This window comes from Caballeronia sp. ATUFL_M2_KS44, from assembly GCF_023630965.1.
GTDB lineage: Bacteria > Pseudomonadota > Gammaproteobacteria > Burkholderiales > Burkholderiaceae > Caballeronia > Caballeronia concitans.
The window spans coordinates 1-57,671 of sequence record NZ_JALQEA010000067.1 but is presented as its reverse complement, the minus strand read 5'-3'; the positions used below and the strand labels follow the sequence as shown (position 1 = coordinate 57,671).

The window sequence follows — 57,671 nt, the reverse complement described above, 5'->3', positions numbered from 1 at the left end:
CATTTCATGTCGACGCCGCCGTCGTCGGTCGGGAAACTATGCACGGGCAAGCCTTCCACCGCGCCGCCCGATTCCACGCCGCGAATGCGCGAGCACCAGCTATACAGCTTGAACGAGCGGTTGATGTTCACGGCCATCGCGTAAGCGGAATTGGCCCATGTATAGCGCGTGTGATCGGCAGAACCGGTGTCTTCCTCGAAGTCGAATTCATCGACGGGTTCGGTGCGCGCGCCATATGGCACACGCGCGAGAAAGCGCGGCATCGCGAGGCCGATATAGCGCGAATCTTCGGACGCGCGCAGCGAACGCCAGCTTGCATATTCAGGCGTCCCGAATATCTTGGTGAGATCGCGCGGATTGGCGAGTTCCTGCCACGAATCCATTTGCAAGAGACTCGGGTCCGCAGCGGCGATGAACGGCGCGTGCGCCGACGCCGCGATCTTCGATACTTCGCCGAGCAATTCGACATCCGGCGGCGTCTGGTTGAAGTAGTAGTCGCCGATGAGCGCGCCGAACGGCTCGCCGCCGAGCTGCCCGTATTCGTGCTCGTAGATCTGCTTGAAGAGCGGGCTCTGGTCCCACGCGACGCCCTTGAAGCGCTTGAGCGTCTTGCCGAGATCCTTCTTCGAGATGTTCATCACGCGAATCTTGAGCATCTCGTCGGTTTCGGTGTTGTTGATGAGGTAATGCAGCCCGCGCCACGAACCTTCGAGCTTCTGGAAGTCGGGATGATGCATCACCTCGTTGACCTGCGCGGTGAGGCGCGCGTCGATCTCGGCGATCATCGCCTGAATGGAGCGGATGGCGTCGCCGGAAACGATCTGCGTCTGCGCGAGCGCCTGCTGCGCGAGCGTTTGCACGGCCGTCTGCACGGCGCTCTTGGCTTCGTCGCTTTTCGGGCGGAACTCGCGGTTCAGGAGCGCGGCGAGGTCGTCGCCTTCGAGCGTCGCGCCCTGCAGCGCGGACGGCGCTTCGGCTGACGGCGCAGCGGATTGCGGAATGTCGGACATGGTCGGTTCCTTTCAGGGCTCATTCGGCGGCGGCCGTGGCGGCGCCATCGGTCGCGGCAGGCGTCGCGGGCGGCGTGGCCTTGGCGAGCGTGGCGAGCAGCGCGGGATCGTCGAGCACGCGCGCAATCAGTTCTTCCGCGCCGTTCTTGCCGTCCATGAAGATGACGAGATTCGCGAGCTGCGTGCGCGCTTCGAGCAGCTTCGCGAGCGCATCGACCTTGCGCGCGACGTTGGCGGGCGAGAAGTCGTCCATGTTGTCGAACGTGATGTCGACGCTGAGATTGCCGTCGCCGGTCAGCTTGTTCGGCACCTGAAACGCGACGCGCGGATGCATCGCCTTCATGCGGCTGTCGAAGTTGTCGATGTCGATTTCCTGGAACTTGCGCTGATCGACGGGCGGCAGCGCTTCGGCGGGCTTGCCGGAGAGATCGGCCATCACGCCCATGACGAACGGAAGCTGGATTTTCTTCTCGCTGCCGTAGGTTTCGACGTCGTATTCGATCTGCACGCGCGGCGCGCGATTGCGGCCGATGAACTTCTGACTGCTGGTTGCCATGACGACTCCTTCGCGTGAGCATGAGGTCACGCTTTCAAGACGAACGAGCGATGCGCGGATTTAAAGCGCGGCGAGCCTGCGTTGCTGGCGCCACGCGGGCGCGGCGCAGTTGAAGAGCGCGAAGCCGGGTTCGTTCAGGCAGAGATGGCGCGCGGCGGCCATGCGCTGGCGTTGATAGCCGTCCTTGAGGATGCCGATGCAATGCGCTTTCGACGGCGGCGCGCCGCATAGATATCGCCTGCCGCTTTCGAAACGCGGCGCGTTCGCTTGCCACCAGCGCGCGATCTTGTCCGCGTCGGGCCACGGCGCGCCGTCGTCTTCGTCCATCGCGATGTCGGGATCGGCCGGGTCGTCGTTCGGGCCTGCGGGCAGGCGCTCGGGCGGCTTGCGTTCGAGATCGAGCCAGGCGAGGTCCGCGCCCGTGATGAAGCTGAAGCTCTCGCCGGCGATGCGCGCGAGCGTGTCGTCCGGCATGAGATCGATGAGCCACGGGATGTAGCGCGGATCGCCCGCATGCGCTATCGCGCGGATGAGCACACGCTTGCTCTTCGCGCGCGCGGCGATGGTTTCGAGCAGCGCGCGGGCATCGGCCGGCGGCAATGCGCTGGCGGCGTCGATGGGCGCGGCCTCGCGCAGCACATCGAGCGATGCGGCGCGATCCCCGAGCAGCAGCGCGGATTGCGCGGCGTGCAAGCGGCAGGCGGGGTTGTCATCGTCGAGATGAGCGATGCAGACGGCGAGCAGATCGATGCGGCCGATTTCGCCCGCGCATTGCAGCGCACGCGCGCGCACGGCGGCGTTTTCCGAGGCGATCAACGTGTCGAGCGCACGCTTCGGATCCACGCGATGCTGCGCGCAAGCGGCGAGACCGGCGAGTTGCGCGGGCGGATCGTCGCTGGCGAGCAGCGCGGTGACGGTGTCTTGCAGAACGCTCGCGGAGACCCAGCCGAACGCGGAATGCAGGCCGGATCGCGCGGCGGGCACGGCTTCGCTCAACGCGATGAGTTGCAGCAGCGTCTTGCCCGCATGCGTTTCGATGCAGCCGACCGCGGCGGTGAAAAGCTCGCCCTTCCCGGTGCGATCGAGCGCTTGCATCGACATCTGTGCGCCGACGCGGCCCGCCACCGCGATGCCGTCGAGGTGCGCGGCGATGCGCTCGTCGAGGCGCGCGAGGTGCTTCAGTTTCACGTGAGGGGCGCGCACAAGGTACGTGCGCGTCGTGCGGAGACAGGCCGCGTCTTCGATGTGCTGGTGGAGGACGGGGAGGATACGTGAGCGCCAAAACCGCTGCGTGAGCGCGTCACGATCGGAATCGACGGGGGTGCTCATGGCAGTCGGCGATATGGCGTCGGCACGTCGCGCCAACGGTTCCCGTCGAACACCGCAACGTCGGTGTTTCCAACCGACCAGAGCAGGCCACCCCCCGCGCACAGATAACCGCTCGTAGGCCGGCGCCCCAATCCCATATCGACCGGTGACAAGGTGCCCCCGATCAATTCGTACACGCCGCCGCTACAGGCTGTAAAGACTCGCCCGTCGAACGACTCGACGCTCCAGAAGTCCTCTATTCCGCTTGGCGTCTGAATGACCTCCCACAAGTCGCCGTAGCCTTTCAGAACAAGACCTCGCGACCCGCACACAACGACCGTATCGCCACCGATATACCGCACCGCATTGAGGCGTTCCGAAGTAGGGCTTTCCGCTTGTCGCCATATGTCGTTCTCGCAGTGCCAGATCTCGCCCGCCAGTCCCACTGCGGTCAAGTCGTTCTCCGCTTGACCGTCTATGTCGAGCATGCCCCGAGCAAGGTCTTCTTCCGTTCCGCTTCCGGCGATTCCGGTGTCGTAGGCATCCCAGACGCCGTTCGCGTCGCGACGATAAACAGATCGCGTTATGCCGACAGCGTACACGTTCGATTGAACGGTCCGGATAGCGAACATCCAGTGAAGCGGGTTGGGCTCGATCTCTTCCGGCAGCGCTTTCTGCGTTAGCACTCGATCTTCTCTCAGCGTATAGAGCGTCCCATCGAATGCGAGCGCAAGGGTCTCACCGCACCCATCGGGCGCGAGGTCCTGCGACGTAACTCCCTTCTCGACCAGGACGGGCTTTCCGGGACCTGCAGGCGTCCACGGAACCAGTATGGACGGAGATTCATTGATGTCCTCTATATCGCTAAAGTGAGCATTGATCAAAGCCTGCCCGTCTTTCAGAACCGTCAGTCCTGCCAGAAGGATTGCTGGCTTCGTCTTTCCGTCGTGCAGCGCAAAGTCAGACACGGAAACTCCATTCGCCTAATTCTGGAAAAAGATATCTACGAATGCAGTAGCGTCGGGGCGGTCTCTAATGCTTTGCCGCTTGTTCGTGCGAGACCGCTTGAGAGGCCGGGCATTGTCCGATCCATAAAAGCTATCCATTTGTGCAATGAGACATTCTTCACTGCAGGTGTCCAGTCCGAAAACGGCTTTATGCGCCATCAGCGCGGCGCGTTTGCCCTCTCCATAGTTCCAGTCTTTCTTGCCATGATTGATCCCTGCGGGGCGTCTGGTTCCGGACTTCCGCAAAGGGCCCGGAGGCAGGAACGAGTCTTCATATGCGCCTTGCACGGCATGAAACAATCCATGCTGACCCGTGAACCTCGTTCCTTCGACACACACCGTGGGTGCATCGTCCCCGTTGTACTTGGGAAAATGCCTGCTGTTCCGTCTGATCCAGTGCTGCTCGATCATATGGTGCCCTGTTTCCGTCGGTACGCCGGAGACGTTGTTGCACGGACAGTTGGGGCTTCCGGGACCGCCGTACGGGACGAGCACACAGCATCGGGCATGACTGCAAGACGAACTCTTGCATGATTCCTCGGACGGGAGTCCAGCGCACTCGGACTTCACTTTGGCCCGCTCCGTCTCGCATGGGTCCTTGCCCGAAGGCATCGCCTGCGACGACAAAAACGGCCAGGTCAACGTCTGCACTGCCTTCGAGCATTGATTATGTGTAGTCGTGTCCAAATGCCTGCACAAATTTTCGCCCTCGACGGTGATATTCATCGATCCGGAACAGAACAACGTCTCACCTTTGTTGGTCGTCGAGACCAGACCTTTCTGCGGCGCACAGCCTGCCTCATTTCCTACGCTTTTCTTGAGGCTACTCTTGTCTTTGAGCATCACCTCCTGTCCCGATATCTGCACGGAAGTCGTCCCGTCTGCCGTGTCTTCATCGACGCTGGAGTTGGCATAGGGGACTGGCGTTCCCGTGGGCGTCGCAGGTGTTTGCGGTGGCGTGAAACAGGTGTCCGGGAAGGTGCAGATGGACTTGCCCGATCCTTGCTTGCACGCCACTTCCCGCTTGTTGGCATATACCTTGTTAGCCATCAACTCGCTCCATACTGCAACACCGCACTTGCGCGAAGCCCGTCGTCGTTGGACAGATGGGCCAGAATGTTTCCCCCGGTATAACCTTTCTGGCATGCAGCGAGTGCCGTAGCGATGACTACCGTTCCCTGCGCCGCGCCCACTTCTCCAATGCATTCCGCCGGGTGCCAGATGTCGAGCCGTGCCTTGGCTTTCCGCAAGGTCCGTGCGACTGTCAGCGCTGCCTCCTTGAAGTAGTACTGCTCTCCTGCGATATCCGTCACGCGCAAGCTGATGTCCTCCATCGTCAGCCCGGAGTCCATCAACGCGGCACGCACCGCAGTCGTCAGACCTTCGCCTCTCAGCGCCTCATGCGAGTTGACAGCCGCCCTTTCTTTCGCGAATCCGACACCAATACAGTTGAGGCCCTCTCCGGTTGCGCAAGGATCAATCAGAAGTGCCCCAGCAGCTTCACCCGGCATGAAGGCATCCGAATTAGATTCGGTCAGTATTCGTTCTTGCAGATCGAATTCACGTAATGTGCGCCCGTTGAGCAGGCTGTCCGTCGCCGCTACGACCACCCATCGCACGTCGCCTTGACTCGTCAACTGCCTCGCCTTGGCCAGCGCCGCGACGACGCCGGCACGTCCCATCGCGAACACAGTCGAGGCTGAACAGAACCGAGCCTGTAATTCGGCTTCGATCTGACTGAACAATTCACGATCTAGTCCATCGATTCTTCCCGGCCTGTTTGCCTCCGCTACGCACAGAAGCAGCGGTATGTGCCTCCATGCTTCACGGTCCACCCCTTCGAGACACTCCGCTATCGCCATCGCCGCCATCTTCGCGAGCTTCGTGCGTCCTCTCCACGGCTTCTCCAGCTGAACCTGATGCGCCATGATCCACTCGCCATCGGAACCGATGAATCGCGTTTCCGTCGGATTACTGATCTTCGCGCGGATCGCGGCGCATGTTGCCGGAGCCGACAGCCCCACGCTCGTGACAAGCCCCGTGTTGAGAATAGCGATAGCGTGCCCCGTCATGCCGATCGCTCCTTCGCGCCCATCGGCACCATGATGACCGGTATCGGAAACGCCACGACGCCCTTTTGCTGCCACCACTCCCGCCCCTTCCTCCCCACCAGCACCCGCGCGATCTCGAGCATGTTCTTCCGGAGCGGCCTGCGTACGCGCCAGCTCATCGTGAACCGCTGGAGTTCAGGCTCGAACACGATCGTATCGACGCCCGCCCGGTAATCCTCCGGCTCGCCATGCTTCGGCACCACCAGCACCGGCGCCTCGAAATCCGGCAGCGCGAAGCTGCGCCGTCCATCCGCCGTCAGGTTGATCAACGTCACTTCGGCGCCGCCGACAGGCATCGCCAATTGCTGATCCTCCGGCGCGGCCTGGTAATAGCGCTCGTCGAAATCCGGCGGCAGAAACGGAAAGTGCTTCTTCATCCATTCATCGTCGTATGTGCCCGCATGCCGATACCGCGCCTCCCAGCCGCGCCCGAGCACCCCGAACGACATCGGCCGATACGCCTCGTCCGGACGCATCACCGGCCGATCCAGCTCCTCGGTATTCGGCAGCAAGCGCCCGTCGACCCACTCGCGCCGCAGATGCCGCCGAAACCCTCGCCCCACCGGATTCGCCATGAACGCCGCATGCTGCATCGGATCTTCGTGTTCCTGATCGACGCCGCCGAACGCAGAATCGTAGGTAATCGGCTTCGATACGAACGGCACCGGCGCGCCCGGCTCGATGCGCGTCGCGCCCGCCTGCCACACACGATCGCCCACCACCGCGAACTGCTTCACCATGTTCCCCACGCGCAAAGCCACCGGCACGCGCGTCGCGGGACGTCCGCCCGGCGCGTGCGCGCATCCGAGCAGCAGCACGTCGCAGCGCGGCTTGCGCGGCGCGTAGTCCACCTCGTAGTACGGCGCGGAAAATCCCGGCTCGCCGGTGAAGGTATCGGCCATGACGAGCGGCACTTGCTCGTCAGCGAGACGCACCGCTTCGCCCGGCGCGGGCAGATGAAACGTCCCCTTGACCACGACCACGAGCGACTCGCGCCCGCTCGGCTCGGTGCCCATCGTGTAGCCCGCGACCATGCGGGTGGCGTTGATCAGTTCCATCTTCGCAGGCGTCAATTGAGTTGCACCGAGCCGCCCTTGATGCGGTTCACGCCCGACGACCGGCTCGACACATACGTGCCGCGTATCAGCACCTTGCCCGACTTCGTGAGCGTGATGCTCGCCTGTCCGCAGCGCAGCACGATCTCTTCCTTCGCCGTCACCACGAGCCTTTGGCCATCGGCGTCCGCTTCGACCTGCGCGGGGGCTTCGTCGAGCGGCCACGGTTCATCCGCCTGAAGGCATCCGACGATAACGGGCCGCGCCGGATCGCCCGCCTCGAAAATGAGCAGCACTTCGCGCCCGATATGCACGCCGCGCACATCGGCGACGCTGCGTGCGACGAGCGCCGCGCCGCCCGGCTGCCCCGCATACACGACGAGCGGACGCGCGCCCTCGCCGCTGAATCCCACAAGCTCGCCGATGCGAGCGCCTTCGACGACCGGCATCGTCAAAGGCTCGATGAAATCGCGTCCGCTCATCGCATTCTCTCCATGCTTGCTGCTCAGTAGACGAATGTCGCCGCCGCAATTTCAAGCGTCGCGGAACGTCACGCCGGCCGAGTTCCCGCGATCAGATGAATCTGCGCGAGGCTGTCGGGCGCGAGGTCCTGCATCACCGCGAGAAAGTCCTTGCCGATCAACCCGCGCGCGCGTCGAATCAAGAGCGGCGCGGGACTCGTCGGCTCGGTGCGTTCGAGGAACGCGCAGACCGCATCGAGCGCGGCGATGGCCGCTTCGCGCGACGCAATCTCGCCGGGACGCGCGACACCGCGATGCATCGGCGGCGCGGGTTGTTCCGTTTCGGCCGGTTCGGCGGGATCATCGGCGGCCGGCATCGCACGGAACGGCGATGCGATGTAGCGCGCGGTCATCGTCAACGCGCTCATCGACGGCGCGCGCGCCGCGCCCAGCTTCTCGCCGATGCACGCAGCCAGCGCCTCCACCGCGCGCGGCAGATCGAGCGCATCGGCGCGCATGGCGGGATCGTGCGCGAGGGCATCGGCGAGCATGCCTTCCACGCGCGGCAGGCTCGCCGCGCTCGCGCCTTCCTGCGGCGCGAGCCGTCCCTGCGCCACCAGCATGTCGCGCACCGTCAGGCGCTCGCCGTGCACGCGGCAGACCTCGCATTCGCGCAGATCGTGCAGCAGCGTTTCGGCTTCCGCGAACGGCGTGTAGGCATCCGCGAGCGGCGCAAGCGCGTTGATGCGCAATGCGGCATCGCCGCCGTCGCCGGCTTCGTCCGGATCGAGCGGCGGATAGAGGCCGTCCCAGTAACGCTCGATCAGCCCGGTCAGCAAGCGCATGCCCGCGACGAAACCCGCCAGCCCATGCACATGCGACGCCGCGCGCGTCCACGCCACCGCCACGCGCACGTCCTTCGAGCGGGCGAGCAGCGCTTCGGCCTGTTCGAGCACGTCGTTCCAGGGCGGCGGCTCGGCGGGGGTATCGAACTGGCGCGTGGGATGCTCGCGCGCGAGCGCTTCGAAGGCGAGAAACGCCGCGTCGTATTCCAGATCGATGCCCGTGGGCGGATCGATCGCGGCCGGCGCGAGCAGCGGTTCGACGTCGATCATGCCGGCTCCTCTCTAGAACTCGCCGCAGCCGTGCTGCCCGTTCACGACGAGGCAGTTGTTGAGATTCGGGCGCGAGCGCACGCGCTTCCATTCCGCCGCGAGCGTGTCGGCCGGACCTTCGGACTGTTGCAGCGCGAGGATCGGCTCGTTCGTGCCGACGCAAATGTTCACGCCGCCCAGATTGCTTTCGTAGACGAAGCTCTGCTCCTGCGCCGTGAAAAGCGGCTGCAGGCCGCTGCGATTGAAGACCGCGCCCTGAAGCTCCATCGGCGTGACGGTGAGCGTGCCCGGCACGACGACCACCTCGTAGCCGACCGGCGACGAGAACGCGCCGTTGATCGCATAGCGGCCGGGCGGCGAATTCGTCGTCGCGGACGTGCCGGTCACGCCGCCGGCGATCGCCGAGCCGCGCTGATCGCCGCCGAGCAAGCCGGTGACGTCGAACGTGAACGGGCCGTTCGGCGTGCCTTCGACGCGCGCCTGATCGCCGATGACGACGCGCGCAACCGGCCGGTCCGCGTACACGAAGTGATTGCCGCTCGCCGGCACGACGTTCTGCGACGGCTGCCCGTTCCAGCTACAGACGCCGCCGTAGAGGCAGCCGTAGAAGTTCGGCAGCGCGCCGCCCGGTTCCACGCCGTTGCGCCGCTCGTCGTTGGGCGACAGCGCCCACACGCGCCACGCGTTGCCCGCGTTCAGCGTGCCGCCCGCATCGTTCTGGAAGAGGCCTTGCTGCATCACCAGGTCGATGCTGCCGCCCGCGCTCAGTGTCGTCGGCGCGCCGGGAACGCCGAGCGCGATCGCGCCCGTGTCCGCGATGGCGGTCAAATCGCCGGTCACGCTCGCGGGCGGTCCGCCGATCTGCGCGACGCTGCCCGCCGCGCCGTCGAGTCCGTTCGCGTTCGCCGCGCCGATCGCGAAGCCGCCCGCGTTCGAAAACCGCACGTCGTGCGCGCCGGCCAGCGCGAGCAGTCCGACGCTGTTGCCCGCATCGGCGAGAGCGAAGTTGCCGCCGCCCGCGAGCAGCAGCGTTTGCGCCGCGATGCCGCCCGGATCGGTCACGGCACCGGACGAATCGAGCGCGAGCGTCTTGCCGGGAAGCGCGATGCCGGACGGCAGATCGATGCCCTGACTGTTCGCGCCGGTGTTCTGCAGCGTGAGGCTCGTCGCGACGGCGGGCCGCGCGGCGCAACCCGCGCCGCCCGCGCAGGCGCCTTCGACCACGATGCGCCCGTTCTGCGTCGACGACCCGAGCACGAGCGTCGCGATGGCGGGCGAGAACGCCTGATAGCTCTCTGCGTCGATGGACAGGCCCGTTGTCGCGCTCGTGCCGAAGAGCGTGACCGGCACGTCGTTCTGCGCGGTCACGGCGAAGCTCGACGGATCGACCGATGCCGGCGCGATGCCGATGGTGCCGCCCGGCGCGGCGATGGACCCCGGCGCGCTGCGCACGGCGATGCTGCTGTCCGTGCCGCCGTTCGCCGAACGCAGGATGACCGCGCCCGACGCGCCCGCGCCGATAGAGAACGCCGGGGCCGCGAATCCCGCGTTCGGCGGCACGTTCACCGCGCCGATGCCTAAGCCCGGCGTCGCCGAATCCGTCGAGCCGGTGACGCGCACGTTCGCCGCCGCGATCGATCCGGACCACAGCAGCGCGCCGTATCCGCCAGGATTCGCGCCGGTCGCGTGGCCGCGTACATCCACGGTTCCGTTCGGCGCTTGCACCGAAGCGCCGTCGAGCATCGCGACACCGTTGTTGCCCGCGCCGCTCGCCGCGCCGAAGACGCGGATCGCGCTGCCGTTCGCGGGATCGGCCGAATCCGCCGCGAGCGAGACGAGTTGCGTCGGCCCCGGATTCACGTTCGCCGCGTTGCCCGCGTTCCGAAGAATCACGCCGCCGCCGGGATTCGCCGCCGCGTTCAGGCTCTGGCCTTGCACGTCGATGCTGCCGGTGCCGGAGCGGATCGTCGCGTCGTTCAGATCGACGCCGTACGCCGTGCCGAACGCGGGAAACGCCACGCCGTCGCCCGTCGAAATCTGCGCGGGCGCGATGCCGTGCAGCGTGACGTTGCCGCCGCCCGTGTCGATGTCCGTCGAATGGACCTGCACCGTCGCGCCGTCGAAGCCGCTCGCGCCGCCGTTCGCCGTGCCCATCGCGACGCGGCCGCCGTTCGTCGCGAAGCGGATGCGGTACGCCGGGCCTTCGCCCGCATTGCCGAGCGCGATGATCGCGTTGCGCGCATCAGCGACGATATCGAGCGGCCCGGCCGTCGACGTGATGTCGTTCTGCAAATTCAGCACGCCGTTCGAATGAAACGCGAGCGTGGATGCGCCGCTCGCGGTTTCGACGATCGGCACCGGCACGAAGATGTCGCCCGTGCCGCTTTCGCCGCCGTCGGTCGTGCGCAGATCGAGACTGCCCGCGAGCGTCGGGTTCGCGCCCGCCGTCGGCGGCACGACGCGCCCGGTCGCGTTATCGAACGTCACGCCCGCCGGATTGGCGATTGCGATGTCGCCCGCGTTCGTCATCGTCACGTCGCGCGTGCCCGAGAAGCTGAGCGACGCCACGCTGTTCGGCGCGCCCGTCAAATTGAACACGCCCGGCCCGACCAGATTGAGCGTCGATGCCTGGATGCCCGCGCCGCCTTCCGTCACCGTGCCGGCGGATTGCAAGGTCAGCGTGTTGCCGGAAAAGCCGGCGGGCAGCGAAATGCCCTCGCTGCCCGCGCCGCCGTTCGCGAGCGTGAGCGACTGCGCGTTCGGCGCGGGATCGGCGGTATTCAGCGTGATCGGCCCCGTATGCGTGGACGATCCGGCGAGCACGTTCAGCACGTTCGGCGAAATCTGGCCGAGCACCGTGGGCGTGATGGTGAAGCCGCTGGCAGTCCCGCCGACGTTGATCGGCGTGGCGTTCTGCGCGACGAGATCGAACGTGTCGGGCGCGAGGCCGCCCGGCACGAACACGAGATTGCCGCCCGGCGCGAACAGCGACGGCGACACAGTCGAGAGCGACGTCGTGATCGTGATGGGCGCGGGCGCGTTCGTGCCGCTCGTGGCGCGCAGCACGAGCGTGCCGCCCGTGTCGGAGATTTCGTAGGCGTCCGGGTCGCGTCCCGCCGAAATCACCGAGTTGTTGAGCGCGATGGCCGGCGACGTGCTGGGCGTCTGCCCGGTGATTGACAGCAGACGGCCGTTGCCCTGCGCGGTCACGTACGCATCGCTGATCTGCACGCCGGGGAAGACCACGCCGTCGTCGGGCTGATTCGTCGTGTAGCCGCGAATGTCGATATCGCCGTTGGTCGTACGGACATCGACCCGCCGCACGTTGCCGCCGCCGATATCGCCTTGCAGCGACACGCCCGGCAGCGCGTTGCCGCCGCCGAAGATGCGGATGTCCGCGTTGGCCGACGTGATCGACGTCGGCGTATTCGCGTTGCCGGTCACCGAAACGCCCGTTCCCGGCACGCCGAAAGGCACGGGCGCGCTGGGCGCGGGCTGCACCGTGCCTTGCACGAGCATGCGCCCGCCCGCCGCGAGGCGCGTGCCGGCGAGGTCCACGCCATCCACGAGACTGCTGCCCGCGAGCACGTTCGTGGAGTACGCGGGCGCGCGGCCCGTCACCGATACATCGCCGGTCGCGGTGCTGATCGTCGCGCCTTCGATCCGCACGCCCGCGCCCGACACCGAAGTCGATGCCGTCACGTCCGGCGCGGTGCCGTCGATGCTGACCGTGCCCGACTGCGTCACGAGGCTCGGCGACTGCACGGTACTGCCCGTCGTCGGAATGAGCGCGACGCCGATGCCCGACACGCCCGTCGAGAGGCTCGTCGAGAGGCCCGTCGAGATGGTCGGCACCACTTGCGCGACGCCGCGAATGTCGATGTTTCCGCTCGTCGTATTGAACTGCGAGTTCCCGCTGATCGACACGCCGCCCAGCGCAACCGGCGATGCATTGCCCGCTTGCCCTCTGATCGAGATATCGCTGACGGACGTGGCGAGCGACGAATCCAGCACGTTGACCGCCGCGAGCGGCGTGTTCGGCACGAAGCCGAGGAACGTGTCGCTGATACCGAAGCTCGTGTTCGGAATGGTCAGCGCGCCTTGCCCGTTGATGGTGACGGAACCGCTCGCGAGACCGCTCGGCCCTTGCGGCACGGTCGTATCGATCAGCGAACTGGCGATGCCGACCGCCGCGCCGTCGAAGCTCGTCGCGGCGGCGGGCGTGCCGGCCTGCGCCTGCGGCACGCCGATGGTCAGAAAGCCGCCGTTCGTGCTGATCGACGCCCCCGCGAGCACGATCCGGCTCGCGCCCGCCGGCGCATTGCCCGTGTTGGCGTCGAGCACGACGTTCAGCCTTCCGTTCGGCGGCACGCTCGGACCCCCCGCCTGCGCCACCGATGCCCCGCCGATCGTCCCGAGCAGCGTGATCGAGCCGTTGGCGCTCAGCGTGAGCGTGGCGTCGTTGGCGGCGGCGGGTCCGGTTTTCGTGATGCTCGTGCCGCGCTGCATCGTGATGTCGCCGTTGAAAAGGCCCGTGCCGCCGCTGCTCGTCGAAAGCGTCACCGAACTGCCGCTGTTGAGCTGATTGCTCACGTCCTGCGCGAGCACGCTGCTGTCGGCGGTGCCGGGCGAAAACGTGACGCGGTTCGTGTTCGGGTCGAGCGCGGGCACCGCCGTGCCGAGCGTGCTCGGCCTCGTGTTCACGATCAGCAGGCTCGCCGGATCCAGCAGCCATTCGCCGCCGCGGCCCATCGGGGCATCGACGTGAATCTGCGCGCCGTCCGTCTCCAGATAACCTCCGGATGTCTCCACGCGCCCGCCGTTGCCGCCGCCCGCCCCGCCTCGCGCCGAGAGTTCGCCGTAGACGCGCGCCGCCTGCGTCGCGTACATCACGACGTTGCCGCCATCGCCGGCGGCGAGCGCATCGGCGAATACATGGGCATTCGGGCTCATCCACAGGCCGTCCGCATTCGCGATGTCCGCCTCCCTGCCCGCCGCGCCGCCGCCCACGCGCACGCGTCCGCCGCCTTGCGCGCCGCTCGCGTCGATGCGCGCGCCGTCCATCAACGCGACATCGTGCCCGGTCACGTCGATGCGCCCGCCCGTGCCGCCGTTCGGCGCGCTGGCGTCGAGATTGCCCGCGATTTCCGTCACGCCCGACGTGCCGCCGTCGAGCACGATGCGCCCGTTGCGCGCCTCCACGCTTCTCGCCCGCACCGTGCCCGTCTGGTTGAGCACGCTCGCGGCGGCTTCGTCGGCGGCGCGCGCGGACATCACGATCTGGCCGCCGTCCGCTTCCAGCACGCCCGCGTTGCTCACGAGCGCGTTGGCGACCTTGTCGTTGACCTTCAGCATCGTGAGGCCGTCGCCCGCGAAGTCGAGCGTGATGTCGCTGCCCGCGCCCATCGCGATCTTGCCGAGCGTCGCGCTGACGCGCCCGCTGTTGTCCACCTGCGCGCCGAGCAGCGCGACTGCGCCGCCCGCCGCCGCCGTGATCGCCGCGCCCGGTTCGATCGACACGTTCCCGGCCGCCGCGCCGCCCTGCGTGAAGCGGTATTTGCCGGCGAGGAACGCGTCGTCGGAAATGCCGAGCGTCGAGGCGACGAGCGATCCCACGTTCACCGACGCCCCGCGCGCGAACATCACGCCCGCCGGGTTGACGAGAAACACCTGCCCGTTCGCGTTGAGTTGCCCGGCGATGCGGCTCGCCTCGTTGCCCACGACGCGATTGAGCAGCACCGCCTGCGCCGACGGCTGCGAAATGTCCACGCGCTCGTTGCCCTGAATCGAAAACCCGTTCCAGTTGACGATGCCCTTCTGCGAGCCTTGCGTGATGGTCATCGCGGTGGCGCTCGGCCGGTTGATCGCGACGTTGCCCGCCTGCACCTGCTCGCCGACCGGCAGCGCGAACGCGCCCGGCGCGGCGACGAGCACGAGAAGCGGCAATAGCGCCGACGCCTTCAGTTCCGCGCCCGCCTGACGCGCGGCGCGTTTGGCGAAACGTCTGATCGCACGTTCCCATTCGCGGCGATGCTTGCGGGTCCGAAGGCAAGTGGTGTCGTTCATTGCGCGCTCCTTCACAGACCCTAAAACGATTTGGAGACCTGCACGTACACGCGCGGCAGCTTGTCGTCGCCGGTGGTGTCGGGGCCGGTCGTGCGCCAGGCGATGCTGCCGTCGACCGTGATGCCGTACGGCCCGCTCCAGAACGCGCCGATGCCCGCGCCGCTGCGCGTCACCGTGTTCGCGCCTTGTCCGGGAATCGAGCGCGCGTTGTAGCGGCCGACGCCGATATCGAAGAACGCGGACAGCGTGAGCGACGGAATCACCGCGTAACGAAGCTGCGCCGTGCCGATCAGCCCTTCGTCGACGACCGCTTCGGACGGCGAATACGCCCGCACCGCGCGCGGCCCGCCGAGCGTGATGCGCGACGAACTGTCGAGGTTCTGGTTCGCCCATTGCCCGGACATGCCCACGAAGAAGCTCGTGTTGCGCGTGATCGCGTTGAGGCGGTTCGCCTGCATCGTCAGCCGCACGCTGTTGCCTTGCGCGTGACGGCCGAACGGACCTTGATCGATGGATTCCGCGAGCGCCGAATCGATATTCAGATGCGCGAACGAAAGCTGCACGTCCGCGCTGTTGAAGCCGCCGCCGAGCAAACTGTCGCGGCTTTCGTACGACAGCCCGACGCTCGCCACGTACAGCTTTTGCGGATTCTCGAAGCTCACGCTGTCGATCTTGTCCGTGAGCGACCGGTACTCCAGCGCGCCGCGCAAGAGCAGGTTCTGGCCGCGCGAGCGGATGAGCGGATGCGATACCGACGCGGTCACGACATCGGCTTCGCCGTGGGCGTCGAGCGCCGAGAAGTTCTGGCCGAGGTAGTAGTACAGATGCGAATACGCGATGCCCGCGCGCGTGCCGTACGCGTTGACCGGCGCGTCGTAGCCGATGCGCCCGTAGACCGTATCGGCGCGTTCGGCGGCGAGCAGGTTGAGGTCGAGGTTGTCGCCGATGCCGAACGGCGACGCGAGCCGCCCGACCGCGCCGAGCCGCCAGCGGCCGGCGGGCGCCGCGCCGTAGTCATCGGCGGCGACCGCGAAGTTCCAGCGGCGCACCGGCTCCACGGTCACGCCGAGATCGACGGTGCCGGGCGTGCTGCCCGTCTCCAGCGCCGAACTCACGCGAATGCCCGGTAAATCGGACAGCAGCAGCATCGTGCGTTCGAGTTCCGCTTGCTTGAGCGGCTTGCCCGGCTCGATGGCGGCGAGCCGCGCGCGCACCATCGATTCCTTGATCGGCGCGCCGGGCGCAACGGTCAGCTGCACGCGGCCGATCTTGCCTTCGAGCACGGTGAAAAGCACGTCGCCTTGCGTCACGTCCTGCGGCGGGATCACCACTTGCGCGAGCGGATACCCGCGCTCCCGATACGCCGCCGCGACGCGCGCGCCCATTGCGTTGAGATCGTTGATCGACACTTCCTGGCCGATCTTGTCCGCGACGAGCGGGAGCAGCGCGTCGGACGGCAGCGACTCGTTGCCCGCGAAGCGGATGCTTTTCAACGTGAACGTGCGGCCCTCGGGCGCGGGCGGCGCGGCGGGAGGCGGCGCGGGCAGCGCGTTCATTCCGCCAGGCGGCGGCGCGGCGGTGGAAGGACGCGGCTGCTCGTTGAGCAGCGTGCCGGCGCTCGGCGTCTGCTGCGTGCCGGGAAGCGGCACCTGCTGCGCCCACGCCGACAACGCGCCCGCACACGCGATGCTCGCGCCGGCCATGCGCGCGAGCCTGCACGGACTCGATTTATTACGGATAGCGAAGGAATTCATGGCGTCGTTCACTGCTGCGTCGTTATCGAAAATCAGGCGAAGATCAAGCGGGCACGAGCTTCAGCGCGCGACCGAAAGCCGCCAGTTGCCCATCAGATCGAAGGGCGCCCAGTAGAACGGATGCGCGAACTTGCCGTCGGCGAGCACGGCGAGTTGCGCGTCGCGCATCGCGTCGATGGCCTCCTCGCCTTTCGTGAGCGCGCCGTAGAACGTGCGCATGGTGAGCGCGGTGGATTCGTCGGCGACGGGCCACATCGACACGAGCAGCGCCGATGCGCCCGCGTAGAAGAACGCGCGCGTGAAGCCCATGATTTCGTCGCCGCGCTCGATGCGCCCGAGCGCCGTCTCGCACGCGGACAAGGTCACGAGCGCGACGGAATTGAACTTGAGGTTGTAGATGTCCTCCGCGAGCAGCGGGTCGGGACCGTCGGCGGGCTGCGTGGCGGGCGCGAGCAGCACGCGGGAATGCAGCGGATCGATGGTGTCGGCTTGCGCGTGCGTCGCCACATGCACGATGCGGCCGGCCGGCGCGTTGTCGCTGAAGGTCTTGCGCGTGACGTCGTCGTGCAGAAAGGATTCGCGCTGCGCGAAGAGCGGCCCGATGGCGCGGACTTCGGCTTCCGCGCCGGGCAGATCGAACTCCGGCGCAATGCGCGGATTGCCGAACGCGACGAGATTGCTCGCGACGCGCTGCTGCCGCCGCACGAGCTGCACCGCGACGCTCGCCGATGGCGCGAGCGCGATGGCATGCCGCTGGATCAGGAAACCGTCCGCGTTCTTCAGCGCCTGGAACGGCATGTAGTGCAGCGCGCCGTTCGGCACGACGACGAGCCGTTCGCCGGGACGCAGGCCGAGCGGCGCGATGAGCAGCGCGTCGAGCTTCGCGCCGTAGGTGAGCGCCTGCGGCCGCCCGCGGACGATCGCGCCGCGAAAGTCGTTGACGGCGAGCGCCATGTCGCGGCGCGTGATCGGCAGCGTGAAACCCTGAAGGCCGTCGGCGCGCACGACCCACGCGATCATCCTGTCGGGCAGGCCGTGATATTCGACGATCGCCTCGCCGGGTTTCAGCGCGCCGCGCACGTCGTCGAGCGAAAGCGCGCGGCCGTTGAGCTGCGTTTCGTCGACGCCGGATGCGAGCCGGTTGCGCACCACGTCGAGCAGCGCGCGGCTGCGGCTTTTTTCCGAGAGCGCCCACGCCTCTGCGTAATCGCCGTCTTCGACGACGAGCGCGATCGTTTCCTCGAAGACCGTTTGCGTGTCGGAGAAGAGACCGGTCTTGAACTCGTCGCTGCGAAAGCGCGCGCGGATGGACTCGGATTCGTCGAGCGCGGCGAGCCACGCGTCGCGCGCCTTCGCGCGGTCGCCGAGCGCGAGGTACGCGCGGCCCATGCCTTCCTGCGCCCAGAGCTTGTCGTAGCTGGCGTCGGAACCGCCTTTCGCGGCGCTGGCGGCGAACGCGTCGAGCGCTTGTTGCGGCTTGTGCTCGGCGAGCAGCAGATTGCCTTCGATGCGTTTCCTGAGCGGCGCGAGCAGCGTGTCGTCGATGCCGCCGGTTTCCTCGAAGGTCGCGCGCGCGCCGGCTGCATCGCCGGCGGCGATTTGCGCGTTGGTGATCGAGAGCAGCACCATCGGCCGATACCGCGCCGAAGCCGTCGCGAGCGCCGCGCGATATTCCGTGAGCGCGGCGGCCGGATCGCCGCGCCGTGCCGCGATGTCGCCGAGCACCTTGTGCGCGGGCGCGAGCACTTGCTGCGGATTCTTCTCCCCGGCGGCGATGGCCTCTTTCGCGTAGCGTTCGGCGTCGGGGAGATCGCCCGCGTAGCTGTAGGCGATGGCCAGATCGCGGCGCGACAACGCGGCGAGGTTCGCGTTGTCCGTCTCCCTGGCCACGACGAGCGCGCGCGACGCCGCCTCGATGCTCTCGCGAAAATCCCCGCGCTCCGCCGCCGCCACGGACATGCTGCAGTACGCGTAGCCGTCGAGCTTGACCTGATCGCGCGCGAGCAGAAGGCGTCCTTCCTGCGAGAGCGTCGCGATGGTCTCGGCGTCGCGCACGCGGGCTTCGGCCTGGCGCGCGGCGGGCGTCGGCGCTTCGTCGCGCGAGGGTTGCGCCGATTGCGCCGTTTGCGCCGATTGCACCGTTTGCGCCGTTTGCGCATCGGCGCGCAACGCGGCGGCGGCGAGCGCGCAGCACATCGCGAAGATGGTGGCGATCCGCCGTGCGTCGCTTTTCGCGACGCGAGCGCCGGCCTTCAGACGGGCCGGCGCGATCCGCTCAATCGGTTTCACGAATGCGCTCCTCGATGACCGCCGCATCGTGCGATGCAGTGCCACGATTAAACGAAACACCGCAGCCGATTTAAAAAACGCGGCGGCGTGGATCGTCTGCTGCTGTGTCGGCGGTTTCACTGAGGCGGTCATCACGGATCATGGACAGCGCGCGATTTCTGGCTTTCACGCGGCTTTGTTTCGCCGTGTTGCTTTGCATGCTCGGCGTGGCCGCGTGCAAGTCGCCGCCTCCGCCGCCGCCCGCGCCGACCATCGTGCGAATCAGCGTGAATGCGCTCGCGGGCGTCAATCCGGATCGCACGGGGCGGCCCTCGCCCGTCGTCGTGCGCGTGTACGAGCTGAAGACGACCGCCGCCTTCGATAGCGCCGATTTCTTCACGCTCTACGGCAAGGATCAGGCGACGCTCGGCGGCGATCTCAACGCGAAGAACGAGTTTCTGCTGAAGCCGGGCGAAAGCCGCAGCGTCGAGCAGACGGTGCAGCCAGGGACGAAGTTCGTCGCGGTGATGGCGGCGTATCGCGATATCGAACGATCGCGCTGGCGTATCACCGAACCCGTGCCGCCGAATCAGACGACGGTGATGAACGTGCGCGTCGATGCAGCCGATGTGACTATCGCGGCGCAGGCGGTGGGGGTGGGGAAGAAGGCGGGGAAGTGAGGGGGGTGGGGCTTTGGACGCTTAATTCGCAGACGTCGCGAATGAGCGCGTCCAGGGAATTCTCGATCACTCGCGGCACCACCACGCATCGGAAGTTCAGACGAAGCGACAAATTCCTGCCACTCGAATCGCACAAACCGCGCAGTTCGAAAGTTGCTCAGCGATAGGCGTCCGCTCGACGCCCTTCTCGTTCATTGAGTTTCAGAATTTTCGTATTTGGCATCACCAGATTCGATTACACACTTGAATGTTGGGCCTGCTCCAACGGTCTCGGAGGCTCAGTACTCTCGTAGGAACTTCGTTAGCCCCGCCCTTGAGCGGGGCTTCTTTTTGACTTCAGCGCGGATTGACCGCAAAGGAGAACCAGTTGAATCGCCGAGACGATTACTTGGAAAGACGCGAACAGGCTTTCCAGGGACAACACCAACGCTATTTTCTGGAGATACGCGGCGCGCTCAGTTCGGCCACGGCCGACATCTTCAGTTTCGAAGGCGATGAAGCCATCGGCCAGGAGAGCCGTTACAAGATTAGCTTCACGCATACATCGCACGATCTGTCCCAGCACGAGTACCTCGGCAAGCGCGGATCGCTTCTCCTCCAGTTTCCGCATGACCCGCTACGGCAACTCAAGCCCGACCCGCCGCGTCACAAGTATGGCGTGGTGACAGCCTTCTCCAAGCTCTCCTCTTCGCCGAACCAAAGCACCTATGAGGTCGTGCTGGAGTCGCGCCTCGCGCTTTTGCGCAACACGCCAAAGGTGCGCTTCTTCTTCGGCATGAGCGAGCCGGACATCATCGACCAACTGCTGAAGGAGCACGGCTTCAACAAGGTCTGGGCGCGCGCGGTCATGAAGCTGTACCGCAGCTATCGGACACGCCGCATCATCACGCAATGGCACGAGTCCGATCTCGACTTCCTCAAGCGGCTATGTCAGCGCACGGGCATCTGGTTCTTCTGTGAGGAAGGCGAAGATTGTGAAGTCGTCACCATCGGCGATGACCTCACGCACTACCGGCGCGACAGAGCGAACGGCAACCGTCCGTTCGCCTTGCCGTTCCGTCCTGAGTCCGGCATGAACACGCAGGACGCGGAGTCGGTCAAGTCGCTGGAGATGCACGCGGTCAGCATTCCGACCACGTACCACGTGCGCAGCTACAACTACCGGCACGCACCGCATCCGATCGAGGCGACCGAGCAGATTCACGGCGAGAAGGACGATAGCAGCACCTACGGCGAAACGTCGCGGGCGAGTCTCGCCATCGAAACGAAGGAGGACGCGCAGCGCGAAGCACTGCTGCGCCGCGAAGCCGCCGAGGCCGCGCAGATCGAGTACCGGGGCACCAGCGATTCGTGGAACGTCACGCCCGGTACGGTGCTCGCATTGACCCATCACACGCTGGCCGATGCAAAGCACGGGCTGCTGGTCACCCGCATGACGTGCAGCGCCTCACGCAAGCAAGGCTACAAGGTCGAGTTCACGGCGATTCCATCGGACCGGCTGTATCGAATGCCGCTGCGGGAAACAGAGTGGCCTCGTATCGAAGGAACGATCACGGGAACGATCGCTTCCACGCCGGAGTTTAGCGGGCCGTACCTCGATGAACACGGCGAGTACATCGTCCAGTTCCACGATGACCGCGAGCCACGCGTAGCGGGCCTGAATAGCTGCCGTCTGCGGCTTGGCAAGCCGTTCGCGGGCAAGTGGCAAAGCGGCGTCCACATGCCTTACATACCAGGGACGGAGATAGCAATAGCCTTCCTCGCGGGCAATCCCGACCTGCCTTACATCCTGCATGCGCTTCATAACTCGCAGGACGCCGCCCCTGACGCCGCTCGATCTCGACCAAGCCATCGGGGTGCCCGGCCCGGCAGGTCCATTAGTGCTGCAAGCGCTCGCAGTGCAGTCGGTGCAATACGGTCAAGGACCGCAGCTCGTGGCGATGCCCGACGCTCAAGGCTTGCGTCTGAACCTGATTGGCAATGACTATGCGCCGGTTGCCTCGGTCAAGGAGCCGGAAATCGACTTGTGGGAAGTGTCCGTTACCGCGTTCATCTGCTCCCTTACCCTCTTGTTCGAAGTCTTGCTGATATCGACGAAAGCGGAACCCGGCTGGCTATGGGGTGTGCTGGGCGTTGGCGCATTGATTGGGTTTGTCGGTGTCCCTGCCGGCACGATCTACAAGCAACGGAAGGTGTGCAGCGATTTCCATGAGCGCGCGCGGAGGTGAGCGGCTCGATCGCCGCGCACGTCCGACCATCGATGAGCGGAAAGCATGCCGGATGTAACAGCGGCGCGAATGCTGATCGCTAGTGACCAGACCGCAATGCTCGACGCGAGCGACGCTGAGAGGGCATAAGGCAAGCGAGCGGCAAGGCTCACCGTTGTCATCGTCTAGCGTCATCGCCATGTCATCACAAGGCACAAACCAACTACGGCTTTCACACGCGCAATTCGGCGCGTCGAATTGCGTTGCCGAGTCGACGCCGTTTAGATCGAACGTATCGGAATTCACAAAGCTTCTCACACAGGCAAGACTGATGACCGCATCTGCTGTTATTGCCGCCAACGCTGCGGCCACCGATACGCTTCCCATCGCGGCGCTCATTGGATTCGCTGGAACAGTCTTAGGTGCCTGCATTGCTCAGGCCGTGGCAATTTTCCTCGCTCGCCGTGGCGCCCAAAGGGAAGCGAGGCGGGAGGCGGTACGCCATCTTTTTGAAATGGCAGGGTCGCACGTAGCCAACGTCACTTTTGATAAATACGTGGAGTTTTGTGAGCAATATGTTCGAGACTGGGGCGACGCCCTTGTGACATTGATCGAGAAAGGGCCGTGCAAAGAAGCTTTTCGACACTGGCAACACATCGTTCGAACGAGGCAGCAGTGGATGCTTTGGGTGCCACCCGAGATCGAGAAACTCCTCAATACATACGAAGACACGCTACTTGAAATCGGAACTCAATCGGGCCTCTACGAAACGATCAAAGATCGGCCGACCGAGAACTTTGGCGAAGTAGTCGACCTGATGTATCGAAGGTTTGCGGAGCTGGCCGGGATAAGCAGATGGGCTGGCCAGGACGTCGATCCAAACCTCAAGGCAAAACGAATGATGGAGATTCTTCGCTCGCAATTGGGAACGGATAGCTATCACCTTATGCGAGCTAATACCGTTCGCTTGGCCCTTCGCGATCTGGAAGAAATCGAGACTCAAGACCAAGCGTAGCTCGTTTCATCGCGCGATCGACCGTACCCTGCCCGGCGTGGTCCATCCCATTGGCCCATCCCGCAGTCAACGCTTGCCCTATCGTCATAGGACATCTGCGTAAAACAAGCCCCCTTCCAAATTCCCCGCCCCCAATCGTTCTTTGACCGGAGCGCCCGAACGCCCTCGCGTCCTGGAAGCGCCCGCCCGAGCCAAGGAATCGAGCCGCCATGACCTGGCATCAACGCATGATCTGGTCCGAGGGCCTCTTCCTCGAACCCCAGCATTTCCAGCAGCACGACCGCTTCATCGAGCATCTCGTGCGCTCCCATGCGCGCGCGACCGAAGCGTGGTCGTGGGGCTGGGCCGCCGCGACCCTCGACGACATCGCGCTCGGGCTCGGCAAGATCGCGCTGTCGCAGGCGTTCGGCGTGCTGCCCGACGGCGTCGCGTTCTCCTTTCCCGACGACGCCCCCGCGCCGCCCCCGCTCGACATCCCGCCCGGCACGCGCGACGAAACCGTGCTGCTCGCGCTGCCGCTCGCCCGCGCAGGCGCCAAGGAGTTCGACTCCGATGCCGCCGCCACCGAACGCGTCGATCACCTGCGCTATCGCACGAGCGATACCTCCGTCGCCGATGTCACCACGAGCACCGACCGCGTCGCGCAAATCCGCGTCGGCGCGCCGAACCTGCGGCTCATGCTCGCGCGCGACGCCACCGACGCCTTCGCGACCATCGGCCTCGCGCGGGTGCTGGAGCGCCGCGCGGACAATCGCGTGCTGCTCGATCCCGCCTATATCCCGCCGATGCTCCACGCGCTCGCCGACACGCGTCTTCTCGGCTACGCGCAGGAACTCGCGGGACTCGCGCATCAGCACGCCGACCGGCTCGCGAGCCGCCTCGCGAATCCGGGGCGCGGCGGCGTCGCGGAAATCGCGGATTTTCTGCTGCTGCAAACGCTCAATCGCTTCGAGCCGCAATACGCGCATCTGCTGCACTCGCCGCTGCTGCATCCCGAACGCCTTTATCAGACGACGCTCGCGTTCGCCGGCGACCTCGCCGCCTTCGACGAGCGCCGCCGCGTGCCCGCGTATCCGCCGTATCGGCACGACGACATCGCCGCGTCGTTCGAACCGCTCATGCGCGACGTGCGCCAACTGCTCGCGCAGGTCCGCGAACCGGACGCCGTCGCCATCGAACTGCAAAGCCGCAAGCCCGGCGTGCGCGTCGCGATGATCAACGACCTCGAACTCGTGCGCAGCGCAGGCTTCGTGCTCGCGGCGAACGCGCAGATGCCGGGCGAGGCGCTGCGCACGCGCTTTCCGACGCAGGTCAAGATCGCGCCCGCCGAAAAGCTGCGCGATCTCGTCAATCTCGCGCTGCCGGGCATCGGGCTGCGCGCCATGCCGGTCGCGCCGCGCCAGATTCCGTTTCACGCGGGCTTTTCGTATTTCGAACTGGATCGCGGCGGCGAACTGTGGAAGGAGCTGGAGCAGACCGGCAACCTGGCGATGTATATCGCGGGCGAATTTCCGGCGCTCGAACTCGAATTCTGGGCGATCCGCCATTGAGACCATCGGGCATCGACGACATGACGAACCACGACGATCCCTTCGCCGGATTCGAATCCGACCAGACGATGATCAAGCCGAATCCGGGCGCGCGCCGCCGCGTTCCGGGCGCGAGCGAGACGGGCGGCATCGGCGGCGGCGAAGGCGCGTTCGCATCGGGCACGGACCCGCGCGCGTTCGACGCGGCGTTCGTTCAGGGCGGCGCGGTCAATCCGCTCGTCGCCGCGTGCGCGCCGCTCCTGCAACTCGCGCCGCGCATCCGTGCGATGAGCGCCTGCGCCGATCCCGCCGCGCTGCGCGATTCGCTCGCCGCCGGCGTGCGACGCTTCGAAGCGCAGGCGCGCGCGAACGGCGTCCCCGCCGAGCAGGTCACGGCGGCGCGCTACATGGTCTGCACCATGCTCGACGAAGCCGCGTCCGGCACGCCGTGGGGCGCGGGCGTGTGGGCGCGGCAAAGCCTGCTCGTGACGTTCCACAACGAAGCGTGGGGCGGCGAAAAAGTCTTCAAGCTGCTCGCGGGACTCGCGCAAAAGCCGTCCGAGCATCTGCATTTGCTGGAGCTGTCGAACATCGTGCTCGCGCTCGGCTTCGAAGGGCGCTATCGCGTGGCGGCGCAGGGCAAGCAAACGCTCGACGCGATCCGCGCGCGGCTTCATCAGTTGATCCGCAAGGAGCGCGGCGAGCCGGAGCGCGCGCTGTCGCCGCACTGGGAAGGCGTGCCCGCCGCGCGCCGCCGCGCCACCGACGTGCTGCCGGTCTGGGTCGCGGGCGCGCTCGCGCTGCTCGTGCTCGCCGCCGCGTGGCTCGCGATGAGCTTCCAGCTCGGCCGCCTCTCGGACCCGGCGTTCGCCACGCTCGCATCGATCCGCGCGGGCGCGCAACGCCCGCTCGTCGTCACGCAGGCGGCGAAGCCGCGTCTCGCCGAATTCCTCGCGCAAGATATCCGCGATGGCCTCGTCGCCGTCGATGACCGCGTCGATCGCTCGGTCATCACGCTGCACGGCGACAACGTGTTCAGCCCCGGCAGCGCGCAAGTGTCGGCGCAAACGCGGCCGCTGATCGGGCGCATCGCGGCGGCGCTCGGCGCGGTGCCCGGCAACGTCCTCGTCACCGGCCACACCGACGACCAGCCGATCCGCTCGGCGCGCTATCCGTCGAACTGGGAACTGTCGCAGGAACGCGCGGCGAACGTGCGCGACCTGCTCGCCGCCACGGTCCCCGCCGCGCGCCTGAAAGCCGAAGGCCAGGGCGACGCCGATCCCCTCGCGCCCAACGATTCGCCCGCCGGCCGCGCGCGCAACCGTCGCGTCGAGGTAACGCTCTTCGCCAGGCCGGGTTCGTGATCATGAAGAAGATTCTCTCGATCCTGTTTCATCCCGTGCTGCTGACGATCATCGGTTTCCTGCTGATCGCCGGCGTGCTCTGGATCGCGGGGCCGCTCCTGTCGTTCGCGGGCAACTATCCGCTCGAATCGGCGACGGCGCGCGGCATCGCCATCGGCTGCGTCGCGCTGCTGCTCGTGCTGCGGATGCTGCTCTCCGCGTGGCGCGCGCGTCGCACACAGGCGGCGCTGTCGAAGGGATTGTCGGCCGGACTCGCGATGCATGACGCACCGCCGCCCGCGCGCGCCGCGGCGCCATCGGCGGGCGAAGCGGAAGTCGCGACGCTCTCGCAACGCTTCGACGAAGCGCTCGCCGTGCTGCGCGACGCGCGCATCGCCGCGTCCGGCGGCAAGCCCGGCTGGCGCGACTGGATCACGTTCTCGGGCAGGCAATATCTGTATCAGTTGCCGTGGTACATTTTCATCGGCGCGCCGGGCGCGGGCAAGACGACCGCGCTCGTCCATTCGGGCCTGCGCTTTCCGCTCGCCGACCGATTCTGCACCGACAAGATTCGCGGCGTCGGCGGCACGCGCAACTGCGACTGGTGGTTCACCGACGAAGCCGTGCTCATCGACACCGCCGGCCGCTACACCACGCACGAAAGCGACCGCGACGCCGACCAGACCGCGTGGCAGGGCTTTCTCGCGCTGCTCAGGAAGACGCGCCCGCGCCAGCCGATCAACGGCGTGTTCCTCACGCTCGCCGTGCCCGACCTGCTCGCGGCCACGTCCGCGAACGCGGGCGACATGGCCGCCACGCTGCGCGCCCGCATGCGCGAGCTGATCCAGGCGTTCGGCACGCGCTTTCCGGTCTACGTGCTCGTCACGAAGACGGATCTGCTCGCGGGCTTCACGGAGTTTTTCGCGGACATGTCGAAGGAAGAGCGCGCGCAGGTCTTCGGCTTCACGTTTCCGTACGATCCCGCGCATCCCTTGACCGACGCCGAATTCACCTCGCGCATCGAGGCCGAACTGGACGCGCTCGAAGCGCGGCTCGTCGCGCGCGTGCCGGATCGGCTCAACGCGGAAAGCGGGCTTGCCGCGCGTGCGGCGATCATCGGCTTTCCGCAGCAGTTCGCGGCGTTGAAGCCCGTGCTGGCCGAAGCGCTCGCCGCGACCTTCGTGCAGTCGAAGCACGACGAGCTTCCGTTCGTGCGCGGCGTCTACTTCACGAGCGGCACGCAGGAAGGCACGCCGATCGATCGCGTGATGGGTGCGCTCGCGCGGGCGTTTCATATCGATCGCATCGATCGCGGCGAGCGCGGCGCGCAGACGGCGCGTGCATCGGGCGGGCGCAGCTATTTCATCGAACGCCTGCTGAAGCAGGTCGTGTTCGCGGAGCAAGGGCTCGCGGGATCGAACCTGCAATGGGCGCGGCGGCGGCATCTGCGGCGGCTTTCGGCGTATGCGGGCATCGCGGCGCTGAGCGCGTGCGTGCTGACGCTGTGGGGCACGAGCTATCTGCGCAACCGCGCGTATGTGCAGAACGTCGAACAGGCGGCGCGCGCGGCGAAAGAGGCGGTCGCGGGGACATCGGCGGCGAATACGAGTCTCGTCGCGCTGCTGCCCATGCTCTCGGCGGTGCAAAAGCTCGGCTCCACGCCGCAAGTCGATGCCGCGCATCCGCCGCTCGCGATGCAATGGGGCCTGTGGCAAGGCGCGAAGCTCGACGCCGCCGCGAACGGCGCGTACGAACGGCTGCTCACCGATCTCTTCCTGCCGAAGCTCGCCGCGCGCATCGAGGAGCAGGCGCGCAGCGCGAACGCGTCGAATCCCGGCTACGCGTACGAAGCGCTCAAGGCGTATCTGATGCTGCATCAGCCGGATCATCAGGACCCCGATGCGCTCAAGGTGTGGATCGTCACCGACTGGGACCGCTCGCTGCCGCGCGAAGTCGGCAACGAGGAGCGCGCGGCGCTGACGGGTCATCTGGATGCGCTGTTTTCGCGTGGCGTCGTGCATCCCGATTTGCCTTTCGACGAGCGCCTCGTGGCGAGCGTGCGTTCGATGCTCGCCGCCAGCACGCTCGCGCAGCGCGTCTACGGGCGCGTGAAGCAGCAAGGCGTGGGCGCGGATTATCCGGAATTCACCGTCGCGCGGGCGGGCGGGCCGAACGCGCAGCTCGTCTTCGTGCGGGCGAGCGGCGCGCCGCTCACGCGCGGCGTGCCGGGGCTGTATTCGTTCGACGGCTATCACAAGGCGTTCCTGAAAGCCGTCGATGACACCGCCGCGCAACTCGCGAGCGAAGAGCCGTGGGTGCTCGGCATCCGCGATCAAAGCGGCCTGCCGCGCGGCGATCCCGCAGCGATGCAGCGCCTGACGCAGGACGTGCGGCTGCTGTATTTGCAGGACTACGCGCGCACGTGGACGGAGTTTCTGAACGACATCCGCATCGTGCGCGCGGACACGCTTTCGCAATCGGTGCAGATCGCGCGCATTCTCTCCGCGCCGGATTCGCCGCTCGCGATGCTCGTGCGGGCCGCATCGCGGGAAACGACGCTCGCCGCGAAGCCGGACAACGAAGCGACGGTCGTCGACAAGGCGAACGACAAGATCAGCGCGGCGCGCGAGCGGCTGGAGAAGATCATTCGCGGACCGGACCCGACGCGCATTGCGCCGGTCGCGCCGGGCATGCGGCTGGAGAGCGTCGTCGATGACCGCTTCGCCGGCCTGCGCGCGCTCGCGACGAGTCCCGGCGGCGGGCAGCCCGCGCCGATCATGCAGACGCTCGCGCTCATCAACGATGTCTACGCGTACCTGAGCGCCACCGACGAAGCCTTGCAGCAAAAGACCGCGCCGCCGCCTTCGGACGCGCCCGCGAAGCTGCGTTCGCAGGCCGCGCGCATGCCCGAGCCGATCCGCACCGCGCTGCTCGATCTCGGAAGCCAGGGCGCGGCGCAGACGCTGCAGGCGCGTCGCGTGAATCTGTCGGCGGATCTGAAGGAGTCGATCGCCGCGTTCTGCGAGCGCGCGGTGGCCGGGCGCTATCCGTTCGTGCCGGCGTCGGGCCGCGACGTGCTGCCCGAGGACTTCGGCGCGCTTTTCGCGCCGGGCGGCAAGTTCGACGACTTCTTCCAGAAGAACCTGGCGCAGGACGTGGACGTATCCGCGAAACCGTGGGCCTTCAAGAAATCCGATTCCACCGCGACGCAAATCAGCCCCGCCGGGCTCGCACAGTTCGAGCGCGCGGCGACCATTCGCGGCGTGTTCTTTCGGGGCGGCGGCAAGACGCCGTCGCTCGCGCTGCAGTTCAAGCCGCTCGACATGGACCCGTCGATTCTTTCGTTCACGCTCGACATCGACGGGCAAATTCTCACCTACGCGCACGGTCCGCAGGTTCCATCGACCATTCAGTGGCCCGGCGCGCGCGGCTCGGGCCGCGTGAGCCTGCAACTCACGCCGCCGCCGTCGAACGCGGCGGGCAATCTGGTGTTCGAGGGACCGTGGGCGCTTTTCCGCATGTTCGACCGGCTCGACGTGCAGCCGACGGGCCAGCCCGAGCGCTTCATCGTCACGTTCGATGTGGAGGGGCGCAAGGCGCGCTTCGAGGTGACGGCGAACAGCGTCGAGAATCCGTTCCGGCTCGCCGATTTGCGCGCGTTCTCGTGTCCGGAACGCCTATGAGCGACGATCTCGCCGACGCCTTCGCCGATGAACGCCCGGCCATTCCCGGCTGGTACGGCAAGCTGCCATCGCTCGGCGATTTCGCGGCGCGGCGGCTGTCGGATGCGTTCGTCGCGCCGTGGGACGCGTGGCTCGCGCAGCGCGTCGCGGAAACGCAGCTTGCGCTCGGCGCGGACTGGCTCGCGCTCTATCTGACGTGTCCGGTGTGGCGCTTCTTCGCGATGCCGGGCGCGATCGCGCCCACGCTCACGCAATGCTGGGCGGGCGTGGTGATGGCGTCGGTGGATCGCGTGGGCCGGCATTTTCCGCTGACGATCGCGGCGTCGCTGCCGTGTCCGCCTGCGCGCGGCGGCGAGATCGTCGCGCTGTGGGACTGGCTTTCGGCGATAGAAGGCGTGGCGCTCGCCGCGCTCGATTTCGATCACAGCATCGAGCGCCTCGACGCGCAGCTTGCCGCGCTGCCCGCGCCCTCGCCCGCGCCGCCGCTCATCGACGCGCGCGCGGCCGTGCTGACCGAGCCGTGGATCGTGCAGTCGGCGGCGGCGCTGCCGGATGCGCTCGCGCGCACCTTCGCCCCGGTCTGGCAGACGGAGCTTGATGGCATGAGCATGTGGACGTCGGCGCAGTGCGCGCAACCTGCGCCGGACGACGCGCAAGATGCGCCGGATGCACCGATCGCGACGCCCCGCCCGTTCACCATCTGGCCCGCGTACGGCTTGCCGGACACGGCGCTTTTCACGACGCTCTTGCGGGACCGCGCATCATGAACGCGAGCGGCAGGCTTCCCGGCGAGCGCGATCCGGACAGCGGCGACGAAGGCAAGACCGAGGTCAACATCGAGTCCGGCGGCGAGGACGACAAGACGGTGATCGTGAGCGGCGCGCGCGTGCCGGTGCCGAATGAGTCGAACATGCCGAACATGCCTCTTGCTTCCCCGATGCCTTCGACCGATGGCGTCCTGCCGCCCGGCACGCGGCTCGGCGAGTTCGAGATTTTGGGGCTGATTGGCGAAGGCGGCTTCGGCATTGTGTATCGCGCGCTGGATACGTCGCTGGATCGCGAGGTGGCGGTGAAGGAGTACATGCCGACGGCGCTGGCGGCGCGCGTCGGGGCGACGCAGGTGCAGGTGAAGTCGTCGCGATACGAGAGCATGTTTCGCGCCGGGCTGAAGAGCTTCATCAACGACGAGGCGCGGCTGCTTGCGCGATTCGATCATCAGTCGCTCGTGAAGGTGTATCGCTTCTGGGAGGCGAACGGCACGGCGTACATGGTGATGCCGTACTACCGGGGCGTGACGCTCAAGGATGCGTTGAAGGCGATGCCGAAGCCGCCGGACGAAGCGTGGCTGCGCGCGCTCTTGACGCCGCTCGTCGATGCGCTCGCCGTGCTGCATGCGTCGAACTGTTTTCATCGCGACATATCGCCGGACAACATCATCTTGCTGGACGATAGCCATCGTCCGGTGCTGCTGGACTTCGGCGCGGCGCGGCGCGTGATCGGCGACATGACGCAGGCGTTGACGGTGATCCTGAAGCCGGGTTATGCGCCGATCGAGCAGTATGCGGAGGTGGCGTCGCTGAGGCAGGGGCCGTGGACGGATCATTACGCGCTGGCCGCGATGGTGTATTTCGCGATCACGGGCAAGACGCCGCCGCCGTCGGTCGGGCGCATGGTGAGCGATGCGTATCAGCCGCTCGCGAAGCTGGCGGCGGGCCGCTATTCGGAGCGCTTTCTGAGGGCGATCGATCATGCGCTGGCGGTGTCGCCCGCGGACCGGCCGCAGACGGACCGGCAATTCGCGGATGAACTGGGCATTGCGCTGGATGTGGCATCGGCGGAGCGTGCGGCGGGCACGGATGCATCGCGAAATGGAGGTGCATCGCGGCGGCGCGTGCGGTGGGTGGTCGGCGCGGCGGGCGCGCTGGCGGCGGCGGCGCTCGGCTGGTTCGTGCCGAAGCTGATGCAGCATGGGCCGAATGGACCGAATGGACCGCAGGTGGCGCGTGTCGATCATGTGCAGAGGACGGCGAACGAGGCGGCGGCGGTGGCAACGCCTGTATCGATAGCGGCTGCACCGCCGCCGCCTGCGTTACCGCCGTACACGCCGGCTGGTGAGTTTGCGCGGATAGAGGCGTTGGCGGATCCGTCGATTGGGGTGAAGGTGGAGGTGCCGTTGGCGCGAGCGGTGGTTGATCGGGACCGGTTGCGCTTCATGGTGACGAGTAATCGCGATGGCTATCTGTATGTGTTCGCGGTCGATCCGGCGAATCAGTATTTGCAGTTATTTCCGAATGAGTTGGATCGGGACAATCGGATTGATGCGGGGCGGCGGATGGTGTTACCGCGAGCGGCGTGGCCGATGCAGGCGGGCGAGCCGATTGGGGAGAATCATTTTGTGGCGATCGTGTCGTTGGCGCCGCGAGATTTTTCGGCGCTGGATTTGACGCACGATTCGGTGTTCGCGAGTTTGTCGTCGGCGGCGCAGGCAATGGCGGCGGCGCAGCGGACGTTGAGTGCATCGCCGTTTGCGGGTGTGCCGTCGTGCGGGAGTGCGGCGCCGTCGTGTCCGGTGGCGTATGGAGCGTCGACATTCAAAATCGAGGTGGTGCGTTCGTCTAAATGATGGGTGACATGAAAGGCACCGATGGTGTTAACGAGCCGAGGGGCTCGGAGGACGTGGCGCTCAGTGGGCGTGGAAGGCGATTCAGGGTTGATTCAGGCTGAGTGCCAACGTGGTTCTACGGAGTGCTGTGTTATGGCTTGATGGATGAAGAAAAACCGAAAGGCTTGACAGACCACGAGGCATTGAAAGCACTGATGGTGTTAACGAGCCGAGGGGCTCGGAGGACGTGGCGCTCAGTGGGCGTGGAAGGTGATTCAGGGTTGATTCAAGCTGAGTGCCAACGTGGTTCTACGGAGTGCACCCTGATTCAGAACAGCGGGCGAAAAAGCTGCTTTCTTTGGTTACTTTCTTTGCAGCAGCAAAGAAAGTGACCCCCGCCCCGGGGAGGGGCGAGCTAATAGACCGACACGAGAATAAGAAAGAGGAAAACGTGACGAGGAAACCATGTCACACGAAGAGAAAGATCCTGAAAAGTTCGACGCAAAAAGGTTACTAGCTGCAGCAGTGGCGATAACACTAGCGAGTGGCTGCGCGACAAACCCGCCGCCCCCTGCCGCAGAGGCAAAAAATGCCCCCACGCCAACAACACAGAACGAAGCGAAAGAAGAAGCGAAAATAGTAAGCGCGGCCCAGACGGGCCAGGAACCGGGCATACCGAGCCCTTTACCGTCGACGCCAACGGCCCAACTGTCCGGCCCCGCGACCCCGTTCGCGACAAAGAACGCCCTGTACACACCGGTCCCCTTCACAGCCGTCCCAGGCTGGTCAAAGGACGATGTAGCCGAATCCTGGGAAGCCTTCCGCCGAAGCTGCTCGGTGTTGAGCGGCAAACCTGCCTGGGCGTCCCCCTGCGCGGCATCGCGAAAGATAAGCGCAACGGACCGCACCGCCATCCGCCAGTTCTTCGAAGAGAACTTCACGGTCTACCAGATCAGCAACGTGGACCGCACGTCGCGCGGCGTGCTGACGGGCTACTACGAACCGGTGATGCGCGGCAGCCGCCGCTACGAACCGCCGTACGTGTACCCGGTCTACGGCGCCCCGCGCGACATGCTCTTTCTCGATTCCCGCAAGCTGCCTCCGAACGCACGCTCGGAACCGATGATGGCGCGCATCGAAGGCCGCACGGTGGTGCCGCTCGCGGCGCTCTCGATGAGCCGCGCAAAAGGCGTCTACGCGCTCGACCTGGGCAACAGCGTGCCCGACATCCGCGACAAGAAGCTGCGGCTGCGGCTCGTGGGCGGGCGCATCGTGCCGTACCTGTCGCGGGCGCAGATCGAACGCGGGCGCATCGATGCGCCGGTGCTCGCCTATGTCGCCGACCCGGCGATGCTCTACTCCATGCAATTGCAGGGCGCGGGCAAGATCGTGCTGCAGGACGGCGTGAGCACCATCCGCCTCGCATATGCCGAGCAAAACGGCTTCGCGTTCAATCCGCCGGTCGCGAGCGCGCAGAGCAAGGGCCGCAAGATCCTCGTGCGCGGCGTGGAGATCGCGCTGGAAGAAGGCGCGGTGAGCGTGACGAACGCGCCGGACAGCGGCGGCGCATCCGCATCCGACGACACGCCGCAATCTCCGCTGCTGCGCGGCGGGCAGAACGCGGACGCATCGGCTGCGAGCGGCGATCAAAGCGCCGACGACGCCAATCCCGACTCCCCGCTTCTGCGCGGCTTCACGCTCGCGAAGGGCGCGACGCCCGCGGTGCATCCGGCGCGCGTGAGCACGCCATCGGTTTCGGGAAATGCAGGCGTGGCGCGAATCGATTCGCCGCGCGCAACGACGGCAGCACCCGCACCGCTAACGTCGACGCCCCTCGCCTATACCTTCGCCACATCCGATCCGAGCTACGTCTTCTTCCGCCCGATTCCGGATTCGTCGTCGGGGCCGATCGGCGCGCTCGGCGTGCCGCTGTCGCCCGAACGCTCCGCCGCGATCGATCCGCGAACGACGCCGCTCGGCGCACCCGTCTTCATCGATGCGAGCGAGAGCGGGTCGGGGGCATCGGTCACGCGGCTTTTGATGGCGCAGGACGCGGGCGGCGCGATACGTGGCGCGGTGCGCGCCGACTACTTCTTCGGCACCGGCGCGCAGGCGCAGCAGAAGGCGAGCAGAATGAAGCAGCCGGCGCAGATGTGGCTGCTGCTGCCGAAGGGGCTGCGCATCTCCGCGAAGGAATCGGGCGTGCGCGTGCGCGGCGGACCCGCGTTGCCGGCTGCGGATTGCGTCGTGAGCGACCCGGACTTGTGCGTCGACGATACACAGTGAATGATGCGCGATGCGCGCACGAGAGAAGCGGCGCGCATCACGACACTCAGCCGGGAGACAGCATGAGGTTCCTCGTCGCCGACGACCACGAACTGATCCGTCAGGCCGTCAAGTCGCTGTTGCGCGGAATCGATCCCGAAGCGCAATTCGACGAAGCCGATAGCTGGGACACGCTCGCCGCCGCCGCGCGGCCCGAAGCGAACCACGATCTCGCCATCGTGGATCTGCACATGTCGGGCATGGCGGGCGCGTCGTCGCTGGCGGCGCTCTTGAAGGCGAATCCCGCGCTGCCGCTCGTCGTGCTGTCGGCGGAAGAGTCCGTCGATGAAATGCGCGCCGTGCTCGCCGCCGGCGCGCTCGGCTTCGTGCCCAAGCGCGAGCCGGCCAACGTGATGCTCAAGGCCATCGAACTCGTGCTCTCGGGCGGCGCGTACGTGCCGATCGAAGCGCTCAGTCTCATCGGCGCGGCGCGCGCTGCACCGGCGCGGCCCGCGTGTCCTTCCCCGACCATCACGACGAACGGGCCCGCCGCCGCGCTCGCGCCGCATCATCTGCATCTGATGGAAAACCTTTCGCCACGGCAGCGCGAAATCATGCGGTTCGTGCATCGCGGCTGCACCAACAAGATGATCGCGCGCGAACTGCAAGTCGCCGAAGGAACGGTCAAGGTCCATCTGTCGGTCATCTTCCGGGCGCTCGGCGTGCATAACCGCTCGTCGGCGATCGCGGTCATCAACGGCTGGCTGCAGGCGGGGCGCGAACTCTAGGCGCTTCGTATCGATTCACGCCGCCTCGTTCTGCCCGCGCTCCTGCAACAGCATGTCGAGCGTGCGGCGCAAACGTGCGGGCGTCACCGGCTTGCGCAGAACGGGCACGCCATCGGCGGCGAGCGCGGTCAGTTCGGGCGATGCCACGTCGCCCGTGATCATCACGCACGCCAGTTCGTTGTGTCCGCGCCGCCGCAACGCCTCGCGCACCGCGCTAATCGCCTCGACGCCGGTCCGCTGACGGCCGATCTGGTAGTCGCAAAGAAAAGCGTCCGGCACGAAGCCTTCGGCAATCGCGCGCACCGCCGCGAGTTCGTCGCGGCAGCCGCGCACGACGCAGCCCCAGCGCGTGAGCAGCGTGCCGAGGGCGTCGAGATTGGCGGGATCGTCATCGACACACAGAATCTGGCGGCCTTCGAGCGGCGCGCCCACCGAAGGCGGCGCGGAAAGACTCGCGTTGATCAGCCCCGCCTCGCCTACCCTGACCGGCACGCGGACGGTCGTGCCGCGTCCGAGGTCCGAGCGCAGCGTGAGTTCGTCGCCGAGCATGCGGATGAGGCGGCGCACGGTCGGCAGGCCGAGGCCGTGTCCTTGACGCACCGGGAACTGCGGCAGCGGCACCTGATAGAACTCCTCGAAGACCAGCTCGTGTTCGTGCGGCGCGATGCCGATGCCCGAATCGCGCACTTCGATATGGCAGCGCTCGCGATCCGCGCCATGCCGCACGCCGATCCAGATCGCGCCGCGCTCGGTGTAGCGCACCGCGTTCGACACGAGATTGATGAGAATGCGTTCGAGCAGCACGGGGTCCGTGTTCGCGATGCAATCGGTCGGCGCGATGCGCAACGCAAGCCCTTTCGCGGCGGCGGCGGGACGGAACTGCTTGTCGATGCGCGCGAGCAGTTCCGAAAGCCTGAAGTGCTGCGTGATGACCTGCGTGACGCCGCTTTCGATGCGCGCGAGATCGAGCACCTGATTGAAGAGATGGTTCAGCGCCTCGACGTTCGCCATGATGTGCTGCGCGGTTTCATCGCGTTCTTCGGCCTTTGCGCCGCGTTCGCACAGCGCTTGCGCCAGCAGGCCGATGGCGTGCAGCGGCTGCCTGAGATCGTGGCTCGCGGCGGCGAAGAAGCGGGTCTTGGCGCGGCTCGCGTCTTCGATCAGGCACTTCTGCCGCGTGATGGTTTCGGCAAGCCGCTGCTGATTCACGAGCGCCGCGACAATGCGCCGATAACGCCACCGATGCTGCGCCGCGAACACGCATACCGCGACGCCGCACGCGGCGAGCACCGCGCTCATTTCAACGCGCGCTGGCCACGGCAGCATCAGATTCATCACGATGGCGGGCGCGATCAGCGTCAACACGGCGGCGGACAGATTCACCGCGCAAAGCCCGTTCGACGCATACGCGAGCGCGGCCAGCGCGACGAGCAGCACGATGTGAATGACGGCGGCATCGTCCATATCGTTTTGGATTCCGAACCATATCGAAAGTCCGGGAGACGCATGAAGCGCCACATTGCCGAGCGCGTGAAGATTGATCCATTCGCGCGCGCTCAAGCCAAGCGGACGAAGACGCCGCCACGCCCACACGGAGAGCATGAGCGCGATGGCCACGCCATGGAAAAGCATGCAGAGAATAACGAGCCGCGTGTCGCCGGGGCGGGCGAGATAGAGCGCGCCGAGAAGGGAAATGGCACAGCCGTGCGCGATGAACGATGCAGGGTCCGCGGCATACAGCGCGTTCGCGAGATCGGTGTCGATCTCTCTTTGCTCACGATCGCCTGGCATTCTGTCATCCCCTTGTCGCGGTGCACGCCGGGTCAGTTCAGAAAGCATGCGGACGATCCGGACCGCATGCACGGCATGGCCGTGAAGCGATCGTGCAGGTCCCGTGCTCGACTGGTTTACCCGAGAGTTTAGGCGACGGCTATCACTTAATCCATATTGGACGATCCCTCTGAAAAAAACATACTCCTCGCGTAGCCACCGATATGGGGGGATGCGATGGATACCTCGACGATGGACGCGGCCGCCGATGCCGGTCCCGTATCGACACTGGCCACGCTGTGGCGGCGCAGGACGCATCTGTCGCACGACGAAATGGTTTCGATCTACACGCTCGTGCGCAGCGCGTTGCGCGGCTACCATCCGCCCGAGTTGCAGTCGCTTCGGGAAGACAGGGAAGAGCTGATCGCGCAGTTCATCTACTCGAAGGTGCTGAGGCTCGAACCGGGACATACCGAATCGCATTCGAGCGATCAGAGCGCGCCGTCGAGCCGCTACGCCGTATGCACGTATTTCAGGCGCTTTCTGATCGATTGCCTGCGAAGCGCGAGCTATCAGCGCGACGTATCGATCGAACTGGACGGCATCGGCCAGCAAGTGGATGAACACGCGCACGCCGTGGCCGATCCGGTCGAATCCGTGCTGATGCTATACGGCTTGAGCGAAGCGCGCGTGCGGCGGCTTGCGCGCGCGTTCATCGACGGCCTCGACAAGTACGAGCGGCTCGTGCTCGCGGGCACGCTCGGCTGGTCGTCGGGCGGCAAGGGCGGACTGTCGGGCGTGGCGGCGCGGCATCACATCCCGTCGTATCACTATCGCGCGGTCAAGCTCGGCGTCACCCTCAGGAAGTGCGCGCAAAGCGACGATTTCGCGGCCACCAAGATCGGCCGATGGATCAGCGCGACGCTCGGCATTGCGATCATCGCCGACAATCAGTCCGCGATCTTCGTCATTCTGAATCTGCTCGCGGTGGAGTCGGGGCCGGGCGCGGCCTGACGATGAACGGGCGCGTGGCGTGTCAGCGGAAAACGCGCGCCCATGCCGCACGGACGCGGCGCGCCCGGTCTTCGAGCAGATACGAAGCGGCCAGCGCGAAGAGGCCGGCCATCACGCCCGTCAGCACATGCTCCAGCCACGCGATGCGATAGTGGCTGCGGTGCGAGAGGACATCGCCGAGCGCGGTGAGCAGGCCGACCATCAGCGCGTTGCCGAAGCGCAGCGCGTAGATGCGCTTCACCGCCGGCACGAAGCTCAACAGCACGGCGAGCGTTCCGGTGAGCAGACCCGTGCGCAACGCGATGGTCCAGTGCACGACGCTCAACAGATTGCCCCAGCTTCCCGGCATGCAGGTCATGCATGCGCTGACCGGCTGCCAGAAACGCTGAACGAAAAGACGGACGCGGCGCTTCCAATCGATCGACATTGCGGTGAGCCAGCGAGTTCGCGGTGAAGCGTTCCTTGCGTCACCGGACGGCGACGATACAACGAGTATGGTAGGCCCGCGATGCAATTGCAAACCGCCGATGCATCGCTCAATCGAGCGCCTCGCGCGATCCCTCGCGCATGCAGTGAACCGCGATCACGCTCAACACGCCGCAAGCGATCACGTACCACGCGGGCGCGAGCACGCTGCCCGTCACGACGATGAGCGTCGTCACGAAGAACTGCGCGAAGCCCCCGAAAATCGCCACGCCGATGCTGTACACGATAGCCGCGCCCGTCGCCCGCACGCTGCGCGGAAAGAGTTCGCCGAGCATCGCGCCGACCGGCCCGACATTGAGCGAATGCACGACCGAAAGCACCGTGACGACCGCGAACAGCGTGCCCGCCGTGGGATGGCGGTTGAGCAGCACGAAGGCCGGATAGATCGCGAGCATGAGCACGATGCGCGTGGCCTGCGCGAGACGCTTGCGGCCGAAGCGGTCGGAGAGATAGCCGCCCACCGGCGTCAGCACGAACAGCACCGCGCCCGCGATGCAGCCGGAGAGCATCGACGTCCATCCGGGCAGGCCGAGCGTCTTCACGCCGTAGATGGACAGATAGAACACGATGATGAAATGCGCCGACGTCCCGCCGATGGTGAGCCCGAGTCCCGAAAGCAACGCGCGGCCGTGATGACGCAGCACCGCGCGAAGCGGCGTCTTGCTGTGCGTGTGCGCCTGCGAGGAGACGGCGGCATCGACGGACTGCACGCGGGGCGCTTCTTCCATCGTGCGGCGCAGCCACCAGCCGACCGGCACGATCAGCGTGCCGATGACGAACGGCACGCGCCAGCCCCATCCTTCGAGTTGCGCGGGCGTGAGGGCCGCGCTCAGCGCCACGCCGGTCAGCGCGCCCGCGAGCGCGGCCAGCCCCTGGCTCGCGAACTGCCACGACGCATACAGCCCGCGACGATTCGACGGCGCCTGTTCGAGCAGGAGCGTCGTGGATGCGCCCACTTCCCCGCCCGCCGAAAAGCCTTGCAGGAGCCGCGCGATCACGAGCAGCACAGGCGCGGCGACGCCCGCCTGCGCATACGTCGGCGCAATGGCGATGAGCGCGGTGCCGAGCGCCATCAGGCCGAGCGTGAGCAGCATCGCCTTCTTGCGCCCGGCGCGGTCCGCGTACATGCCGATGACGATCCCGCCGAGCGGCCGCGTGAAGAAACCGACGCCGAAGCTCGCCACCGCGAGCAGCAACTGGCCGACCGGATCGTGCACCGGAAAGAACAGCTTGCCGATGATGAGCGCGAAGAACGCATAGACGGTGAAGTCGTAGAACTCGAGCGCGTTGCCGACGGCAGCCGCCGTGACGAGGCGCACGCGCGCCGCCCGTCCGCTCAAGGGCTGACTCGTGCGTGCGTTGCCGGCGATTGCGGGGGTATCCATGTCGTGCTCCAGTGCGCGTGTGGCGTGAGTCGATGTCGATGTCGATGTCGATGAGAATCAGTCGGCGAGCCAGGCTTCGGCGAGCCGGACCCAGTAGCTCGCGCCGGTCGCGAGAATGTCGTCGTTGAAATCGTAGCCGGGGTTGTGCACCATGCAGCCGCCCTTCGATCCCACGCCGTTGCCGATCCACGCATAGCTTCCCGGACACGCTTCGAGCATGAACGCGAAGTCCTCGCTGCCCATCAGCGGCGCGGCGGCCGGGTCCACGCGTTGCGCGCCGAGCATGGTCGTCGCGACTTGCGTGGCGAACGCAGTCGGCTCCGCATGATTCACGAGCACGGGATAACCCAGCTCGTAGTCGATCTCGACGGTGCAGCCGAACGCGCTCGCCTGCGCGTGCGCGAGCGCCGAAATGCGCTCCTTCAACTGCATGCGCACGGCGGCGTCGAGCGTGCGCACGGAGAGCTTCATCAGCGCGGTCTCGGGAATCACGTTGTTCGCTTCGCCCGCCTGCACGCTGCCGACGGTGACGACCGCCGGTTTCTGCGCATTCACTTCGCGTGCGACGATGCTGTTCAGCCCCAGAATGATCGATGCCACCGCCGACATCGGATCGCGCGCGACGTGCGGCATCGCGCCATGACCGCCGACGCCGCGCACGACGATCGACACGCGGTCCGACGACGCCATCGCCGGCCCCGGCGTGAAGAACATCTCGCCTGCGGGCAGGCCCGGCATGTTGTGCAGGCCGAACACGGCGTCGCAGGGAAAGCGCTCGAAGAGGCCGTCTTCGATCATCGCGCGGGCGCCCGCCTCGCCTTCCTCGGCGGGCTGGAAGATCACGTTGAGCGTGCCGGAGAACTGCCGGCTCGACGCGAGATGACGCGCCGCGCACAGCAGCATGGCGGTGTGGCCGTCGTGGCCGCAGGCGTGCATCACGCGCGCGGTCTTGCTGGCGTACGGCAGGCCGGTGGTTTCTTCTATCGGCAGCGCGTCCATGTCGGCGCGCAAGCCGATGCGTTTCGTGCCGTCGCCCTGTTTCAGCACGCCCACGACGCCCGTCTTGCCGAGACCGCGATGCACATCAAAGCCCCATTCGGCGAGCAGCCCGGCGACGAGATCGCTCGTGTGCGTTTCGTCGAACGCGAGTTCCGGATGCTCGTGAATGCGCCGCCGCACGTCGACGAAATCGGCTGCAATGGCGGCAATGCCGGGAATGATCGGGTCAACTGAAAGCATCTTGGCTCCTCGAACGCGTCGCGTGGTTCATCGATCGATTGAGCATAGGCAGTCGAAAATAATCGCAAAAGACAGTAAATTCCGTCTATGACGACCCACGGTTGTCGGCGAAAACCCTAGGGAACACCAGGTGACAGCATGACGATGAAGTACCACCAGTTGCGCGCGTTCCTCTCCGTGGTCGAGCAAGGCAGCATTCGCGCGGCGGCGCGCAGTCTCTTTCTGTCGCAGGCGGCGCTGACGAAAGCCATCAAGGAACTGGAGCAGGATCTCGGCGTGCCGCTCATCGTGCGGACCGCGCGCGGCGTGCAGCTCACCGCGTTCGGCCAGCAATTGCGCGTGCGCGCGAAGCTCGTGGTGAGCGAAATGCGGCGCGCCGAAGACGACATCGTGCAGATGAAGGGCGCCGGATCGGGCAGCGTGAGCGCGGCCGTCACGCCGACCGCCGCGCTTTCCGTCCTGCCGCAGGCCTACGCGATGTTCCGCCGCGAGATGCCTCAGGCGAAGGTGAGTTTCATCGAGGGCTTTCCGGGCGTCGCGCTTCCGCGTCTGCGCGACGGCTCGCTCGATCTCGTCGTCGCGGTCATCATGGCCAGTCAGTTGTCGGCCGAATTCGACTACGTGCCGCTCTACGAATCGCATTCGGTGATCGTCGCGCGCAAGGATCATCCGCTGCGTCATGCCACGCGCCTCGCCGATCTCGCGGATGCCGAATGGCTGCTGAATCCATCGCCCGAAAGCACGACGCAGGCGCTGCTCGACATCTTCACGCAGCACGGCTTGCCGAGGCCGCAGCGCGTGATCGAGTGTCCGAGCTTCGTGATCGCGCATGGGCTGCTGCGCGAATCCGAGGCGCTCGCCGCGATGCCGCGTTCGCTGCTCGATCACGAATGGGTCGGCGAAGGGCTTGCCGTGCTGCCTATTGAAGATGCGCTGCCGGTATCGTCGGTCGGCGTGGTGACGCGTCGCGACAGCCCGCTCACGCCCGCCGCGACCGTGTTTCTCGACTGCCTGCAACGCGTGGTTCGCGAACGCAATGCAGCAAGCGCGCTTGCTCCCACGCATGGCGATGAAGATCAGAAGGCGAAGGCTGGCCGCTCGCCCATCCGCACCTGAAGCGTCCGCCGCCCGCACTGCCGCATTGCAATTATCCGATCCGGTTCTATCCTGAATGATCCACCGGCCGGTTCGGTGTGCCACGCAACGGGAGGCGTCATGCGCGACGAATCGTCCATGCACGGCTGGCTCATCAGGCCCGCCGCGATCGTGTTTCTGGTGAGCGCCTCGCTGCCTGTCGCCTTCGCCGCCGGTCCACTGCCGCAGAACGGCCAGTTCAAGGCCGGCTCGGGCAGCATCACGTCGTCGGCCACGCAGGTCAGCATCACGCAAAGCACGACGCGCGGCGTGATCGACTGGAACAGCTTTTCCATCGGCGCGGGCAATAGCGTGAACGTCAACAACGGCACGGGCGCGACGCTTTCGCGCGTGACCGGTCCGAATGCCTCGGCCATCGACGGAAATCTCAGCGCGACAGGCAGCTTTTACCTCATCAATCCGCAAGGCGTGGTGATCGGGCAGCAAGGCGTGGTGACGACAGGCGGCCGCTTCGTCGCCGCGACGCTCGACACGAGCAACGACGCGTTCATCGCGGGCGGCCCGCTCACGTTGTCCGGCACGAGCACCGCGTCCGTCGTCAATCTCGGCAGGATCAGTTCGAGCGGCGGCGATGTCTTTCTCATCTCGCTCGCGCACACCGAGAACGCGGGCCGCATTTCCGCGCCGAACGGCACGGCGGAACTCGTCGCGGGCAGCAGCGTGTTGCTCCGGGATTCGGCGAGCAGCGGCCAGGTCTTCGTGCAGCCGGGCGCGCAAGGCGACGTGGTGAACCGGGGCGGCATACGCGCCGCGCAAATCCATCTCGAAGCCGCCGATGGCAACGTCTACGCGCTCGCCGGCCGTCACGCGGGACTGCGCGCGACGGGCACCGCGACGCGCGACGGTCACGTCTGGCTCATCGCGCATCAGGGCGACGTGCAGCAGCACGAAGCGATCACCGCGCGCAACAGCGACGCCTCGGGCGGCACGGTCCAGACCACCGGCCAGACGATGGAGCTGGAAGGGAGCACGGTGACGGCGGCGAAGTGGACCATCGGCGTGGGCGAGCTGAACGCCGGGCCGCATAACGCGGCGGCGATCGCGGGGAGCCTGTCGCAAGGCACGTCGGTGACCATCGACGCGGACAGCGACATCAACGTGCTCTCGACGCTGACCTGGACCGGCAATGCATCGCTCGTGCTCAAGGCCGGACATTCGATCCTGCTCGGACCGGTCACGACCGTCGCCAACACGGGCGCGGGCAATCTCTACCTGCGCGCGGATTCGACGAGCATCGACAACAACGGCAGCGTGACGAACGAAGGCACGATCGACTGGTCGCGCAGCACGGGCATCGTCGCCGCGTTCCACGATTCGAACGGCACGTTCACGCCCGGCACCATTCGCACGAACGCCGCGTGGGCCGCCGCGCCGTTCAGCGGACTCAAGACGCAAGTGACGTCGTATCAGCTCGTCAATTCCATCGCGGAACTGGAGAACATCTCGCAGAACCTGGGCGGCAATTACGCGCTCGGCAAGGATCTCACGGCGAGCGGATCGTTCACGCCCATCGCGTTGAACGGCACGACGGGCTTCACCGGCCAGTTCGACGGCTTCGGCCATACCATCGACGGCATCTCGTTCAGCACGACGCCCGATTCGGGCTCGCCGCCGCTCGGCCTGTTCTCGGCAATCGGCGCATCGGGCGTCGTGCGCAACCTGAATCTCACGAACGCGTCCGGGTCGCCGTGGGCCACGCTCGCGGGACTGCTCGCGGGCACGTCGGCGGGGCTGATCGCCAACGTCAACGTCACCGGCCAGATGTCCACGGAGGAGATCGGCGCGGGCGCCATCGGCGGTGTCGTCGGCGAGAACTCGGGCACCGTCTCGCGCGCCACCAGCAATGTGTCGCTGTACGCGCAAGGGTCGATGGGCGGCATCGCGGTATCCAACACGGGACTGATCGTGCAGTCGTGGGCGACCGGCGACTACGGCGGCGGCACGCATGCGCACGTGGGCGGCATCGCGGCGGCCAACGGCGTGACCGGCGTCATCCTGCAATCGTATGCGACGGGCAGCGGCGGCGGCGTGACCGACGGCGGACTGGCCGAATACAACACGGGCAAGATCGAGGAATCGTTCGCCGCGATGTCGCTGCCGACCACGCTGCCGCCGGGCTACGTGGGCGGCCTCGTATCGACGAACATCGGCAACGTCGCGAAGGACGTCTACTGGGATCGCGAGGTGTCGGGGCAGACCGTCGGCGCGGCCACGGGCAACGCGATTCCCGCCGCCAACGGCCTCACGACCGCGCAGATGAGCACGGCGTCGAGCTTCGCGCCGAGCTGGAATTTCGCGCCGGGCGGCACGTGGACGTTCGTGCCGGGCGTCTCGCATCCCGTGCTGCAATGGCAGGTGAACAAGTAGCCGCCGTCACGAGCCGAGCACGATATACAGCATTCCGACCGGCGCTTTCGATCCGCCGGGAACCGCTGCGTGCAACGGATATCCGAACGTGCCGCGCACGTTGACGAAGCGGTTGACCTGAAAGCGGAATCCGCCGCCCATGCCGACGAGCGAACCGTTGTTCGGCTCCGTCGGCTGATCGATGCGGTTCCACACGCGGCCCGCATCGACGAAGAGGAACGGCTGGATCGCCACGCCGCTTTCGCCGATGCTCCACGGCGGCGTGCGGACCTCCGTCTGCACGTTCCATCCGCGATCGCCCTGCACGACATACGGCAGATAACCGCGCACGCTGCTGTCGCCGCCCAGCCCCATCTCTTCGCTCGGCAGCAGCGTGTCGGGCGTCCATTGCAGCGCCGCCCTTCCCCATGCGACGAAACCCGCGCCCAGCGCCACATCGCGCTGCGCCGACAACTGCGCGTACATGTAGCGCGGCGTCGCGCCGTGACGCGCGCTTTCGAACGCGGCATCGCGATTGTCGGTGTCGAGCCGGCCGGGACTGAGCACCACGGTTGCGTTGGCGCGTGTCTGGCCGCTCGCATCGCTGCGGTTCACGTCGTACGCAAGCAGGAATTGATGGATATGCGTGTTCGAATTGAACACCTGGAATCCGCCGAATTCGAGGTTGTTGTTCGACCGCTTGTAGTCGTAGCCGAACTGCACCTGTTGCTGCCAGCCGGAGAATGGCGTGAGCCGCCAGTCGTAGCGGATGCTCGCCTGCGCGGAGATGCCCGTTTGCCCGTAACTGTCCGGCAGGCGCGGCGTGCTTTGCGCGTAGACGCCGAACAGTTCGATGCGGTCGCGCCACGGCAGCGGCGCGGAATAACTGAGCGCGTGCGCGACGAAGCGCGGACGGTCCGGACGGCCTTCGATGTCCGGATTGCCGCTCAGCGCGTCGTTGCTCGCGGTGATCTGATAGGCGATCTGCTGATCGAGGCCGAAGAGATTGCCATAGTCGATGCCCGCGAAGAACCGGTCGCGGCCGAGCTGCGGCACGCCCGCGTTGTCGTAGCCCGCCGAGACGCGCATCGGGAAACGGTCGGCGGTTTGCAGGATCACGTCGGTGGTGCTTTCGGCCTCGCCGGGCGCGTAGATCACATCGACCGCGCGATACGGATTCGCGTTGAGCAACGCGAGGCCCGTGGCGACGTCGGATTCGCGGATGGCGTCGCCGGCGGTGAGCGGCATGTCGCCCGCGAGCAGGGCATCGGAGAAATAGCGGTTGCCGCGCGGAATCACCCGGCCCAGCCGATAGCTCGCCACCGCGATCCGCACGACGCCTTCGGTGACGTCCTGCTCGGGCACGTAGACATCGACGAGCGGCAGCCCGCTTTCGCGATAACGCGCGACCACGGCGCGGCGAATTTCCGCGAGCCGCGCGAAGGTGAGCGGGCGATCGAGGTCGGCGGCGAAGCCTTGCAGGAACGCGTCGTCGAGCGGAGGCAGGCCGCGCGCGACGATGCGTCCATCGGCTGCGCGCGCGGCTTCATTCGCCGATGCGCCCGGCGCGCCCGACGCCGATGCTTCGAACACGAGTCCGCGCAGCGCGGCGACGGCCACTTGCGCCGATGCGCTCTCCGCTTGCGGCGGCTGCGGCGGCGCGGCGGGACGCGCGGGCGCGGGCGGCGGCGTGGGACTGACATCGCGATAAGACTGCGCGCGGGCGAACGCGCTCGACAGCAGCAGCGTCGCGAGGCAAAGCCTTGTCAGCCGATGACGCCGTGCCGGACGATGAGCGCCCGCGAGATGGCGGGCGCGCGGTTCCACGAGCGGATTGCGCATCTTGTTCCATGTTGTCGGGCACGTTTCGTGACGCGCTTCCGGTGGGACGCCGGCGCCGGATCGACGCCAGGCAGGAGATGTTAAGACCGAACGATAGCAGGCGCTATCGGGGCAGGCGGCTATCGACAATGCGCGAGCGAGGGAAAACCCTTGGGGTCGGCGGGTGCGCATCCGTAAGGCTGTGCAGAGCAAGAGCATGGTTGTCCAGCCGGATCTCGTTGTCGAAAGAGCGTCCATCTTCGTGTATTGAAACAGTCGAATCATCACAAGCAGAAAGCCGAAATCATGTATTTACTTCGGACACAAAACTATTCTCAGTAACCCCCACTGTTTCACGAATCGACACGAACTCACACACGCAAATGCCACGCACGAACCCTATGGCGTTTTCAACGTTATTCGGCTATTAGTAGATTCGTCAGGCGCACCGGCATGCATGCGGTGACCGCTCTTGGCCAAGCATGCAGGCGTCTCTGGCCATCGCGCGAACATCGGAAACGGAGGCAGCTACGGCACTTATGAGGCTCGGGTCTCGCGCTCGTTGACATCGACACGTCAATCCGTCGCGCGCGTAATCACTGCATGGCGAATGCAGCGCCGTGAGACACGCGCGTTGACGGCATCGGCATGCAGGCGTTCTTCGCGCACCGCGAGCATGTGACGGCGAGCGCGCCATAGCGCCCGCACCCTGGTCAAGCCATCCCAAGAAGAGAGGCGTTCATGACGTTCATGGCGTTGGTGTCGGAACGATTACTGCATGGCGGTCATGCGCGGATGTCACACGCAATACATCACGCGATACATACGATGCACGCACGCCGCTACATGCCGCTCGCGGCGCTGGCCCTGCTCTCGCTTGCCGCATGCAGGAAGCCGCCTGCCGAAGCGCCGCGCGCCGCCGTCGATGTAACGGTGATGACCGTCGCGGCGAAAACGACGCCGGTCGAATTCGAATTCACCGCGCAGACACAAAGCTCGCGCGAAGTGGAAATACGCGCGCGCGTCGACGGCTTCCTCGAAAAGCGCATGTACACCGAAGGCGCGCTCGTCGCAGCGAACCAGATCATGTTCTTGATGGACAAGCGCCCGTTCGAAGCCGCGCTGCAAACCGCCAAGGGCGCGCTTTCGCAGCAGCAGGCGCGGCTGCTCGTCACGCAACAGAATCTCGCGCGCGTGAAGCCGCTTGCCGCGATGAACGCGTTGAGCAAGAAGGATCTCGACGACGCCATCGGCAACGAAAAGAGCGCGGAGGCCGCCGTCATCGCGGCGCAAGGCGAAGTGCAGACCGCGCAGCTCAATCTCAGCTATACGACCATTCGCTCGCCGCTCAAGGGGCTTTCGAGCTTCGCGCGCGTGCAGGAAGGCAGCTACGTCACGCCGACGCAATCGGGCCTGCTCACCTACGTGTATCAGCTCGATCCGATGTGGGTGAACTTCAGCATCTCGGAGAACGAGTTGCTGACGTATCGCGAGCAGATACAGAAAGGACAGTTGCGCTTTCCGCCCGACAATCAGTTCGATGTCACCGTCATTCAGGCCGACGGCTCCGTGTATCCGCAGACCGGCCGCATCGACTTCACGAATCCCGCGTTCAGCACGCAAACCGGCACCTTTCTGGTCCGCGCATCGTTCGCGAATCCGAAGGGCACGCTGCGTCCCGGCCAGTTCGTGAAGGCGCGCGTGTCGGGGGCGCTTCGGCCGAACGCGATTCTCGTGCCGCAGCGCGCCGTGCTGCAAGGCGCGAAGAGCCACTTCGTGTGGGTGCTCGACGATCAGTCGAAGCCGCATCAGCGCGTGATCGAAGTCGGCGAATGGCACGGCGACGACTGGTTCATCACGAGCGGTCTTCGCGCGGGCGAACGCGTGATCGTCGATGGCGCGATTCGCGTCGCCGCGGACTCGCAGGTGCGCGTGGTGAGCGCGCCGGCGGAGGGCGCGGCCCCGGCATCGGCTGCGATGGCGGCATCGGGCGCGCAGGCGTCGATCGGGACGACGAAGCCCGCCAGCGAAAGCCAGCAGTAGGCATCGATAGCGATCAGCCAAGCCACGCCGAGCGGAAAAGCGGAAAAGGCCAATGAACATCTCACATTTCTGCATCGACCGCCCGATCTTCGCCTCGGTCATCTCGATCATCATCACGCTCGGCGGCGCGCTCACCATGCTCGCGCTGCCGACCGCGCAGTATCCGGACATCACGCCGCCGCAGATCACCATTTCCGCGACGTATCCGGGTGCGAGCGCCGAAGTCGTCGCGAACAACGTGGCCGCGCCGATCGAGCAGCAGGTGAACGGCGCGGACAACATGATCTACATGAGCTCGTCGAGTTCGTCGACGGGCAATCTGACGATCAACGCGTACTTCGAGATCGGCACGAATCCGGAACTCGCGCAGGTGGACGTGCAGAACCGCGTGAACCTCGCGCTGCCGCAACTGCCGCAATCGGTCACGGCGCAAGGCGTGCAGGTGCAGAAGAAGTCGCAGGCCTTCATGATGGTCGTCGCGATCTATTCGCCCGACGAACGCTACGACGCCACCTATATCGCCAATTACGCGAACGTCTATGTGCTCGATGCATTGAAGCGCATTCCCGGCGCGAACCAGTCGAGCATCTTCGGCACGCCGGATTACGCCATGCGCATCTGGCTCAAGCCCGACCGCATGGCGCAGCTCGGCATCACCGCCGCCGACGTGCAGCGCGCGGTCGCCAATCAGAACCAGCAGTTCGCCGTGGGCCGTCTCGGGCAATCGCCGACGGGTTCGCCCGTCGAGCAGTCGTTCGCCGTGACGACGACCGGGCGTCTCACCGAACCCGCCGAATTCGAGAACATCATCATTCGCGCGGAATCCGGCGGCGCGGCCATCGTGCGATTGAAAGACGTGGGCCGCGCGGAACTCGGTCAGAAAGATTATTCGATTCGCAGCCGTTTTCAGGGCAAATCCGCGACGGTGCTCGCCGTGTATCAGCAGCCGGGCGCGAACGCACTCGACGTCTCGAAGCAGGTGCGCGCGCGTCTCGCGGAGATGAAGAAGACGTTCCCGGAAGGCATCGACTACCAGATCGCGATGGACACCACGGAGTTCACGCGCGCATCCATTTCGGATGTGGTGCATACGTTCTTCGAAGCCGTCGCGCTCGTGGTGATCGTGGTGTTCGTGTTCCTGCAAAGCCTGCGCGCGACGCTCATTCCGGTGCTCGCCGTGCCCGTGTCCATCGTCGGCACGTTCATGGGCATGGAAGCGCTCGGCTTCTCCATCAACATGCTGACGCTGTTCGGCATGGTGCTCGCCATCGGCATCGTGGTGGACGATGCGATCGTCGTGATCGAAAACGTCGAGCGCAACATGACCGTTCACAAGCTCGATCCGAAGACCGCCGCGAAACAGGCGATGGACGAGGTCGCCGGGCCGGTCGTCGCCATCGTGCTCGTGCTGTGCGCGGTGTTCGTGCCGGTGGCGTTTCTCGGCGGCATCACCGGGCAGATGTACAAGCAGTTCGCCATCACCATCGCGATATCGGTGGTGATCTCGGGCATCGTCGCGCTGACGCTTTCGCCCGCGCTCGCCTCGCTGCTGCTCAAGCCCGGACATCACGAGAAGAAGGGCTTTTTCCGCTGGTTCGACAACCAGTTCATGCGCATGACGCACGGCTACACGCGCATCGTGCGGCTCATCATCCGGCGATTCGTGATCGCGCTGCTGCTGTTCGCGGGCATGATCGCGCTCGCCGTCGTGATGATGCGCGACATTCCCACGGCCTTCCTGCCGCCCGAAGATCAGGGTTATCTGCTGGGCGCAGTCATCATGCCGGACGCAGCTTCGCTCGATCGCACGGGCGCGGTGTCCGACCGCGTGACCGAATACTTCATGAAGCAGCCGGCCGTCGGCAGCATCGCGACGGTGGACGGCTTCAGCCTGCTCGACAGCCAGAACAAGAACAACGCATCGACGTTCTTCGTGGGGCTGAAAAGCTTCGACGACCGCTATACGTCCGCCAATATCCGCACGCAAAACGCGCGCGCCGTGCTCGTCGATGCGTACAAGGCGCTTTCGCAAGTGCGCGAGGGCATTGTGGTGCCGCTCAATCCGCCTTCCATTCCGGGCCTGGGCACCACGGGCGGCACCGAAATGTGGATACAGAGCAAGGGCGATACGACCATCGCGCAGTTCGCGGGCATCGTGCAGGATTACGTCGCGAAGGCGAAGGCGAGGCCGGAGCTGACCGGCGTGACATCGACCTTCAACGCGTCGTCGCAACAACTGCTCGCGGACGTGGATCGCGACAAGGCCGAGACGCTCGGCGTGCCCGTCGAAGACGTCTACAGCGCGATGCAGACGATGTTCGGCTCGCTCTACGTCTCGCAGTTCAACCGGTCGAGCCGCCTGTGGCAAGTGATTCTTCAGGCGGAGCCTTCGTACCGGCTGAAACCGGACGACCTCACGCAGATCTTCGTGAAGAGCAAGACCGGCAGCATGGTGCCGCTCAAGTCGGTGGTCAACACGCGCTACGTGACCGGCCCCGATCTCATCACGCGCTTCAACAACTTCCCGGCGGTAAAGATCACCGCGAACGCCGCGCCGGGCTATTCGTCGGGGCAAGTGATACAGGCGCTGGAGGAAGTCGCGTCCGGCTTGCCTTCGGATTACGGCATCGCGTGGAGCGGCGAAGCGTTCGAAGCGAAGCAGTCGGGCGGCACGTCGGGCCTCGTCTTCGTGTTCGGGCTCATCATGGTGTTCCTGATTCTCGCCGCGCAATACGAGAAATGGAGCCTGCCGCTCGGCGTCTTGATGGCCGTGCCGTTCGCCATCTTCGGCGCGCTGCTCGCCATTCTTCTGCGCGGCCTCGACAACGACGTGTACTTCCAGATCGGCCTCACGATGCTCGTCGCGCTGGCCGCGAAGAACGCCATTCTCATCTTCGAGTTCGCGGTGCTGAACGTGCAGTCGGGCAAGTCCGTGTTCGACGCGACCATGACCGCCGCCGAAGAGCGTCTGCGCCCGATCGTCATGACATCGCTCGCGTTCATTCTCGGCTGCGTGCCGCTCGCCATCGCGACGGGCGCATCGGCGAACAGCCGCCATTCCATCGGCACGGGCGTGATCGGCGGGATGCTGGGTGCGACGGTCATCGCCGTGTTCTTCATTCCGATGTTCTTCTGGGGACTCGAAACGATGTCCGCGCGCTCGAAGAAGAAGAAGAGCGGTGAGACGCCCGCGGCGACGGCATCCGATACGCCGCCGCGAACACCCGGCGGCAGCGGCCCGAACGCGACGCCGTCCGCTCCGGACAAGGGGCATTGACATGCGGCCCGACCGGTTCCTTCGCACTCTGGCGGGCGTGATCGCCGCCGCATCGCTCTCGGGCTGCCTGCTCGGGCCGAACTATTCGCGTCAGCCCGTCGAGACGCCGGCGACGTATCGCTTCGCCGCGACGGAAGTCTCCGATACCGCGAACACCGAATGGTGGAAGCAGTTTCAGGACCCCGTGCTGGACCAGTTGATCGAGACCGCGCTCGCCAACAACAAGGACGTGAAGATCGCGGCGGCGCGCGTCGAACAGTTCATGGGGCAGTTCGTCACCACGCGCTCCGCGCTCTTCCCGCAAATCTCGGCGGGCGCGGACGCCTCGCGGCAACGCGCGTCCCGGGCGGGCGCGGTGCAGCTTCCACCCGGCTTCGGGCCGGTCTACAACCAGTTCGAATTGTCGGTGTCGGCGGCGTGGGAGCTGGACCTTTTCGGGCGCAATCGCCGGCTGACGGAGGCCGCGCGCGCGAATCTGTTGTCGAGTGAAGAAGGACGGCGCGCGACGATTCTCTCGCTGGTGGCGTCGGTGGCGTCGTCGTATCTGAATCTGCGCAGCCTCGACCGGCAACTCGACATTGCCAAGGCGACGACGCAAAGCCGCGCGGAATCGGTGCACGTGTTCACGCTGCGCTTCGAAGGCGGCGAAGTCTCGCAGATGGAACTCGCGCAGAGCCAGTCCGAATACGAAGCCTCGCTCGCCACCATTCCGCAGATCGAAACGCAGATCGCGCAGCAGGAAGACGCGCTTTCCGTCCTGCTCGGCAGCAATCCCGGGCCGATCGTGCGCGGCCTCGACCTCGGCGCGCTCGCGACGCCCGTGATTCCGTCGGGCTTGCCGTCGGACCTGCTGGAACGGCGGCCCGATCTGCTTCAGGCGGAACAGGATTTGATCGCGGCGAATGCGCTGATCGGCGCGGCGCGTGCGCTGTACTTCCCGCAAATCTCGCTGACGGGTCTCTTCGGCACCGCGAGCACGCAGTTCTCGTCGCTCTTCACGGGGCCGGCGCGCGTGTGGTCGTTCGCCGGTCAGGTGACGCAGCCCATCTTCACGGCGGGCAACATCTCGGGGCAGGTCGAGACCGCCGAGGCGCAGCAACGCGCGGCGCTGCTTTCGTACCAGAAGGCGATTCAGGTCGCGTTTCAGGAAGTCGATGACGCGCTCATCCAGTCGCAGAAACTGCACGAACAACTCGAAGTGCAGGGCCGCCAGGTGACCGCGCTTTCCACTTACGCGCGTCTTGCGCGGGCGCGTTACGAGGGCGGCTATACGAGCTATATCGAAGTGCTGGACGCCGAGCGCAGCCTGTTCAACGCGCAATTGTCGGAGACGCAGACGCACGCCGCCGCGCTCGCTTCGTTCGTGACGCTTTACAAGGCGATGGGCGGCGGCTGGGTCATGGTCGCCGACAAGATGACGACGCAGACCGCGACGCAGACCGCGACCCCGCCCGCCGATGCGGTCAAGCCGGCCGCATCGGCCGCGCCGACGGTGCAATGAACACGGCGGCCTCCGCTGCAGTGCCCGAGCACGATCCGCGCGGCGATCGCGCGTTGATCGCGTGTCCCGAATGCGATCTGCTGCAGCGCGAACATCCGCTGCCGCCGGGCGGCGCCCTGCGCTGCTGCCGATGCCGCGCCGTGCTGTATCGCCGCCGCGCGCACGGCTTCGACCGCGCGCTCGCGTGCGCGCTCGCCGCCTGCGTGCTGTGGGTGATCTCGAACGCGTTTCCCATCGTCGGGCTGTCGGTCAATGGCGATCTCGTCGAAACGACGCTCATCGGCGCGGTGCGCGTGTTGTATCGCGACGGCATGTGGCCGCTCGCCGGCCTCATCTTCGTCACGACCGTCCTGATGCCCGCCGCGCACGCGTTCGGCACCGTGTGGCTCCTGCTGCCGCTTCACGTGCATCGCAGGCCGTATCGCGCGGACGCGGCGTTTCGCCTGCTGTGCGTCGCGCGCGAATGGGGCATGACCGAAGTGCTGATGCTCGGCCTGCTCGTGTCGGTGGTGAAGCTCGCGCATATCGCGTCGGTGGTGACGGGGCCGGCACTGTGGTCGCTCGCGGCGCTCATGCTGCTGCTCGTCGCGACGGCATCTTCGTTCGACGAACGCGCGATGTGGTCCGGCATCGGCGACACGTCGCTCGCGCTGCCCGAAGGCGTGCCGCTCAACGGACGCATTGCGTCGGCGAGCGGCATCTGCGTCTGCCACGACTGCGGGCTGTCCACGCGCGGCGTGTTGCGTCATTCACATCGATGCTGCCCGCGCTGCGGCGCGCGCCTGCATCTGCGCAAGCCGGCGAGCCTCTCGCGCACGTGGGCGTATCTGATCTCGGCGGCGGTGCTCTACGTTCCCGCGAACCTGCTGCCGGTGATGAACACGAGTTCGCTCTTCGGCGCGCAGAAGGACACGATCATGAGCGGCGTCGCGTATCTGTGGACATCCGGCTCGTGGCCGCTCGCGATCATCGTGTTCATTGCGAGCATCGCCGTGCCGATGCTCAAGATTCTCGCCATCGGCTATCTCGCCGCGAGCGTCAATCTGCGCATGACGCAGTACACCGTGCAGCGCGCGCGCATCTACCGCATCGTCGAACTCGTGGGACGCTGGTCCATGCTCGATATCTACGTGATCGCCGTGCTCGTCGCGCTCGTGCAGTTCAGCGCGATGGCGACCATCGAAGCGGGACCGGCTTCGATTGCGTTCGGCGCGGTCGTCGTGCTGACCATGCTCGCCGCGATGTCCTTCGATCCGCGCCTCATCTGGGACGCAAGCGACGCACAACGCGAGCAGGACGCACGACACAACGAGGAGCACGCGACATGAGCTCCCAAGGCGGCCTGCCCGATGCCGAAGTCGTGCCGAAGAAGCGCTGGCGCATCCCGTGGATCTGGGTGGTGCCGGCCGTGGCGGTGCTGGTCGGCATCTGGCTCGCGGTGCAGACCGTGCTGGAGAAAGGCCCGACCGTGACCATCAGCTTCAAGTCCGGCGAAGGGCTCGAAGCGGGCAAGACGAAGATCAAGTTCAAGGACGTGGACATCGGCATCGTCAAGTCGGTGGTGCTTTCGAAGGACTACACGCGCGTGGTCGCCACGGCGGAACTCACGCGCGATACCGCCAACATGCTCGTCGACGACACGCGCTTCTGGGTCGTGCGTCCGCGCGTGGCGGGCGGCTCGGTGTCGGGCATCGGCACGCTGCTGTCGGGCGCGTATATCGGCATGGATATCGGGCGCGGCAAGAGCGCGCAGCGCGATTACACCGGGCTGGAAACGCCGCCCGTGTTCGCGAGCGACGTGCCGGGGCGGCAGTTCGTGCTGCGCGCGGCGGATCTCGGTTCCGTCGATGTCGGCACGCCGATCTATTTCCGGCGGCTGCAAGTGGGCCAGGTGACGGCGTTCGAACTCGACAAGGACGGCAGCGGCGTCACGCTGCACGTGTTCATCAATTCGCCGTACGACCGCTACGTGAACGCCGATTCGCGCTTCTGGCAAGCGAGCGGTCTCGATGTCACGCTGAGCACCGACGGGCTGAAGGTGAACACGCAATCGCTCGTGTCGATGCTGATCGGCGGCCTCGCGTTCGAAACGCCCGCCGCGTCGCTCAGTTGGGCGCAGGCGCCGGCCAATACCACCTTCACGCTCTTTCAGACGCGCTCGGAAGCGCTGCGCGTGCACGAGCGGATCGTCGAGACGTACGTGTTCAATTTCACGGGTTCGGTGCGCGGCCTGGCGGTCGGCGCGCCGGTGGAATTCCGGGGCATTCCCATCGGCGAAGTGGCGGCCATCAACACGCGCTTCGATCCGGTCACGCGGCAGATCAGCATTCCGGTGGAAGTGAAGCTGTATCCGGAGCGCTTCACGTCGCGCTTCGAGTCGGGGCCGAAGAAAGGCCGCATGACGAGCGATCCGAAAGCGCTCGCGAACTTTCTCGTCGCGAACGGTTTGCGCGCGCAGTTGCGCACCGGCAGTCTGCTGACGGGCCAGCTTTACGTCGCGCTCGAATTCTTCCCGGATGCGAAGAAGGCGAGCATCGACTGGAGCCGCACGCCGCCCGAAATGCCGACGACGCCGAGCGGACTCGCTTCGCTGCAGGATTCGATCAACCGCATCATGACGCGCATCGACAAGCTGCCGATCGAGCAGCTCACCGCGAGCGCGCAGCAAACGCTCGACAACACGAGCGCCCTGATGCAGAACCTCAACACGCAAGTCGTGCCGCAGGCGACGAACACGCTCGCGGCCGCGCGCGCCGCGCTCGAAGCCGCGCATTCCACGTTGCTGCCCGGTTCGGGATTGCAGCAGGACACCACCGAGGCGATCCGCGAACTGACGCGCACGGCGGCTTCCTTCCGCAGCCTGGCGGATTATCTGCAGGAGCATCCCGAAGCGCTGCTGCGCGGCAAACCGGAGGACAAGAAGTGATGCGCGTTGCCTGCCTCTGTCTCGTGACGGCGGCGATGATCGCCGGATGCGCCTCGCCGCGCGCGAGCTTTTATCGGCTGAACGCGGACCCGTCGCTGACTGCGATGATCGCGCAGCCGCCCGCGCGGACGATCATCGTGGGTCCGGTGACGGTGCCCGATCTCGTGGATCGTCCGCAGATCGTCACGCGCAACACGAACAACGAAGTCGCGCTCAACGAATACGCGCGCTGGGGCGAGCCGCTCAAAAGCAGCATCGCCGATGCCATCGCCGGCGATCTCACGCTGCTGCTCGGATCGGACCGCGTGGCGGTGGCATCGCGCGCCATCGCGGATACGGATGCGTTGCGCGTGCGCGTCGATATCCAGCAGTTCGAATCCGTCACGGGCGAGTCGGTCCTGATCGATGCGCGCTGGACGGTGCGCGGCATAAGCGACGGTGCGGGAGCCAGCGGCCGTTCGCTCGTGCGCGAACCGGTGAGCGGCCCGGACTACGATGCGCTCGTGGCCGCGCAGAGCCGCGCGCTGGCGCGCGTGAGCCGCGACATCGCGGCGGCGATCGTGCGCAATGCGGGACCGTGACGGCGCGGCACGTCAGTAGAGCCAGCGGGCGGCATCGTCCAGAGCGGTGCCTGCGGGCGGCAAATCCGCGCGCGCGATCCGCACGAACTCGACCGCGCGCGTCTCGGGCGGCTGCATCGGCAAATGCGCGAGATTCAGCGTGAGATCGGCGGCGCGCTCGTTGCTCGCATCGTCGACGATCAGGTTCATCTGGTTCACGCGCAACGTGCGCTGCGTCACGCGAACCAGCGCGGCGGGATCGGCGAGCACATCGACGAGCGCGCCGAGCTGCTGCTCGACCGCTTCCGCACGCGATCCGAGCGCGGCGAGCGCGGCTTCGTTATCGGCGATATCGCGTTCGAGGCGCGCGATGTCCGCGGCAGCATCGGCGGCTACGGACGACGCACCGCTCAAACCCGACACGCCCGCGCCGCGCCGGCCGAGCATCTGCATGCGCGCCGAGAGCAGCGCGTGTTCTTCGTGCAGCGCCTCGCGTCGCGCGTCCTGCGCCGCGATGCGCGACATGCCTTCGAGCGCGAGCTGCTCGACGAGCCGCAGCACGATGTCCTGCCTCAGCGCGGCATCGGTTTCGTCGCAGATGCGGATGCGCTTGTCGTCGAAACTCACCGCGACGCGCGGCACGTCCGCGCGCATGACGCCTTCGTCCTGCCCGACAGTCAACACGCGCCGCTCCACGAAGCGGCTGCTCAGCACCGCATACGCATGATCCGCGACATAGTGCTCGTCGAACCAGCGGCGCAGTTCGTTCGACTGGCCGATCACGCACGCGATGTCGTCGGCGGTGGCGAACATCGCGCGCAAGTGCGAGTCGTCGGCCCATGCGGCGGGCGTGGCGTCGCGCGGCACCGGCAGTGCATCGACGAGATCGCGCGCATAACGCAGCGTCGCGCCGATGGACGGCGTGAGCCGCGCTTCGTACCGGTTCGCGAGCCGCACATGCGGCGCAATGCGCACGATGCGTTCGAGCGCCGCGCGCATGTCATCGCCGGACGCGTGCGCGTCGTCGCTCGAATGTCCGAAGAGCCAAGCGATGATGCTCATGCCATGATGTGCACGCCGCCGTCCACATAGAGCGTTTCGCCCGACACGCGCCGCGCGTAGGGCGTCGCGAGAAACGCGCATGTGTAGCCGACGTCCATGATGTCGACGAGTTCGCCGAGGGCGCGGGCGCCCCCCCCTCGGGGTGCAGGCGTTACAAATACAATATACCCCACCCCCCCCCCCGTTTGGTTTTTGGGGTGGGTCCACCGCTCGTATAATATTACAAAACCCCCACCCCACAAAACATCCACAGAAAAACAAAA

The 57,671-nt window shown here is 66.3% G+C and carries 38 protein-coding genes and 1 pseudogene (1 of these 39 running past the window's edge); 20 read left to right on the top strand and 19 right to left on the bottom strand.

Features of this window, described 5'->3' with window-relative positions:
* The 12 genes from tssC to NCR39_RS27880 form a co-directional block, all read right to left on the bottom strand.
* Nucleotides 1–1,010 carry the 5' portion of a type VI secretion system contractile sheath large subunit gene (tssC, locus tag NCR39_RS27935; RefSeq protein ID WP_250456003.1) on the bottom strand. Its footprint begins 508 nt before the window's first position, so 1,010 of the gene's 1,518 nt are visible here — the first part of the coding sequence; it begins with the start codon at nt 1,008–1,010; its stop codon lies off the left edge, out of view.
* Between the two features lie 19 nt (nt 1,011–1,029).
* Nucleotides 1,030–1,566, bottom strand: coding sequence for a type VI secretion system contractile sheath small subunit (gene tssB, locus NCR39_RS27930; protein WP_250456001.1), 537 nt, complete (start codon nt 1,564–1,566; stop codon nt 1,030–1,032).
* A 60-nt stretch (nt 1,567–1,626) separates the two neighbouring features.
* Nucleotides 1,627–2,835 (bottom strand): TIGR02270 family protein, encoded by a 1,209-nt coding sequence (locus tag NCR39_RS27925; protein ID WP_350029707.1) that lies wholly within the window; start codon nt 2,833–2,835, stop codon nt 1,627–1,629.
* Between the two features lie 56 nt (nt 2,836–2,891).
* On the bottom strand, nt 2,892–3,842 hold the full coding sequence (locus tag NCR39_RS27920; protein WP_250455999.1) for a beta propeller repeat protein: 951 nt from the start codon (nt 3,840–3,842) through the stop codon (nt 2,892–2,894).
* A gap of 15 nt (nt 3,843–3,857) precedes the next feature.
* Nucleotides 3,858–4,931, bottom strand: coding sequence for a PAAR-like domain-containing protein (locus NCR39_RS27915; protein WP_250455997.1), 1,074 nt, complete (start codon nt 4,929–4,931; stop codon nt 3,858–3,860).
* Nucleotides 4,931–5,953 carry a hypothetical protein gene (locus tag NCR39_RS27910; RefSeq protein ID WP_250455995.1) on the bottom strand — a complete coding sequence of 341 codons (1,023 nt, stop codon included), beginning with the start codon at nt 5,951–5,953 and terminating at the stop codon, nt 4,931–4,933. The genes NCR39_RS27915 and NCR39_RS27910 overlap by 1 nt, the downstream gene beginning before the upstream one ends.
* Nucleotides 5,950–7,050 carry a DUF2169 family type VI secretion system accessory protein gene (locus NCR39_RS27905; protein WP_250455992.1) on the bottom strand — a complete coding sequence of 367 codons (1,101 nt, stop codon included), beginning with the start codon at nt 7,048–7,050 and terminating at the stop codon, nt 5,950–5,952. Before NCR39_RS27905 ends, NCR39_RS27910 begins: the two co-directional genes overlap by 4 nt.
* Nucleotides 7,051–7,061: 11 nt before the next feature.
* On the bottom strand, nt 7,062–7,529 hold the full coding sequence (locus NCR39_RS27900) for a DUF6484 domain-containing protein (protein ID WP_250455990.1): 468 nt from the start codon (nt 7,527–7,529) through the stop codon (nt 7,062–7,064).
* Nucleotides 7,530–7,597: 68 nt separating this feature from the next.
* On the bottom strand, nt 7,598–8,623 hold the full coding sequence (gene tssA / locus NCR39_RS27895; RefSeq protein ID WP_250455989.1) for a type VI secretion system protein TssA: 1,026 nt from the start codon (nt 8,621–8,623) through the stop codon (nt 7,598–7,600).
* Nucleotides 8,624–8,635: 12 nt separating this feature from the next.
* The gene (locus tag NCR39_RS27890) at nt 8,636–14,689 is read right to left on the bottom strand and encodes a two-partner secretion domain-containing protein (protein WP_250455987.1); all 6,054 of its coding nucleotides are present in this window, start codon (nt 14,687–14,689) and stop codon (nt 8,636–8,638) included.
* Between the two features lie 20 nt (nt 14,690–14,709).
* Complete coding sequence (locus NCR39_RS27885; RefSeq protein ID WP_250455986.1) at nt 14,710–16,443, bottom strand: ShlB/FhaC/HecB family hemolysin secretion/activation protein; 1,734 nt, start codon at nt 16,441–16,443, stop codon at nt 14,710–14,712.
* Between the two features lie 60 nt (nt 16,444–16,503).
* Nucleotides 16,504–18,732, bottom strand: a complete 2,229-nt coding sequence (locus NCR39_RS27880) for a CHAT domain-containing protein (RefSeq protein WP_250455984.1) — start codon at nt 18,730–18,732, stop codon at nt 16,504–16,506.
* A 140-nt stretch (nt 18,733–18,872) separates the two neighbouring features.
* Between NCR39_RS27880 and tssJ the strand changes: the two genes are divergently transcribed.
* The 11 genes from tssJ to NCR39_RS27825 all read left to right on the top strand — a co-directional run bounded on the left by tssJ (nt 18,873) and on the right by NCR39_RS27825 (nt 34,823).
* On the top strand, nt 18,873–19,391 hold the full coding sequence (tssJ, locus tag NCR39_RS27875; protein ID WP_250455982.1) for a type VI secretion system lipoprotein TssJ: 519 nt from the start codon (nt 18,873–18,875) through the stop codon (nt 19,389–19,391).
* Nucleotides 19,392–19,758: 367 nt separating this feature from the next.
* Nucleotides 19,759–21,375 carry a type VI secretion system Vgr family protein gene (locus NCR39_RS27870; RefSeq protein ID WP_250455980.1) on the top strand — a complete coding sequence of 539 codons (1,617 nt, stop codon included), beginning with the start codon at nt 19,759–19,761 and terminating at the stop codon, nt 21,373–21,375.
* Nucleotides 21,326–21,619 (top strand): hypothetical protein, encoded by a 294-nt coding sequence (locus NCR39_RS27865; RefSeq protein ID WP_250455978.1) that lies wholly within the window; start codon nt 21,326–21,328, stop codon nt 21,617–21,619. Before NCR39_RS27870 ends, NCR39_RS27865 begins: the two co-directional genes overlap by 50 nt.
* A gap of 310 nt (nt 21,620–21,929) precedes the next feature.
* Nucleotides 21,930–22,613 (top strand): hypothetical protein, encoded by a 684-nt coding sequence (locus NCR39_RS27860; RefSeq protein WP_250455976.1) that lies wholly within the window; start codon nt 21,930–21,932, stop codon nt 22,611–22,613.
* Between the two features lie 209 nt (nt 22,614–22,822).
* On the top strand, nt 22,823–24,163 hold the full coding sequence (gene tssK, locus NCR39_RS27855) for a type VI secretion system baseplate subunit TssK (protein ID WP_250455974.1): 1,341 nt from the start codon (nt 22,823–22,825) through the stop codon (nt 24,161–24,163).
* Nucleotides 24,164–24,183: 20 nt separating this feature from the next.
* Nucleotides 24,184–25,506, top strand: coding sequence for a DotU family type VI secretion system protein (locus tag NCR39_RS27850; RefSeq protein ID WP_250455972.1), 1,323 nt, complete (start codon nt 24,184–24,186; stop codon nt 25,504–25,506).
* 2 nt (nt 25,507–25,508) lie between these two features.
* Nucleotides 25,509–29,168 (top strand): type VI secretion system membrane subunit TssM, encoded by a 3,660-nt coding sequence (gene tssM, locus NCR39_RS27845; protein ID WP_250455970.1) that lies wholly within the window; start codon nt 25,509–25,511, stop codon nt 29,166–29,168.
* Complete coding sequence (tagF, locus tag NCR39_RS27840; protein ID WP_250455967.1) at nt 29,165–29,935, top strand: type VI secretion system-associated protein TagF; 771 nt, start codon at nt 29,165–29,167, stop codon at nt 29,933–29,935. The genes tssM and tagF overlap by 4 nt, the downstream gene beginning before the upstream one ends.
* The gene (locus NCR39_RS27835; RefSeq protein ID WP_250455965.1) at nt 29,932–31,791 is read left to right on the top strand and encodes a serine/threonine protein kinase; all 1,860 of its coding nucleotides are present in this window, start codon (nt 29,932–29,934) and stop codon (nt 31,789–31,791) included. Before tagF ends, NCR39_RS27835 begins: the two co-directional genes overlap by 4 nt.
* 816 nt (nt 31,792–32,607) lie before the next feature.
* Nucleotides 32,608–34,056 carry an MltA domain-containing protein gene (locus tag NCR39_RS27830; RefSeq protein WP_250455963.1) on the top strand — a complete coding sequence of 483 codons (1,449 nt, stop codon included), beginning with the start codon at nt 32,608–32,610 and terminating at the stop codon, nt 34,054–34,056.
* A gap of 62 nt (nt 34,057–34,118) precedes the next feature.
* Nucleotides 34,119–34,823 (top strand): response regulator transcription factor, encoded by a 705-nt coding sequence (locus tag NCR39_RS27825; RefSeq protein ID WP_250455961.1) that lies wholly within the window; start codon nt 34,119–34,121, stop codon nt 34,821–34,823.
* Between the two features lie 15 nt (nt 34,824–34,838).
* Here NCR39_RS27825 and NCR39_RS27820 read toward each other — a convergent pair whose 3' ends face one another.
* On the bottom strand, nt 34,839–36,614 hold the full coding sequence (locus tag NCR39_RS27820; RefSeq protein WP_250455958.1) for an ATP-binding response regulator: 1,776 nt from the start codon (nt 36,612–36,614) through the stop codon (nt 34,839–34,841).
* 216 nt (nt 36,615–36,830) lie between these two features.
* Here NCR39_RS27820 and NCR39_RS27815 point away from each other — a divergent pair, with 216 nt between their 5' ends.
* A complete protein-coding gene (locus tag NCR39_RS27815) occupies nt 36,831–37,607 on the top strand; it encodes a hypothetical protein (protein ID WP_250455957.1) in 777 nt (258 codons plus the stop codon).
* 22 nt (nt 37,608–37,629) lie between these two features.
* Here the strand turns inward: NCR39_RS27815 and NCR39_RS27810 are convergent, their stop codons facing one another.
* The 3 genes from NCR39_RS27810 to NCR39_RS27800 form a co-directional block, all read right to left on the bottom strand.
* Nucleotides 37,630–38,034: a hypothetical protein gene (locus tag NCR39_RS27810; RefSeq protein ID WP_250455955.1), complete on the bottom strand. Its 405-nt coding sequence runs from the start codon at nt 38,032–38,034 to the stop codon at nt 37,630–37,632.
* A gap of 109 nt (nt 38,035–38,143) precedes the next feature.
* On the bottom strand, nt 38,144–39,478 hold the full coding sequence (locus NCR39_RS27805) for an MFS transporter (protein ID WP_250455952.1): 1,335 nt from the start codon (nt 39,476–39,478) through the stop codon (nt 38,144–38,146).
* 57 nt (nt 39,479–39,535) lie between these two features.
* Entirely contained in the window at nt 39,536–40,717 is a 1,182-nt protein-coding gene (locus NCR39_RS27800; protein WP_250455950.1) for a M20 aminoacylase family protein, read from the bottom strand.
* 144 nt (nt 40,718–40,861) lie between these two features.
* Between NCR39_RS27800 and NCR39_RS27795 the strand changes: the two genes are divergently transcribed.
* On the top strand, nt 40,862–41,833 hold the full coding sequence (locus tag NCR39_RS27795; protein ID WP_250456230.1) for a LysR substrate-binding domain-containing protein: 972 nt from the start codon (nt 40,862–40,864) through the stop codon (nt 41,831–41,833).
* Between the two features lie 99 nt (nt 41,834–41,932).
* On the top strand, nt 41,933–44,239 hold the full coding sequence (locus tag NCR39_RS27790; protein WP_250455948.1) for a two-partner secretion domain-containing protein: 2,307 nt from the start codon (nt 41,933–41,935) through the stop codon (nt 44,237–44,239).
* Nucleotides 44,240–44,245: 6 nt separating this feature from the next.
* Here NCR39_RS27790 and NCR39_RS27785 read toward each other — a convergent pair whose 3' ends face one another.
* Nucleotides 44,246–46,060, bottom strand: coding sequence for a ShlB/FhaC/HecB family hemolysin secretion/activation protein (locus NCR39_RS27785; RefSeq protein ID WP_250455946.1), 1,815 nt, complete (start codon nt 46,058–46,060; stop codon nt 44,246–44,248).
* A gap of 807 nt (nt 46,061–46,867) precedes the next feature.
* On the opposite strand from NCR39_RS27785, the gene NCR39_RS27780 reads away from it, so the two are divergent.
* From NCR39_RS27780 to NCR39_RS27755, 6 genes are read left to right on the top strand one after another with little or no spacing between them, the layout of a single operon-like run.
* Nucleotides 46,868–48,082 carry an efflux RND transporter periplasmic adaptor subunit gene (locus tag NCR39_RS27780; RefSeq protein ID WP_250455944.1) on the top strand — a complete coding sequence of 405 codons (1,215 nt, stop codon included), beginning with the start codon at nt 46,868–46,870 and terminating at the stop codon, nt 48,080–48,082.
* A gap of 52 nt (nt 48,083–48,134) precedes the next feature.
* Nucleotides 48,135–51,359: an efflux RND transporter permease subunit gene (locus NCR39_RS27775; RefSeq protein WP_250455942.1), complete on the top strand. Its 3,225-nt coding sequence runs from the start codon at nt 48,135–48,137 to the stop codon at nt 51,357–51,359.
* Nucleotide 51,360: 1 nt separating this feature from the next.
* Nucleotides 51,361–52,860 carry an efflux transporter outer membrane subunit gene (locus NCR39_RS27770; RefSeq protein WP_250455940.1) on the top strand — a complete coding sequence of 500 codons (1,500 nt, stop codon included), beginning with the start codon at nt 51,361–51,363 and terminating at the stop codon, nt 52,858–52,860.
* On the top strand, nt 52,857–54,188 hold the full coding sequence (locus tag NCR39_RS27765) for a paraquat-inducible protein A (RefSeq protein WP_250455938.1): 1,332 nt from the start codon (nt 52,857–52,859) through the stop codon (nt 54,186–54,188). The genes NCR39_RS27770 and NCR39_RS27765 overlap by 4 nt, the downstream gene beginning before the upstream one ends.
* Nucleotides 54,185–55,786: a PqiB family protein gene (locus NCR39_RS27760; protein WP_250455936.1), complete on the top strand. Its 1,602-nt coding sequence runs from the start codon at nt 54,185–54,187 to the stop codon at nt 55,784–55,786. The genes NCR39_RS27765 and NCR39_RS27760 overlap by 4 nt, the downstream gene beginning before the upstream one ends.
* The gene (locus tag NCR39_RS27755; protein ID WP_250455933.1) at nt 55,786–56,367 is read left to right on the top strand and encodes a PqiC family protein; all 582 of its coding nucleotides are present in this window, start codon (nt 55,786–55,788) and stop codon (nt 56,365–56,367) included. Before NCR39_RS27760 ends, NCR39_RS27755 begins: the two co-directional genes overlap by 1 nt.
* A gap of 12 nt (nt 56,368–56,379) precedes the next feature.
* Here the strand turns inward: NCR39_RS27755 and NCR39_RS27750 are convergent, their stop codons facing one another.
* Nucleotides 56,380–57,408 (bottom strand): hypothetical protein, encoded by a 1,029-nt coding sequence (locus NCR39_RS27750; protein ID WP_250455931.1) that lies wholly within the window; start codon nt 57,406–57,408, stop codon nt 56,380–56,382.
* Nucleotides 57,405–57,527, bottom strand: a pseudogene (locus NCR39_RS27745) (SDR family oxidoreductase); the annotation flags it as partial. The gene NCR39_RS27750 and the pseudogene NCR39_RS27745, both read right to left, overlap by 4 nt.
* Nucleotides 57,528–57,671: the final 144 nt, after the last annotated feature.

Bases quoted from the DNA above. Each gene is read 5' to 3' on its own strand.
- NCR39_RS27890 (WP_250455987.1), bottom strand. From the start codon at position 14,689: ATGAACGACACCACTTGCCTTCGGACCCGCAAGCATCGCCGCGAATGG.
- NCR39_RS27790 (WP_250455948.1), top strand. From the start codon at position 41,933: ATGCGCGACGAATCGTCCATGCACGGCTGGCTCATCAGGCCCGCCGCG.
- tagF (WP_250455967.1), top strand. From the start codon at position 29,165: ATGAGCGACGATCTCGCCGACGCCTTCGCCGATGAACGCCCGGCCATT.
- NCR39_RS27770 (WP_250455940.1), top strand. From the start codon at position 51,361: ATGCGGCCCGACCGGTTCCTTCGCACTCTGGCGGGCGTGATCGCCGCC.
- NCR39_RS27765 (WP_250455938.1), top strand. From the start codon at position 52,857: ATGAACACGGCGGCCTCCGCTGCAGTGCCCGAGCACGATCCGCGCGGC.
- tssM (WP_250455970.1), top strand. From the start codon at position 25,509: ATGAAGAAGATTCTCTCGATCCTGTTTCATCCCGTGCTGCTGACGATC.
- NCR39_RS27785 (WP_250455946.1), bottom strand. From the start codon at position 46,060: ATGCGCAATCCGCTCGTGGAACCGCGCGCCCGCCATCTCGCGGGCGCT.
- NCR39_RS27915 (WP_250455997.1), bottom strand. From the start codon at position 4,931: ATGGCTAACAAGGTATATGCCAACAAGCGGGAAGTGGCGTGCAAGCAA.
- NCR39_RS27780 (WP_250455944.1), top strand. From the start codon at position 46,868: ATGCACGCACGCCGCTACATGCCGCTCGCGGCGCTGGCCCTGCTCTCG.
- NCR39_RS27905 (WP_250455992.1), bottom strand. From the start codon at position 7,050: ATGGAACTGATCAACGCCACCCGCATGGTCGCGGGCTACACGATGGGC.
- NCR39_RS27755 (WP_250455933.1), top strand. From the start codon at position 55,786: ATGCGCGTTGCCTGCCTCTGTCTCGTGACGGCGGCGATGATCGCCGGA.
- NCR39_RS27795 (WP_250456230.1), top strand. From the start codon at position 40,862: ATGAAGTACCACCAGTTGCGCGCGTTCCTCTCCGTGGTCGAGCAAGGC.
- NCR39_RS27820 (WP_250455958.1), bottom strand. From the start codon at position 36,614: ATGCCAGGCGATCGTGAGCAAAGAGAGATCGACACCGATCTCGCGAAC.
- NCR39_RS27900 (WP_250455990.1), bottom strand. From the start codon at position 7,529: ATGAGCGGACGCGATTTCATCGAGCCTTTGACGATGCCGGTCGTCGAA.
- NCR39_RS27775 (WP_250455942.1), top strand. From the start codon at position 48,135: ATGAACATCTCACATTTCTGCATCGACCGCCCGATCTTCGCCTCGGTC.
- NCR39_RS27860 (WP_250455976.1), top strand. From the start codon at position 21,930: ATGACCGCATCTGCTGTTATTGCCGCCAACGCTGCGGCCACCGATACG.
- NCR39_RS27800 (WP_250455950.1), bottom strand. From the start codon at position 40,717: ATGCTTTCAGTTGACCCGATCATTCCCGGCATTGCCGCCATTGCAGCC.
- tssJ (WP_250455982.1), top strand. From the start codon at position 18,873: ATGGACAGCGCGCGATTTCTGGCTTTCACGCGGCTTTGTTTCGCCGTG.
- NCR39_RS27825 (WP_250455961.1), top strand. From the start codon at position 34,119: ATGAGGTTCCTCGTCGCCGACGACCACGAACTGATCCGTCAGGCCGTC.
- NCR39_RS27810 (WP_250455955.1), bottom strand. From the start codon at position 38,034: ATGTCGATCGATTGGAAGCGCCGCGTCCGTCTTTTCGTTCAGCGTTTC.
- NCR39_RS27910 (WP_250455995.1), bottom strand. From the start codon at position 5,953: ATGACGGGGCACGCTATCGCTATTCTCAACACGGGGCTTGTCACGAGC.
- NCR39_RS27885 (WP_250455986.1), bottom strand. From the start codon at position 16,443: ATGAATTCCTTCGCTATCCGTAATAAATCGAGTCCGTGCAGGCTCGCG.
- NCR39_RS27805 (WP_250455952.1), bottom strand. From the start codon at position 39,478: ATGGATACCCCCGCAATCGCCGGCAACGCACGCACGAGTCAGCCCTTG.
- NCR39_RS27750 (WP_250455931.1), bottom strand. From the start codon at position 57,408: ATGAGCATCATCGCTTGGCTCTTCGGACATTCGAGCGACGACGCGCAC.
- NCR39_RS27835 (WP_250455965.1), top strand. From the start codon at position 29,932: ATGAACGCGAGCGGCAGGCTTCCCGGCGAGCGCGATCCGGACAGCGGC.
- NCR39_RS27760 (WP_250455936.1), top strand. From the start codon at position 54,185: ATGAGCTCCCAAGGCGGCCTGCCCGATGCCGAAGTCGTGCCGAAGAAG.
- tssA (WP_250455989.1), bottom strand. From the start codon at position 8,623: ATGATCGACGTCGAACCGCTGCTCGCGCCGGCCGCGATCGATCCGCCC.
- tssK (WP_250455974.1), top strand. From the start codon at position 22,823: ATGACCTGGCATCAACGCATGATCTGGTCCGAGGGCCTCTTCCTCGAA.
- NCR39_RS27850 (WP_250455972.1), top strand. From the start codon at position 24,184: ATGACGAACCACGACGATCCCTTCGCCGGATTCGAATCCGACCAGACG.
- NCR39_RS27815 (WP_250455957.1), top strand. From the start codon at position 36,831: ATGGATACCTCGACGATGGACGCGGCCGCCGATGCCGGTCCCGTATCG.
- tssB (WP_250456001.1), bottom strand. From the start codon at position 1,566: ATGGCAACCAGCAGTCAGAAGTTCATCGGCCGCAATCGCGCGCCGCGC.